General features: G+C 67.3%; 55 protein-coding genes and 4 pseudogenes. 32 read left to right on the forward strand and 27 right to left on the reverse strand.

Annotated elements, in window-relative coordinates; genetic code table 11:
- Window positions 1–60 precede the first annotated feature (60 nt).
- From ON34_RS19115 to ON34_RS19125, 3 genes are all read right to left on the reverse strand, one after another.
- Window positions 61–525 (reverse strand): PaaI family thioesterase, encoded by a 465-nt coding sequence (locus ON34_RS19115; RefSeq protein WP_083889548.1) that lies wholly within the window; start codon window positions 523–525, stop codon window positions 61–63.
- 180 nt (window positions 526–705) lie between these two features.
- A complete protein-coding gene (locus ON34_RS19120; protein WP_040781038.1) occupies window positions 706–1,272 on the reverse strand; it encodes a type 1 glutamine amidotransferase domain-containing protein in 567 nt (188 codons plus the stop codon).
- A 58-nt stretch (window positions 1,273–1,330) separates the two neighbouring features.
- Window positions 1,331–1,990, reverse strand: a complete 660-nt coding sequence (locus ON34_RS19125; protein WP_051022837.1) for a MerR family transcriptional regulator — start codon at window positions 1,988–1,990, stop codon at window positions 1,331–1,333.
- Between the two features lie 84 nt (window positions 1,991–2,074).
- On the opposite strand from ON34_RS19125, the gene ON34_RS19130 reads away from it, so the two are divergent.
- The 6 genes from ON34_RS19130 to ON34_RS19155 all read left to right on the forward strand — a co-directional run bounded on the left by ON34_RS19130 (window position 2,075) and on the right by ON34_RS19155 (window position 6,395).
- Window positions 2,075–3,061 carry a hypothetical protein gene (locus tag ON34_RS19130; RefSeq protein WP_245548094.1) on the forward strand — a complete coding sequence of 329 codons (987 nt, stop codon included), beginning with the start codon at window positions 2,075–2,077 and terminating at the stop codon, window positions 3,059–3,061.
- The gene (locus tag ON34_RS19135) at window positions 3,058–3,504 is read left to right on the forward strand and encodes an ABA4-like family protein (RefSeq protein ID WP_040781042.1); all 447 of its coding nucleotides are present in this window, start codon (window positions 3,058–3,060) and stop codon (window positions 3,502–3,504) included. The genes ON34_RS19130 and ON34_RS19135 overlap by 4 nt, the downstream gene beginning before the upstream one ends.
- Window positions 3,504–4,025, forward strand: coding sequence for a DoxX family protein (locus ON34_RS19140; RefSeq protein WP_040781044.1), 522 nt, complete (start codon window positions 3,504–3,506; stop codon window positions 4,023–4,025). Before ON34_RS19135 ends, ON34_RS19140 begins: the two co-directional genes overlap by 1 nt.
- A 204-nt stretch (window positions 4,026–4,229) precedes the next feature.
- Window positions 4,230–4,775, forward strand: a complete 546-nt coding sequence (locus tag ON34_RS19145; protein ID WP_051022838.1) for a TetR/AcrR family transcriptional regulator — start codon at window positions 4,230–4,232, stop codon at window positions 4,773–4,775.
- Window positions 4,775–5,188: a DUF6463 family protein gene (locus tag ON34_RS19150; protein WP_051022839.1), complete on the forward strand. Its 414-nt coding sequence runs from the start codon at window positions 4,775–4,777 to the stop codon at window positions 5,186–5,188. The genes ON34_RS19145 and ON34_RS19150 overlap by 1 nt, the downstream gene beginning before the upstream one ends.
- Before the next feature lie 277 nt (window positions 5,189–5,465).
- Entirely contained in the window at window positions 5,466–6,395 is a 930-nt protein-coding gene (locus ON34_RS19155) for an NAD-dependent epimerase/dehydratase family protein (protein ID WP_040781045.1), read from the forward strand.
- Between the two features lie 160 nt (window positions 6,396–6,555).
- Here ON34_RS19155 and ON34_RS19160 read toward each other — a convergent pair whose 3' ends face one another.
- Window positions 6,556–8,442: a beta strand repeat-containing protein gene (locus tag ON34_RS19160; protein WP_373291947.1), complete on the reverse strand. Its 1,887-nt coding sequence runs from the start codon at window positions 8,440–8,442 to the stop codon at window positions 6,556–6,558.
- A 292-nt stretch (window positions 8,443–8,734) separates the two neighbouring features.
- Between ON34_RS19160 and ON34_RS19170 the strand changes: the two genes are divergently transcribed.
- The gene (locus ON34_RS19170) at window positions 8,735–9,688 is read left to right on the forward strand and encodes an alpha/beta hydrolase (protein WP_245548095.1); all 954 of its coding nucleotides are present in this window, start codon (window positions 8,735–8,737) and stop codon (window positions 9,686–9,688) included.
- Between the two features lie 32 nt (window positions 9,689–9,720).
- Here ON34_RS19170 and ON34_RS19175 read toward each other — a convergent pair whose 3' ends face one another.
- Window positions 9,721–11,148, reverse strand: a complete 1,428-nt coding sequence (locus ON34_RS19175) for an MFS transporter (protein WP_051022842.1) — start codon at window positions 11,146–11,148, stop codon at window positions 9,721–9,723.
- 78 nt (window positions 11,149–11,226) lie between these two features.
- Here ON34_RS19175 and ON34_RS34760 point away from each other — a divergent pair, with 78 nt between their 5' ends.
- Entirely contained in the window at window positions 11,227–11,847 is a 621-nt protein-coding gene (locus ON34_RS34760) for a TetR/AcrR family transcriptional regulator (protein WP_040781053.1), read from the forward strand.
- 195 nt (window positions 11,848–12,042) lie between these two features.
- Here the strand turns inward: ON34_RS34760 and ON34_RS37660 are convergent.
- A pseudogene (locus tag ON34_RS37660) lies at window positions 12,043–13,428 on the reverse strand (MFS transporter); the annotation flags it as partial.
- Here ON34_RS37660 and ON34_RS19190 point away from each other — a divergent pair.
- Window positions 13,427–14,377, forward strand: coding sequence for a LysR family transcriptional regulator (locus ON34_RS19190; protein WP_051022843.1), 951 nt, complete (start codon window positions 13,427–13,429; stop codon window positions 14,375–14,377). The pseudogene ON34_RS37660 and the gene ON34_RS19190 overlap by 2 nt on opposite strands.
- A gap of 13 nt (window positions 14,378–14,390) precedes the next feature.
- Here the strand turns inward: ON34_RS19190 and ON34_RS19195 are convergent, their stop codons facing one another.
- Window positions 14,391–15,458, reverse strand: coding sequence for an ADP-ribosylglycohydrolase family protein (locus ON34_RS19195; protein ID WP_051022871.1), 1,068 nt, complete (start codon window positions 15,456–15,458; stop codon window positions 14,391–14,393).
- 204 nt (window positions 15,459–15,662) lie between these two features.
- Between ON34_RS19195 and ON34_RS37665 the strand changes: the two are divergent.
- Window positions 15,663–15,758 (forward strand): annotated as a pseudogene (locus ON34_RS37665) (sugar O-acetyltransferase); the annotation flags it as partial.
- A gap of 93 nt (window positions 15,759–15,851) precedes the next feature.
- On the opposite strand, the gene ON34_RS19200 reads toward ON34_RS37665, so the two are convergent.
- From ON34_RS19200 to ON34_RS19210, 3 genes are all read right to left on the reverse strand, one after another.
- Complete coding sequence (locus ON34_RS19200) at window positions 15,852–16,994, reverse strand: alpha/beta fold hydrolase (RefSeq protein ID WP_040781057.1); 1,143 nt, start codon at window positions 16,992–16,994, stop codon at window positions 15,852–15,854.
- Window positions 16,995–17,190: 196 nt separating this feature from the next.
- Window positions 17,191–17,643 (reverse strand): MaoC family dehydratase, encoded by a 453-nt coding sequence (locus ON34_RS19205; protein WP_040781059.1) that lies wholly within the window; start codon window positions 17,641–17,643, stop codon window positions 17,191–17,193.
- Window positions 17,640–19,124, reverse strand: a complete 1,485-nt coding sequence (locus ON34_RS19210) for a long-chain-fatty-acid--CoA ligase (protein ID WP_040781060.1) — start codon at window positions 19,122–19,124, stop codon at window positions 17,640–17,642. The genes ON34_RS19205 and ON34_RS19210 overlap by 4 nt, the downstream gene beginning before the upstream one ends.
- Window positions 19,125–19,252: 128 nt before the next feature.
- On the opposite strand from ON34_RS19210, the gene ON34_RS19215 reads away from it, so the two are divergent.
- Window positions 19,253–19,903, forward strand: coding sequence for a TetR/AcrR family transcriptional regulator (locus tag ON34_RS19215; protein WP_040781061.1), 651 nt, complete (start codon window positions 19,253–19,255; stop codon window positions 19,901–19,903).
- On the opposite strand, the gene ON34_RS19220 is transcribed toward ON34_RS19215, so the two are convergent.
- On the reverse strand, window positions 19,883–21,187 hold the full coding sequence (locus tag ON34_RS19220) for a PucR family transcriptional regulator (RefSeq protein WP_040781062.1): 1,305 nt from the start codon (window positions 21,185–21,187) through the stop codon (window positions 19,883–19,885). The genes ON34_RS19215 and ON34_RS19220 overlap by 21 nt on opposite strands.
- A gap of 212 nt (window positions 21,188–21,399) precedes the next feature.
- Between ON34_RS19220 and ON34_RS19225 the strand changes: the two genes are divergently transcribed.
- The 7 genes from ON34_RS19225 (at window position 21,400) to ON34_RS19255 (ending at window position 28,275) form a co-directional block, all read left to right on the forward strand.
- A complete protein-coding gene (locus tag ON34_RS19225) occupies window positions 21,400–22,158 on the forward strand; it encodes an ABC transporter ATP-binding protein (protein WP_040781063.1) in 759 nt (252 codons plus the stop codon).
- Window positions 22,155–22,874 (forward strand): ABC transporter ATP-binding protein, encoded by a 720-nt coding sequence (locus tag ON34_RS19230; RefSeq protein ID WP_040781064.1) that lies wholly within the window; start codon window positions 22,155–22,157, stop codon window positions 22,872–22,874. Before ON34_RS19225 ends, ON34_RS19230 begins: the two co-directional genes overlap by 4 nt.
- Before the next feature lie 2 nt (window positions 22,875–22,876).
- Entirely contained in the window at window positions 22,877–23,758 is an 882-nt protein-coding gene (locus tag ON34_RS19235) for a branched-chain amino acid ABC transporter permease (protein ID WP_040781065.1), read from the forward strand.
- Window positions 23,755–24,831, forward strand: coding sequence for a branched-chain amino acid ABC transporter permease (locus ON34_RS19240; protein WP_083889549.1), 1,077 nt, complete (start codon window positions 23,755–23,757; stop codon window positions 24,829–24,831). Before ON34_RS19235 ends, ON34_RS19240 begins: the two co-directional genes overlap by 4 nt.
- Window positions 24,821–26,071: an ABC transporter substrate-binding protein gene (locus tag ON34_RS19245; RefSeq protein WP_040781066.1), complete on the forward strand. Its 1,251-nt coding sequence runs from the start codon at window positions 24,821–24,823 to the stop codon at window positions 26,069–26,071. Before ON34_RS19240 ends, ON34_RS19245 begins: the two co-directional genes overlap by 11 nt.
- 71 nt (window positions 26,072–26,142) lie before the next feature.
- Window positions 26,143–26,892, forward strand: a complete 750-nt coding sequence (locus tag ON34_RS33660; protein ID WP_157172334.1) for a DUF8020 domain-containing protein — start codon at window positions 26,143–26,145, stop codon at window positions 26,890–26,892.
- 171 nt (window positions 26,893–27,063) lie between these two features.
- On the forward strand, window positions 27,064–28,275 hold the full coding sequence (locus ON34_RS19255) for an acetyl-CoA C-acetyltransferase (protein WP_040781067.1): 1,212 nt from the start codon (window positions 27,064–27,066) through the stop codon (window positions 28,273–28,275).
- 2 nt (window positions 28,276–28,277) lie between these two features.
- Here the strand turns inward: ON34_RS19255 and ON34_RS19260 are convergent, their stop codons facing one another.
- The 5 genes from ON34_RS19260 to ON34_RS19280 all read right to left on the reverse strand — a co-directional run bounded on the left by ON34_RS19260 (window position 28,278) and on the right by ON34_RS19280 (window position 33,622).
- Window positions 28,278–29,153, reverse strand: coding sequence for a metal ABC transporter permease (locus ON34_RS19260; RefSeq protein ID WP_040781068.1), 876 nt, complete (start codon window positions 29,151–29,153; stop codon window positions 28,278–28,280).
- A gap of 25 nt (window positions 29,154–29,178) precedes the next feature.
- Window positions 29,179–29,913 carry a metal ABC transporter ATP-binding protein gene (locus tag ON34_RS19265; protein WP_040781237.1) on the reverse strand — a complete coding sequence of 245 codons (735 nt, stop codon included), beginning with the start codon at window positions 29,911–29,913 and terminating at the stop codon, window positions 29,179–29,181.
- 68 nt (window positions 29,914–29,981) lie between these two features.
- Entirely contained in the window at window positions 29,982–30,920 is a 939-nt protein-coding gene (locus ON34_RS19270; RefSeq protein ID WP_169333883.1) for a metal ABC transporter substrate-binding protein, read from the reverse strand.
- A 58-nt stretch (window positions 30,921–30,978) separates the two neighbouring features.
- Window positions 30,979–32,235 carry a cytochrome P450 family protein gene (locus ON34_RS19275; RefSeq protein ID WP_040781069.1) on the reverse strand — a complete coding sequence of 419 codons (1,257 nt, stop codon included), beginning with the start codon at window positions 32,233–32,235 and terminating at the stop codon, window positions 30,979–30,981.
- A gap of 130 nt (window positions 32,236–32,365) precedes the next feature.
- Complete coding sequence (locus tag ON34_RS19280) at window positions 32,366–33,622, reverse strand: cytochrome P450 (protein ID WP_040781070.1); 1,257 nt, start codon at window positions 33,620–33,622, stop codon at window positions 32,366–32,368.
- Between the two features lie 246 nt (window positions 33,623–33,868).
- On the opposite strand from ON34_RS19280, the gene ON34_RS19285 reads away from it, so the two are divergent.
- Both ON34_RS19285 and ON34_RS19290 read left to right on the forward strand, forming a co-directional pair.
- A complete protein-coding gene (locus ON34_RS19285) occupies window positions 33,869–35,233 on the forward strand; it encodes a flavin monoamine oxidase family protein (RefSeq protein WP_040781240.1) in 1,365 nt (454 codons plus the stop codon).
- 137 nt (window positions 35,234–35,370) lie between these two features.
- Window positions 35,371–36,879: a lipase maturation factor family protein gene (locus ON34_RS19290; RefSeq protein WP_051022845.1), complete on the forward strand. Its 1,509-nt coding sequence runs from the start codon at window positions 35,371–35,373 to the stop codon at window positions 36,877–36,879.
- A 4-nt stretch (window positions 36,880–36,883) separates the two neighbouring features.
- On the opposite strand, the gene ON34_RS19295 is transcribed toward ON34_RS19290, so the two are convergent.
- The 7 genes from ON34_RS19295 to ON34_RS19325 all read right to left on the reverse strand — a co-directional run bounded on the left by ON34_RS19295 (window position 36,884) and on the right by ON34_RS19325 (window position 44,648).
- Complete coding sequence (locus ON34_RS19295) at window positions 36,884–37,792, reverse strand: alpha/beta hydrolase (RefSeq protein ID WP_083889550.1); 909 nt, start codon at window positions 37,790–37,792, stop codon at window positions 36,884–36,886.
- A 227-nt stretch (window positions 37,793–38,019) separates the two neighbouring features.
- Entirely contained in the window at window positions 38,020–38,808 is a 789-nt protein-coding gene (locus ON34_RS19300; protein WP_040781073.1) for an oxidoreductase, read from the reverse strand.
- 71 nt (window positions 38,809–38,879) lie between these two features.
- Window positions 38,880–39,455, reverse strand: coding sequence for a TetR/AcrR family transcriptional regulator (locus ON34_RS19305; protein ID WP_040781074.1), 576 nt, complete (start codon window positions 39,453–39,455; stop codon window positions 38,880–38,882).
- Between the two features lie 581 nt (window positions 39,456–40,036).
- Window positions 40,037–41,107, reverse strand: a complete 1,071-nt coding sequence (locus tag ON34_RS19310; RefSeq protein ID WP_040781075.1) for a flavin-containing monooxygenase — start codon at window positions 41,105–41,107, stop codon at window positions 40,037–40,039.
- Window positions 41,108–41,212: 105 nt separating this feature from the next.
- Complete coding sequence (locus ON34_RS19315) at window positions 41,213–42,034, reverse strand: alpha/beta fold hydrolase (RefSeq protein ID WP_051022847.1); 822 nt, start codon at window positions 42,032–42,034, stop codon at window positions 41,213–41,215.
- The gene (locus ON34_RS19320; protein WP_218003908.1) at window positions 42,031–43,257 is read right to left on the reverse strand and encodes an MFS transporter; all 1,227 of its coding nucleotides are present in this window, start codon (window positions 43,255–43,257) and stop codon (window positions 42,031–42,033) included. Before ON34_RS19320 ends, ON34_RS19315 begins: the two co-directional genes overlap by 4 nt.
- Before the next feature lie 5 nt (window positions 43,258–43,262).
- Window positions 43,263–44,648 carry an FAD-dependent oxidoreductase gene (locus ON34_RS19325; RefSeq protein WP_085997105.1) on the reverse strand — a complete coding sequence of 462 codons (1,386 nt, stop codon included), beginning with the start codon at window positions 44,646–44,648 and terminating at the stop codon, window positions 43,263–43,265.
- 105 nt (window positions 44,649–44,753) lie between these two features.
- Between ON34_RS19325 and ON34_RS19330 the strand changes: the two genes are divergently transcribed.
- Entirely contained in the window at window positions 44,754–45,620 is an 867-nt protein-coding gene (locus ON34_RS19330; protein WP_040781077.1) for a helix-turn-helix domain-containing GNAT family N-acetyltransferase, read from the forward strand.
- Window positions 45,621–45,630: 10 nt separating this feature from the next.
- On the opposite strand, the gene ON34_RS19335 is transcribed toward ON34_RS19330, so the two are convergent.
- Both ON34_RS19335 and ON34_RS19340 read right to left on the reverse strand, forming a co-directional pair.
- The gene (locus ON34_RS19335) at window positions 45,631–46,167 is read right to left on the reverse strand and encodes a DinB family protein (protein WP_040781079.1); all 537 of its coding nucleotides are present in this window, start codon (window positions 46,165–46,167) and stop codon (window positions 45,631–45,633) included.
- 533 nt (window positions 46,168–46,700) lie between these two features.
- A complete protein-coding gene (locus ON34_RS19340) occupies window positions 46,701–47,366 on the reverse strand; it encodes a sigma-70 family RNA polymerase sigma factor (RefSeq protein WP_051022850.1) in 666 nt (221 codons plus the stop codon).
- 493 nt (window positions 47,367–47,859) lie between these two features.
- On the opposite strand from ON34_RS19340, the gene ON34_RS19345 reads away from it, so the two are divergent.
- Complete coding sequence (locus tag ON34_RS19345) at window positions 47,860–48,705, forward strand: sulfite exporter TauE/SafE family protein (protein WP_083889551.1); 846 nt, start codon at window positions 47,860–47,862, stop codon at window positions 48,703–48,705.
- A 134-nt stretch (window positions 48,706–48,839) separates the two neighbouring features.
- On the opposite strand, the pseudogene ON34_RS19350 reads toward ON34_RS19345, so the two are convergent.
- Window positions 48,840–49,043 (reverse strand): annotated as a pseudogene (locus ON34_RS19350) (ABC transporter permease); the annotation flags it as partial.
- 59 nt (window positions 49,044–49,102) lie between these two features.
- Between ON34_RS19350 and ON34_RS19355 the strand changes: the two are divergent.
- From ON34_RS19355 to ON34_RS36115, 10 genes and pseudogenes are all read left to right on the forward strand, one after another.
- Window positions 49,103–49,457, forward strand: a pseudogene (locus tag ON34_RS19355) (arsenate reductase ArsC).
- A gap of 164 nt (window positions 49,458–49,621) precedes the next feature.
- On the forward strand, window positions 49,622–49,897 hold the full coding sequence (locus ON34_RS38545) for an ATP-dependent DNA ligase (protein ID WP_373291948.1): 276 nt from the start codon (window positions 49,622–49,624) through the stop codon (window positions 49,895–49,897).
- Complete coding sequence (locus ON34_RS36105) at window positions 49,864–50,160, forward strand: hypothetical protein (RefSeq protein ID WP_169333881.1); 297 nt, start codon at window positions 49,864–49,866, stop codon at window positions 50,158–50,160. Before ON34_RS38545 ends, ON34_RS36105 begins: the two co-directional genes overlap by 34 nt.
- Window positions 50,120–50,314: a hypothetical protein gene (locus ON34_RS37195; protein ID WP_085997101.1), complete on the forward strand. Its 195-nt coding sequence runs from the start codon at window positions 50,120–50,122 to the stop codon at window positions 50,312–50,314. The genes ON34_RS36105 and ON34_RS37195 overlap by 41 nt, the downstream gene beginning before the upstream one ends.
- Before the next feature lie 130 nt (window positions 50,315–50,444).
- Complete coding sequence (locus ON34_RS38550) at window positions 50,445–50,663, forward strand: toll/interleukin-1 receptor domain-containing protein (RefSeq protein ID WP_218003909.1); 219 nt, start codon at window positions 50,445–50,447, stop codon at window positions 50,661–50,663.
- Complete coding sequence (locus tag ON34_RS37205; RefSeq protein WP_218003913.1) at window positions 50,567–50,866, forward strand: hypothetical protein; 300 nt, start codon at window positions 50,567–50,569, stop codon at window positions 50,864–50,866. The genes ON34_RS38550 and ON34_RS37205 overlap by 97 nt, the downstream gene beginning before the upstream one ends.
- 759 nt (window positions 50,867–51,625) lie before the next feature.
- Entirely contained in the window at window positions 51,626–52,585 is a 960-nt protein-coding gene (locus ON34_RS19370; RefSeq protein WP_157172336.1) for an HNH endonuclease signature motif containing protein, read from the forward strand.
- Between the two features lie 270 nt (window positions 52,586–52,855).
- The gene (locus ON34_RS34770; protein WP_083889562.1) at window positions 52,856–53,359 is read left to right on the forward strand and encodes a type II toxin-antitoxin system Phd/YefM family antitoxin; all 504 of its coding nucleotides are present in this window, start codon (window positions 52,856–52,858) and stop codon (window positions 53,357–53,359) included.
- On the forward strand, window positions 53,356–53,613 hold the full coding sequence (locus ON34_RS19375) for a Txe/YoeB family addiction module toxin (protein WP_040781082.1): 258 nt from the start codon (window positions 53,356–53,358) through the stop codon (window positions 53,611–53,613). The genes ON34_RS34770 and ON34_RS19375 overlap by 4 nt, the downstream gene beginning before the upstream one ends.
- 236 nt (window positions 53,614–53,849) lie before the next feature.
- A complete protein-coding gene (locus tag ON34_RS36115) occupies window positions 53,850–54,089 on the forward strand; it encodes a hypothetical protein (RefSeq protein WP_157172337.1) in 240 nt (79 codons plus the stop codon).
- A gap of 679 nt (window positions 54,090–54,768) precedes the next feature.
- On the opposite strand, the gene ssb is transcribed toward ON34_RS36115, so the two are convergent.
- Window positions 54,769–55,179, reverse strand: a complete 411-nt coding sequence (gene ssb / locus ON34_RS19380) for a single-stranded DNA-binding protein (RefSeq protein WP_040781083.1) — start codon at window positions 55,177–55,179, stop codon at window positions 54,769–54,771.
- Between the last annotated feature and the right edge of the window lie 245 nt (window positions 55,180–55,424).

Below are 55,424 nucleotides of genomic sequence, written 5' to 3' on the forward strand. Positions count from 1 at the left end.
ACCAGCGCAGACGCCACCATCGTCGAAGGACAGGCCGCGACCATCCCGGCGTTGACGGCGCTACTTCCCGTGCGCCCGGAGCTGGTAGAGCCCCTCGGTTTCGGCCACCACCACGCCGTCGGCGTCGGTGACCACCGCCCGCAACGTGAACTCGGCCTTGCCGTTCGCGGCGGCCTCGGCGGTGATGCGGGCGATCTCGTTCTCCGGCAGCATCGCCTCCGCGTGCACGTCGGTCTTGGCCGGTTTGCGGAAGAAGATGTGCAGGTCCTTCACCAGCGGATAGAACGCCGCGGCATCGAAGGTGGCGATCGCGATCGCGCCGCCGAGGATCTCCGCGACGGTGAACAGCACGCCCGCGTACATCACGCCGAAATGGTTGCCGTTGCCCTCGACGGGCACCGAGGTGGCCGCGAAACCGCGTCGCACCTCGACCGCCTGGACGCCCATCTTGTGCGCGATCGGGATGGTGAATTCCAATGCCCCGTTGACGATGTCCTTGAACGGAGGAGTCTCGACGTCGCTCATCGCGCGACCATCCCTTCACACCGGAGGTGGCCAGCACCTCGTTGTCTCTGCCACGGCCACCTCGGTGGACCTCAGCGAAGCGTAGGCCCTCGTCGGCCGCGTCGGCAGGGTGTTGGCAGATCGCCAACACTTGCCGACGCGGGGTAGGTCAGCGCGACCACCGAGTGCGCGCCCGCCACCTCAGCGGGAGGCGGGAACCAGTTCACGAGTGATTGCGGTGACGAAGTCGGGCAGGTCGCCCGGGTTGCGCGAGGTGAGCAGCGTCCAGCCGTCCTCCGGGGAGCGGACCGCCGGTTCGTCGACCCACGCGCCGCCCGCGTTGACCAGATCGGCGCGCAAGGAGAAATACGAGGTCAGCGTCTTGCCGGGCACCAGTTCGGCATTCACGAGCAGCCAGGGGCCGTGACAGATCGCGGCGATCGGCTTGCCCGCGCCCGCGAACTCCTTGGCCAGCTCGATCGCCCGCTCGGTGACCCGCAGCTTGTCCGCGTTCACCGTGCCGCCGGGCACCACGAGCACGTCGAAGTCGTCCACGGAGACCTCGTGCAGCGACGAATCCGGTTGCACGACGGCGTCTTTGTCCACGTCGTGCCGGAAGGTCTGCACCGGCTCGTTCTTGGGCGCGGCATGGGTGACCCGCGCGCCCCGCTGGCGCAACTCGTCGCGCGGCACCAGCAGTTCGTCTCGCTCCACGCCCGTGTTCGAGGTGATGATCAGGACCCTCGTGCCGTCGAGTTGATCGGTCATGAGCGACTCCTTTCGATCGGAAATGGTCCTACTTCGGACATGCCGCTCGACGTCCCGGCTAAACCTCGCCGGGTGCGGAAGACGTGGCCTCGCGCGGCGGCAACAGCGTGCCGGAGAGATGTTCCTGAGCCAGGCGGCGCAGCGCCGACAGCATGGTGTCGCCGAGAATCGTTCCGACGATCGCGGTTTCGGTCATCCGCTCGAGGCCGCGTTCGTTGCCGACCAAGGCGATGTCGGTCGCGGCGATGGCCTCGCTGGCGGCGGCGTACTCGTCCATCGCCGCCACCACGTCGGCGTGGCCGAGCAGGCGCAACGCGGCGCAGACGTCGACGAGGGTGGCACGGGCGGGGCTGTCTTCATCGATCCGCCAGCCCCGCCGGTCGAGCAGGGCGGCGACGTCTCCGGCGGCCGCCTCGCGCTGCTCGTCGCCGACCGGCGACCTGCGCCCGCCCAGCGCGTACTGCACGTGGCCGAGTGAGTCGCGGGCGGAGAGGCTGCCGCTGTCGAGCACCGCGAGCAATTCCTTGGCCGCCTCGATGGACAGGCCGCCGATATCGAGCAGCGCCCGGATCAGCCGCAGGCGGCTGACGTGGTCGTCGCTGTATTCCGCCTGGTTGCGGTGGGTTCGCACGCCCGAAGGCAGCAGCCCCTCGCGCACGTAGTACTTGATCGTCGCGGGAGAAACGCCGCTGACGCGGCTGAGTTCGGCGATCCGCATCGGACTTCCTCGGTCTCGGTCGGCTCTTGACAGTGGAAAGTACAGCTATCCATAATCGGTGCCGATAGTACAACTATCGATAGTGTGAGTTCCGAAAGGCCGAGGCTCGTGACCGTCTTCTTCCAGCGCTATCCCGCTCTGTCCTGGCATCGCCCACTGATGCTGCTCGCCGTCGCGATGGCGTTGCTCGTCGTCTGGTCGATCGCGGGCATGGTGGTCGACGATCGCACCCTCACCGGACTGCCGATCTGGGCCAAGTCCGCCAAATTCGCCCTTTCGGTGCTGATCTACGCCGTCACTTGGGCATGGTTGATCGCGCAGCTCACCCGCTGGCGCCGCACCGCGTGGTGGGCGGGCACGGTCGCGGCGCTCGGCCTCGCGCTCGAGCTGGTCGTCATCGTGACCCAGATCGTGCGGGGCACCACCAGTCACTTCAATTTCACGACGCCGGTGAACGCGGCGCTGTGGGAGACCATGGGCTCGTCGATCGTCGTGGTCTGGCTCGCCACGCTGGTCGTGTCGGTGGTGCTGTTCGTCAACCCGACAGCCGACCACGCCCGCAACGCGGCGATCCGGTGCGGCACCGTGCTGGCGCTCGCCGGCGCCGCGCTGGGGTTGTTGATGCTTCGGGAAACGCCGGAACAGCGGGCCGCGGGCGGCTCGATCAGCGGGGCCCACACCGTCGGACTTCCCGATGGCGGACCGGGGTTGCCGGTGCTCGGCTGGAGTACCGCCGGAGGGGATCTGCGGATACCGCATTTCCTCGGAATGCACGCCTTACAGGTGGTTCCACTGGTTCTGCTCACGGTGGAACTGGCGGCACGGCGGATTCCGGTACTGCGATCGATGCAAACCAGACGAACGCTCGTCATCATCGCCGCGGCGACCTATGGGGCCGTCCTCGCGGTGCTCACCTGGCAGGCCTTGCGTGGACAGTCGGTGGTTCGTCCCGACGCGGCGACGCTGCTGGCCTTCGCCGTGATCGCCGTCGCCGCCACAGGTTCGGCGATCGCGGCGCTGCGACCGAAACCCATTGGACTCGACCGTGTCCCGGTAGGGGCCAGCCGATGACGAATCTGCTTTTCGACGTCACCTTCTGGTTCGCCGCGCCGTTCTGGGCGCTGATGATCCTGGCGCCGAGATGGGAGCGGACGAGCGCGATGGTCGCGTCACCGCTCATCTGCATTCCACCACTGGTCATCTACACGGCACTGGTCGTCCCCGAGTTCGGCCCGTTTGCCAGCGCACTGATCAACCCGACCCTGCCCGGGCTGCAAGACATCCTGGGCGACGGCCCCGGCGCGGCGGCGGCTTGGGCGCATTTCGTGGCATTCGATCTGCTTCTCGGGCGATGGATCTTCCGCGACAGCCGCGCTCGCGGTCTGCCGCCACTGCTGATCAGCCCGCTGCTGCTGCTCACCATCCTCTTCGCGCCGATCGGCGTCCTGTTCTACCTGCTCATCCGGCTCACCAAAGCTCCGGCGTCCAACCGGTCCGTCCCCATGGAGGCATGATGGAAACCTTGATCGTTCTGCTCACCACGCTGCTCGTGCTGCGCGTGGCAGGCGCACTCGGCGCTCGCCGGTTCGCCGACTGGCCGACCTGCGCCGCGTACGCCCTGGGCGTCATGCTGATCATGACCGGCACCACGCATTTCCTTCCCGACGCCTTCGCGGACTCCCCCGTGCCCACGCACGCGGACTTCATCCCCATGGTGCCGCCGTTCGTGCCGCTCCCCGGTCTCATGATCTACCTGACCGGCATTCTGGAACTGCTCGGCGCACTGGGTCTGTTCCGCACCAGGACCCGCCGCACCGCCGGGCTCGGGCTCGTCGCGCTGTTCGTCGTGATGCTGCCCGCCAATATCTACGCCGCCGTCTCCGACGTGCCGTTCAACGGCGCACCCGCGACACCGCTGTGGGCGCGAATCCCCGAGCAGGCGCTGTACATCGGCGTGGCCCTGTGGGCAGCCGGAGTGCTGCGGATCCCGCGACGCGGCCGCATGCGAATCGCAGGCAACCACGTGATCGCCTGACGGCGACCGGCATACGACCGCACCGAGGCCCGCGCGGCGGGTCTCGGTGCTTTCGGCGCGTCGTGCGTCGATTTGTCAACGGCCGCAAACCATTCAGCCGACCGGCCGGAGCACCTGCGAGCGGTAGCCAGCGGTGACCGAGCACACATCCCAGTGGACATCCCATACGGTATGGTATGGACATCGGCGGCAGAGGAGGTTCCGATGGCCAAGCGGGATTGGCTCGACGCGGGGTTCGCGGTGCTGGCCGAGGACGGGGCGCGCGCACTGACGGTCGAGCGTTTATGCGCCGATCTCGGCCTGACGAAAGGGTCGTTCTACCACCACTTCCGGGGCATGTCCGGATACAAGACCGCCCTGCTGGAGCATTTCGAGAACGAGTTCACCGGACGCTACATCGCCGAAGCGGAACAGGGCGACGCCCCCGCGGACGACAAGCTGGCCCGCTTGCGCAATCGCATTCTCGCGGATCACGAAGCCGAGCGCGCGGTGGAGATCGCGATGCGCGCCTGGGCGATGCAAGATCCCGAGGTGTACCGGCTCCACCAGCGCATGGACCAGCGGCGCGTCGAGTACGTCGCATCCCTGCTGCGTGATATCGGCGAATTCGGCGGGGAGACCGAGCTTTTAGCGCGGCTGTTCTATCTCGCGCTGATCGGGGCGCAGCAGATCATTCCGCCGCTGCCCCCGCAAGACATCGCCGATATCTATGCCTTCGTCCGACGACTGGCGACGAAGAAGGAGCAGTGATGCCCGCGCTCGGCCCCTGGGTGCCACGGCTGATCTTCGCGACGGCCGCCGTCCACTTCGTGTGGGCTTTCGTCCAGCCCAACGATTGGGCGGGCATCGCGGGCGAAGGGTTCTTGGCGACCGCCGCCGATGTCGACGATCCCGACTATTTCGCGCGCGACGCCAGCGTGTGGTTCATGATGTGCGGAATCGCGCTGTTGTCCATCGGGACGCTCACTCGCGACGCCTTGGCTGTCACCGGCCGCGTTCCCGGCCACGTCGGGTGGTACATGATCGCGATCGGCATCCCCTTGACCGTCATCTATTTCCCCGTCACGGGCGGATGGCTGATCCTGGTCATCGGGGCGGTGGCGCTGGGGGCCGCGCGTCGCTCGGACAAGGATCTGGTCACCGGTCGGCAACACGCGACCTGACATCTCTTCCACTGCAACTCTTCAAAACTCTGGCCAGCGGTATATCCCCGCGCCCAGGCGCTTCGGCGGCCCCGCATCCCTACGGTCATAGCGTCATTCGCCGCACGCAACCGGGGTAGCGCTGCCGCGCGCTGGATGCGGATCCCCGCGACCGCCCACACCGCTCGGAAAATTCACCGCCATGCCCGGACCGGGCGCGTGGTCGGCAACCGTGGACCAGACGCCTCAGCCGAGCTGATCGATAAACCGAACCGCACGACAATCGAAAGGACTCCCCATGAGGGTTGTGCTCGCGGGAGCGACAGGAACATTGGGATCAGAGCTGCTTCCCCTCCTGCTGGCTGCCGGTCACAGCGTCACGGCGCTGACACGGTCGCCGACCGGCGCACGACGTGTGCGCCGGGCCGGTGCGTCCGCGCTGGTGGTCGACATCATGGATCGCCAGGCGTTGCTGCGAGCCGTCGACGGGCGCACCGCCGACGCGGTGATCCACCAAGCGACCGCGCTGTCCACCCTGCCGCGCAGGCATCGTGACCTCTACGCCACCGACGCCTTGCGCGAAGAGGGCACCGCGAATCTGCTCCGCGCCGCCGAGGAGCTCGGCGCCCGGCGTTTCGTCACCCAGTCCTTCTTCCTCGGTTACGGCTACCACGATCACGGGGACGAACCGGTCACTGAGGACGCGCCTTTCGCCCCGCCCGCCCGCGGCGAGTTCGAACGACATGCCCGATCGATGCGCGCCAACGAACAGCAGGTGCGCGATGCTCACGGCATCGAAGGGATCGCACTGCGCTACGGACTGTTCTACGGACCCGAACCGAGCACACGCGCGCTGATGGACATGGCCCGTGCCCGGCGGCTTCCGATCGTCCGGCCCGGCGGGACGACATCGCCCATCCATATCGCGGATGCCGCGGCGGCTACCGTCGCCGCCCTCGAACGCGGACGGCCCGGCGCGGCATACAACATCGCCGACGATCACCCGGTGCCGTTCGCCGAGTACGTCCAAGCGCTGGCCGCTGCCGCCGGGGCGCCGCCGCCGCTACGGGTGCCCGCCCTTTTTCTCCGTCCGCTTCCGTATATGTACGCCCTGATGGTGCGGAGCCGGATTCGGCTGTCGAACGCGAAGGCGAAGGACGAACTCGCCTGGACACCGAAGTTCCCGTCGGTGCACGACGGCCTCGCCGCCATGACGGAATCCCGATGACCCTGCTCGAATTTCTCGACCAGGCATTGCGGGCGGACGGGAACACCGTCGAGTGAGAGCGGCATCGCTGCCGGGAACTACCACGCAGCCGAAGGGACCGGCCCGTGAATCCGAGTCGATCCCTTCGGTGATCACACAAAGCCCCATGCGGGCGGCGCCGTCAGCTGTAGGTGTAGAAAACCCCGGTAGCGATGCCGCCTGGAGTGGCGACCGTGACGGGCACCGTGCCGAGACCTGCTGGCGTGACGGCGGTGATCTGCGTGGGCGAGTTGACCGTGAACGACGTCGCCGGGAGGACGCCGAAGAACACCGCGGTAGCACCCGTGAGTCCGGTGCCGGTCAGCGTCACGGTTGTCCCACCGGTCGTCGGCCCGGAAGCCGGGGTGACCGACGTCAACGCGGGCGCAGGCACGTAGGTGAAGGAAACCCCGGCGCTCGTACCCGCCGCGGTCGTCACCGTGACCGGCACCGTTCCCGTTCCCGGCGGAGCGATCGCGATGATCGAGGTGTCGGACAACGCGAAGAAGAAGGTGGATGGGGTAGCGCCGAAGTTCACGGCGGTAGCACCCGTGAACCCGGTTCCGGTCAAGTTCACCACGACTCCGCCGCTCACCGGGCCCGACGTCGGAGTGATCGAAAGGATCGCGGGAACACCCACATACGTGAACGGCAACCCGTTACTCGAACCCGACGGGGTGGTGACCGTCACCTGCACGGTACCCGTTCCGGGCGGAGCGACCGCCGTGACCTGCGTATCCGACACGACGGTGAACGAAGTCGCCGGCGTGGCACCGAAATTCACTCCGGTGGTGCCGGAAAGACCCACGCCGGTGAGGGTGACCGTTGTGCCCCCTGCTTGCGAACCCACCAGCGGATTCAGGAAGAACAGGATCGGTGGCAGCACGTAAGTGAAGGAAACTCCGGTAGCGATGCCGCCTGGGGTGGCGACCGTGACGGGCACCGTACCGATACCCACCGGAGTGACCGCGGTGATCTGCGTAGGCGAGTTGACCGTGAACGACGTCGCCGGAAGCACGCCGAAGAACACCGCGGTAGCACCCGTGAACCCCGTGCCGGTCAGGATGACCGTGGTCCCTCCGGTCACCGGACCGGACGTAGGGGTGATCGACGTCAGCGTGGGAGCAGGCACGTACGTGAACGAAACCCCGCCACTCGTACCAGCCGAGGTCGTCACCGTGACCGGCACCGTCCCCGTTCCCGGCGGAGCGAGCGCGACGATCAACGTATCGGACAACGCGGCGTAGAACGTGGCCGGAGTAGCACCGAAATTCACGGCGGTAGCACCGGTGAACCCCGTACCCGTCAAGGTCACCAAGACCCCGCCGGTCACCGGACCCGAACTCGGACTGATCGAAACAATCACGGGAACCCCCACATATGTGTACGGAAGAGCGTTACTCGAACCGGACGGCGTCGTGACCGTCACCTGTGCCGTGCCCGCCCCGGGCGGAGCGACCGCTGTGATCTGTGTGTTCGACACCACCGTGAACGAAGTCGCCGGTGTGGCACCGAAGTTCACGGCGGTAGCACCGGACAGGCCCGAACCGGTGATGGTCACCGAAGTGCCACCGGCGGCCGGTCCTCCGGTGGGGCTGAGCGAGGTCAGTGAGGGAACCTGAGCGTAGGTATAGGGAAACCCGTTACTCGTTCCTTCCGCGTTGGAGACGGTGACCTGTACCGTCCCAGTCCCCGGGGGAGCGATCGCCGTGATCTGCGAAGGGGAATTCATCGTAAAGGTGGTCGCGGTGGTACCGAACCGGACCGTGGTGGGGCCGGTAAACCCGCTACCGGTGATAACCACGCTGTTGTTCCCGGAAGTCGGCCCTGTCGTTGGAGATAGAGAAGTGATAGTAGGCATGACGCTGCCTCCTTGTTGCTGGTTCCACTGCACCGGGGGGTGCACGACCTTTCGGTGGCCCGGCTCTACACCATTAACTGCCCTGGACCTGCACTGAGGCAATGCATGTGGCGTTCCGATTTTGTCCGTTTTCGGATTTGCTGCCGTGCGTTGACAATCCCTGCACATTCGAGTCCGGCTTCTCGTAGACGCCGTTTGCTGGGTATCGGCTAGCCGATTTTCACGCGGCGGGAAGCGAAGTAGTGCAGCGTGCCGTCGGAATTCGTTGGGGCCGCGTGGTTCCTCGAAGATTGTTGTGGTTCGACGTGCGTCGAATTTGTACCGAGTTGTGGCACTGGTGCATGCCTGCACACCGTATCGGTCGGGACTCGTTGCCCCAGCGGGCCGTTGGCGTTCGGTCCGGGTGCGTCCGCGATCCGCCGTTCCGAGTGCGACGCCGATGGCTGGGTACAACGGAATCGTGAGTGCTTCAAAGTATTTGGGCGCGCTCTGCAGCGCGCTGGCGACCGCCGTTGCAGCGTCCGTGTTCTCCGTCAACCCCGCCGAGGCCAACCCCGTGCGAGCGCACGTGGTCGGCGAGACTCCGCTCGGCGGCTCCGTATCGCAGATCGATGTCTACTCGCCCGCGATGGATCGTGTGGTCACCCATCGGGTGATCCGTGCCGCGGGCGGCGGCCCCGCGCCCACGCTGTATCTGCTCACCGGCATCGGTGGTGGCGTGGACGGGATCTCGTGGTGGGACGACACGGACGTCCGAGAGTTCTTCGCCGACAAGCATGTCAACGTGGTGCTGCCGGTCGGGGGCGCCTACAGCATGTACACCGACTGGCTCGCCGACGACCCGGCGGTCGGCCGCAACCGATGGCAGACCTATCTCACTCGAGAACTTCCGGCGACCCTCGACCATGAGCTCGGCGCCACCGGACGAAACGCGATCGCGGGCGTCTCGATGAGCGCGGCCTCCGCGATCGACCTCGCCATCCAGGCACCCGACACGTACCGCGCCGTGGCGGCCTACAGTGGGTGCCCCTGGGCCGCCGACGCCGCGGGCGTGGCGATGGTCAGCGCGCAGGTGATTCGCGGCGGGGGAAACCCCGCGAACATGTGGGGAGCGCCCGGCGAGGCGGTCTGGCGGGTCCACGACGCGTTCGCCAATGCGTCCGCTCTCGCCGGGAAGACCATCTACTTGTCCGCCGCCTCCGGCACTCCCGGCGAGATCGATCGCGGCGGCCTGCCGTTCCCGCCGATCGAGGCGATCGCGAGCTCGTGCACGGCGGCCTTCGCGGACCGCCTCGCCGACCTCGGTCTCCCCGCGGTCCATGTCAACCGCCCGGAGGGCGCGCACACCTGGGGCCAGTTCGAGGCGGATCTGCACGATTCCTGGCCACACCTGGCCCGAGCGCTCGGTGCGTAACGACGCTGCGTAGGGCGACCGGAGCGCTCCGATCAGCGATGGGTGGACGGTGCGGCCTCACTACCGTGTGCCGCGGCGGAATCGGCACGCGGAACACGCAGCAGCAGGACCGTCAGCAGGCAGCCGAGCAGCGCCAACCCGGACGCGGCGGCGAACCCCGCACGGACACCGTCGACGAAGGGCGCACCGCCCGTCGACCTTTCGGTCACCGTTTGGGCGAGCAGCAGCACGGCTGTCACACCGATCCCGGATCCGACGCGCTGTGCGGTGTTGACGACACCCGCGGCGATGCCGCGATCGGCCTCGTCCACCGCGGTGACGGCAGGAACCGTGACACCGACGAATGCCGCGGGTAGCCCGATGCCGAGCACGATCGCCGCGGGCAGCACATCGGTGACGTACGAGGCGTGATCCGGCAGCCTGGCGAACCACGCCAGCGCCGCGGCCTGCAACGCCATTCCGGCGGCCAGCACGCCACGCGGGCCGATCTGCGCCAGCGCGAACGGGATCAGCGTGCGGGAGACGGCGATGTTGACCAGCGCGACCGGCAGCACCGCCAAGCCGGACGATGTCGGGCTGTAGCCCTGGGTGTTCTGCAGGTACAGCGCCAGCAGCGCGAACGCTGGAACATGCGCGGCACCGACGAGCGCGTTCACCGCGGAGGAACCGGTCACCTGGCGAATCGCGAACAGCCGCAACGGCATCAGCGGATGCGGGCTGCGCGTCTCGATGACCAGGAAGGCGCCGAAGAGGGCGACGCCGATCCCGAGCAGGGCCGAGGCCGCAACGCGTGTGCCGGGATCGCCCCACGCCCCGATCGCGTATCCGATGATCAGCAGCGCGACTGTTCCGGTGAGGGCGCCGGGCACGTCGAGCCGCCCGTCGGCCCGCTGCGCGGCGGGCGCGTCCGCGGGCAGCGATCGGAGCGACGCCAGCGCCAGCGCACCGACCGGCAGGTTGATCAGGAAGATCGACGGCCAGCCGAACGCGTCCGTCAGCGGACCGCCCACCGCGGTTCCGATCGCCGCACCGGCCGCGCCCATCGCACTCCACACGCCGAATGCTCGCCGCCGCGTGGCGGGTTCGGTGAACGCCGTGGTCAGCAGGGCCAGCTGTGCCGGGATCACCACGGCCGCACCGACGCCCTGCAAGGCCCGCGCCGCGATCAGCAGCCACGCCGTGTTCGCGAATCCGGCCAGAGCGGACGCGACGGTGAAGACCGCCAACCCGACGCCGAACATGCGACGCGGACCGTACAGGTCGGCCGCACGGCCACCCAGCAGCATGAATCCGCCGAAGGCGAGGAGATAGGCGTTGGTCACCCAGCCCAGTCCCGCTTGACCCAGGTCGAAGTGCCTGCCGATCTCGGGAAGCGCCACGTTCACCACCGTGGTGTCCAGGAAGATCACCAGCTCGACAACGGTGATCAGCAGCAGTCGCAACCGCCCTTTCCCATCCATCACAATCCCTTTCACTAGAGTGTAGATCTAGCGAAATGCTCCACTAGAGTCACACTCCAGTCAAGTAACATCTGGGTCATGCCGAAGAACACCGGCGTGCGCGCCGCCCGGACCTCAGCCAACCGTGCCCGCATGCTCGCGGCCGCGCGGGAACTGTTCACCACCCGCGGCTACACCGCGACCACCATGAAGGCCATCGCCGAGGAAGCCGGAATGGCCGTGCAGACCCTGTACTTCACCTTCGCCACCAAGCGCGCGATTCTCACCGAGCTGCTCGACGTCGAGATCGCGGGCGACACCGAACCCGTCGCCACGCTCGACCGGCCCTGGTTCGCCGAGGCCGTGAAAGCGCCCGCGGCCGAGCAGATCCGGCTTCAGGTGGCCGCGGCCGGCGCGATCCTGGGCCGGGTCACTCCCCTGCTGGAGGCGGTCCGCTCCGCCGCGGCCACCGACCCGGAACTGGCCGAGCTGTGGCAGACCAACATCGCCCAGCGTCATACGGTGCAACTACGCCTCAGCCAGGCCCTGGCCGCCAAGACCGCCCTGCGCGCGGGAATCGATCCCGAACGCGCCGCCGACATCGCCGTGGCCGTCCTCGCGCCCGAGACCTACCACCTGCTCGTCCACGAACGCGGCTGGACCAGCCAGGCCTGGCAAGACTGGGCCACCGACGCGCTCACCCGGCAACTGCTGCCCTGACGGGAACGCACGCGGGTCGCGTCGAGGCATGCGCAGCCACAGGATCACGGCCAGACCCGAGGTCACGAGGACAGCCGCGACGGCGAAGGTTCGCTGAGTTCCCCGAGCGACCTCCGCAGCAGCGGCCGAAGTGACATCACTCGTGCCGACCGCGAAGGCGAAGATCGCTCCCATGACCGACGCGCCGGTGATCAGACCCAGGTTCCGGGACAGATTCAGCATGCCCGAAACCAGGCCACGCTGGTCCGCGGACACGTCTTTCATCACCGCGGTGTTGTTGGCCGCTTGGAAGATCGCGTACCCGGCAGTCGTGCTGACCAAAGGCAGCACGTATCCGAGAACGCCTGCGGCCGTGGGCATCACAGCGAGCACGGTGGTGCCGCCGATGACGCCGACGAGTCCGGCGACCACCATGAATTCGGCGCCGAAGCGATCAGTGGCGCGTCCGGCCGGGACACCGGTGAGGGCGGACACCGCGGGCCCCGCCGACATCACCAGCCCGACGAAGGCCGGATCGAGGTCGAGGGCCAAGGCGAGGTGGAAAGGCCCGACGACGAGTGTGGTCATCATGACGGTCGAGACCAGTGCACTGGCGGTCAGACCGGCGGCGAGTACGGGATCACCGAACATCGCGAGCGTGAGCAGCGGGGACGCGACGCGGCTCTCGGCGAGGACGAACAGGCCGAGGCTCGCCCCGGACGCACCGAGCAAACCGATGGTGAGCGGGCCGAAATCGTTTCCTTCGATCGTCATGGCCAGTGCGTAGGCGCCCAGGGTGATCGCCAGCAGCGCCGTACCCGTGACGTCGAAACGCCGTCGCGCGGAGCTCGTCACCGGTGCGGAGCCGGGCAGCACCCAGATCGTGAGCGCGAGCGCGAGCAACCCGAGCGGCACGCCGATGAGGAAGATCGCGCGCCAGCCGAAGAGGGCGATGAGGGCTCCACCGGCGGAGGGCCCCAGCGCGGTGCCGACCGCCGACATCGTTCCGAGCAGCCCCATGACGCTGCCGGTGCGCTCCTTCGGCACGGTCTCGCCGACGAACGCCATGGTCAGCGCCATCATGCAGGCGGCGCCGACGCCTTGCAGCGCGCGGGCCGCGACCAGGAAGACCAGATCCGGGGCCAGACCGCACAGCAGCGTCGCGATCGTGAACACGGTGATGCCGACGAGCAAGAGGCGACGCCGACCGGCGAGGTCGCCGAGTCGGCCCGCACCGACGATCAGCGTCGTGATGGCCAGCAGATAGGCGATCACGACCCATTGGACCTCGTGGAACGAAGCGTCGAATGCCACGGCCATGGCGGGCAGGCCGACGTTGGCGATGCTGATGCTCAGCGAAGGCAGCAGCATGGACAACGACAGGGCGGTCAGCGTCCAGCCCAGTGGACGCTGCGCGGGCGGTGCCTGCTGAGGTTCGGCGCCCGGAGGCGTTGCTGGTCTCACGGGGTGTCCTCTTCCTGGAGCCAAGGGGGTCGTCATGGACGGTAGGTCTCCCCGTGACCTGGCGGAAGACGCAAAGATGGAAAAGTATTTGTGCACCCGACGCCATATATTGGCTGATCTGTGAGATCGTGTGCGCATGGCGCGACCCGATCTGAACTTGCTGGTCACCCTGGACGTTCTGCTCGACGAGGGCAGCGTCACCAGAGCGGGGGAACGGCTCGCGCTCAGTCCGTCCGCGATGAGTCGTGCGCTGGCTCGGTTGCGGCGAGCCACCGGCGACCCACTGCTGGTGCGGGCGGGACGAGAGCTGGTGCCGACGCCCCGCGCCCTGGAACTCCGCGACCGGGTGCACGGCCTGGTCCGTGCGGCCGAAGAGGTGCTGCGACCGGCCGAAGAGCTGAACCTGGCGGGCCTGACGAGGAGTTTCACGGTACGCAGCAGCGACGGGTTCGTGGAGAGGTTCGGGCCCGAATTGGTGGCCGAGGTCGGCGCCGAGGCACCCGGTGTGCGGCTGCGTTTCGTGCAGAAGACGAAGAAGGACATCGGTCCGTTGCGAGATGGCGGCGTCGACTTGGAGACGGGCGTCATCGAGCAGGAGCTACCTCCCGACATCGTGAGCAGCCCGCTGTTCACCGACCGGTTCATCGGTGTGGTGCGCGGCGAGCATCCGCTCAGTACCGGGAAAGTCACCGCCGAGCGGTATGCGTCGGCACGGCACGTGCACGTCTCACGGCGCGGGTTGACCGAGGGGCTGGTGGATGAGGCGCTGCGCCCGACCGGACGCCAGCGGGACGTGGTGACCGTGGTGGACGGCTTCAGCGCAGCCCTGGCTCTGGCGAGAGCCTCCGATCTGGTCGCCACGGTCCCGGGGAGGCACACCACGAACCTGCGGCGCGGAATGCACTCCTTCGAGTTGCCCTTCCGCGCCCCCGAGGTGACGGTGTCATTGCTGTGGCACGCCCGGCTCGACGCGGACCCGGCTCACCGGTGGCTGCGCGGCCACGTACTCGACGTGTGCCGACGGCGGACCGAACCGGGGCATCCCGGCGAGGAGACCGGCAGTTCACGCGACGTCTCCGGGCCGTGATCGCCGAGGATCCTCACAGACCCTCGTCGAACGGGTATCGGGCACCGAGTGCGGACCGATCGCCGACTCCGAAGTTCATGACGAGATCGTCGGCGACCTGGACCAGCACATCCCGCCCCTCGACCGCGCCGACCCAGTCCAGCGGCAGCGCCGAAATACCATGGACGGCGCCGATCAGGTTTCCGGCGACCGCGCCTGTGGAGTCGGAGTCACCGGAGTGGTTGACCGACAGCAGCAGCGCCGCGCGCACGTCACCGGTCTTCGCGGCGTGCAGTGCGCAGTACACCGCGATGGCCAGGCACTCCTCGGCGACCCATCCCTCGCCGACCTGCTCGACGAGTTCGGCTGCGGCCGGTTGCTCGGACAGCTCGACGGCTCTGGTCAGCGCGGCCGTCGTCTCCTCGCTCGCGGCGAACGCCGTGAGCTGAGTGACCGTCTCCTGCACCGCGATCGGCAGTTCGACACCGCTCACCACGCGATCGACCAGTGCCGCGAACGCACCCGCCGCGAGGTACCCGGTCGGATGCCCGTGGGTCAACTGCGCGGCCCGCGCGGCGGCGGTGAACGCACGCTCGGGCCCGAACCCCGCGAGTCCGAACGGCGCGGACCGCATCACCGTGCCGCATCCCTTCGACTGCGGGTTCACCGGACCGGCCGCACCGATCGGCTCCGGCGCGAGATATCCCCGTGCCTGCTGACCGAGCCCCGACATGCACGCGTTTCCCGGCGCACGCACCGCGTAGAGAAACGGCAGACTCACCAGCCACCCATCCGCCTGCGCCGCGGGCTCGTCCTGTCGCTGGGTTTGCAACCAGCGCAAATACGCCCGGCGCAGCGCTGGCACCGGGTCGGCGCCCGGCACCGACCGCAACAGCCCTTCAGCGGTGAACAAGCTCATCTGGGTGTCATCGGTGATCTGCTGCGGCGCACCCTCGGCATGTTGCGGCAGAAAACCAGTCACCCCTTCGGCCCCGTAACGTTGGCGGATCTGCTCCAGCCGAAGGAATTCGATCGGCCACCCGAGCGCGTCACCCACCGCCCCACCCAGCAGAGCACCCCTGACCCGGTCGAAAACCGTCATGTAATCCACCACAAGACCCCATCATCGCATCCAGACCCACCGGCCCTCACCACCGCGGCCTCGACGTCCCGGACTGGGGATCGCGCGATTCCCGGCAGGGCGGGGCATCCACACTTTGCGGGCCAGCAGAACGCGATCCGATCGAAGCCCTTGGCGGGCAACAGGTCAGCTGCCGCTTCGGTTGCCTGACGGGATGATCGAGCGAACACCGTTGTCGGGGCGGGCAGTGTCGTCACCAGGGATCTACCGGCGCGAGTCTTCGCCGCGGGCAATCCGTGCCGGGTGATCCGGCAGCTGTAGGCCCGGGATACGGTTGTCGGCAGTGCCTGCGCGGACGCTCTGGGTGGGTGGCGGCACAACCGGACCGGATCCCGGGTCGAAATCTTCAGTGGCTCAGTGGCTTGCGCCGCCGATCATCCATGGGTTGAAGGCGCAGTCGAGGGTCGGGTTCGTCTCCGGGTCGAGGGCGCGCAGGGCGATCGACGCGGAACGCGGGGAGTACATGATCGTCAAGTGGTCGGACCAATCCTCGGCGCAGCCATCCTGCAGAGTGATGTTGTGCACCGTCGTGTCCGGTCCCGGCGTCAGGAAGGTCCATTCGTAGGGGTTGGAGACCTCGTCGTGGCGGGTGCCGACCGACGTGTACTCGACGCCAGGGACGGTGTCACCGTTTGCGTTCAATGCCGCGTAGAACCGCGATCCGACCGCCTGCTGGATATTCGCGTGGCCCACGATCGGCTCGTAGAAACCCAGGATATTGATGCCGAGATTGGTGATCAGCCGACCCAGGGTCGCCATTCCCATCAGCGAGGTGCCGTGATGGGTCGCACCGAAGGTGATCAGTTTACCTACCTTGTCGGCGCCGCCCTCGAACTTCATGTACTGACTCGACACCGGACCACCCTGGGAATGCCCGATCAAATCGACCTTTTCCGCGCCGGTCGTCGCGCGCACCTGCTCGACGAAATCGCGCAATTGGCGCGCGGAGTCCTCCATCGCACCCACGCCGTAGCGGCCGGGCATGATCGGGCCGATCCCACCGCCTTCCAAGAGACCGGAGCGGCCGTAATTGAAGGCGTAGACGCAGTACCCGGCTCGCGCCAATCGGGGCGACAGGTACGCGAAAGTGTCGTAGGCGTTCAGCCAGGTTCCGTGCACCAGGACGACCGGATTCGGGTGCGCCGCGGACGGGGTGCAGTTCTCCCGGTTGGCGCCCGGCGGAGACGAGTCGGGATGAGCCAGTCCGTACATGAAAGCCGCCAGGTAGGCGGGCATTTCAGGACCCTCGCCGACGGCGGCGGACGCGTAACTGCGCGAGGCCGAACCGGAGCTGCTGCCGGAGTCCACGATGGCCTTCGGCTGCCTGCCGTCCGGCGATGGCCCCAGTCCCGCGTTCAGTTCCTCGACGAGCTGCTGCTCTGGCGACCGCGCATCCGGTTCCGCGTCGGCGGCGGCGACGCCGAGGCTCATGGCGAGTGTGGTGGCGCCGGCGACAACCGCCGCGGCGAATATGTGGCGACGAATTCGGTGCTTCATTGCAAGCCTTTCACGAACGTCCGTAATGAATTTGTGATACGGACACTTTCATCCTGAACTATCAATCGAGCACTGTCACTGCGCCCCACACATAAGTCATGAATGGAATTTTGGCTCCGGGGACAAACCGCACCGGCATGGTCACCGCGGTATCGAAATAGAACTGCAGACGTGCGACGGAGAAGAGTATCCGCGACTAGCCGAGGTACCGCACAATGCTCTCGGCGACACAAGCGGGGCGCTCCGCCCCCTCGACGGCGATAGTGATGCGGCGCTCTGTTTGCACGCCGCCGGGAATATCGGTCACCGAAGTGAGTGTGACCGAGCCGCGCACCCGGCTGCCCACCGGAACGGGAGTGATGAACCTGACCTTGCCGAGTCCATAATTCACAGCCATTCTCGCGCACGGCACCGACAGCACCTGCTGAGCCATCGGGACGAGCAACGCGAGAGTGAGGAATCCGTGCGCGATGGTGCGCCCATAGGGGCCCTGCGCGGCGCGCGCCGCGTCGACGTGGATCCACTGGAAATCACCTGTGGCCGCGGCGAATCGGTCGATTCGCCGCTGATCGACAGTGATCCAATCGCTGGTGCCGAGTTCTTCGCCAACCGCCGCGCGCAGGGCGTCGAAATCCTCGAACACCCTCACGCGAACTGCTCCTTCAGCTTTCGTTTGAGGATCTTGTGGCTCGGCCCGAGCGGTAGTTCCGTCACGAATTCCACCCGGCGCGGATACTTGTGCTTGGCCAAATGCTCACGCGCGAAATCGATCACCTGATCCGCGGTGATCGGACGAGAAGGAACGATCACCGCGCAGATCTCCTCGCCATATACGTCATCCGGGATGCCGATGACCGCGACCGCGGCGATATCCGGATGCCGCAGCAGCGCCGCCTCCACTTCGCTTGGATACACGTTGTACCCGCCGCGGATGATCATCTCCTTGATCCGGTCGACGATCCGGATATAGCCGTCGACATCCTTCACGCCGAGATCCCCTGTACGGAACCATCCGTCGACCACCGCGGCTGCCGTCGCGGACGGATTCCCGGTATAGCCGTTGAACAGATTGTGTCCCCGGATGACCACCTCGCCGAGTTCACCGGTGGGCAGCAAGGTGATGCGCTGCGCCTGGTCGGGATCGGCGATCTCCACCTCGACACCCCAGATGGAGTGCCCGACGGTACCGACCCGCGGACCGAAATCCGGTTGATTGACCGCCGCGGTCGGCGAAGTCTCCGACAGCCCATAGCCTTCCAGGATCGGCGCGCCGAAGGTCGCCTCGAACGCCTCCAGCACCGGCTGCGGCAGCGAGGCGCCACCCGAGATGCACAGCCGCAACTTCGGCAGCTCTGCCGACTCGCGAGCGGCGGCGATCAACCGCACGTACATCGTCGGCACCCCGTGAAAAGTGTTGACGTCGTGGGCGAGCATGAGCCGGATCGCTTCGGCGGGGTCGAAGCGCGGCATCAGCACCAGCGTGGCGCCCGCCCGCCAGGTCGAGTTCATCGAGACCGTCTGGCTGAACACGTGCGAGAGCGGCAGCGCGCCCAGCGCCACGTCGTCGACGCGTACGTCGTTGGCGTCGAAGGCGTTGACCGTCGCGTTCATCACCAGGTTCAGATGGCTCAGCTCGGCTCCCTTGGGCCTGCCGGAGGTGCCGCTGGTGTAGAACACGACCGCGGGGTCGGCGGGCTGCCGCGAAACGTAGGACGCGATCGGCCGCGCCATCAGGGAACCCGGTTCGTGGCAAGGGATTCCGGCGGCCTCGGCGGCCGGTCGTCCCGACTCGGCGAACACGGGCTGGCACAGCAGCAACTGGGCCCGGCTATCGCGCAGCAGGTACTCCGCCTCACTGGAGGTGGACAGCGGGTGCACCGGGATCACCACCGCGCCCGCGGCGAGGATGCCGTAGTAGGCGACCGGGAAATCCACCACGTTCGGGCACATCAGCGCCACCCGGTCACCGGGCCGCACGCCGAGTTCGATCAGCGCGGCGGCCTGCCCGCGCGCCCGATTCCACAACTCGGCGAAGGTGATTCGCTGCGACCCGTCGATCAGCGCGGTGCGGTCCGGGCGCCGTCGCGCCTGCTCGGCCAGGATGCTGGCCACCGACAGCGTCGCGTTCATACCGACCGCCTGAGGGATCTCGACATCGCTCTCCAAAAACTAGCAGCGCAAGTTTCCGCTTCACCGTAGGACACCGAAACCAGGGGCGCAAGCGTCACTGCGAGAATGCGAGGACCGGAAGGAGACCCATGGCCAGACCCCGCACGCCGCTGCTGACCCGCGAGCGCATCATCGAAACCGCGCTCGCCCTCGTCGACGCCGAGGGGCTGGCGGCTGTTTCCACGCGGCGGCTGGCCACCGAACTGGGTGTGCAGGGACCCTCGCTGTACAACCACGTCCGCACCAAGGACGACCTCATCGACGCCGTGGTCGACGCGGTGCTCGGCGAAGTCGACATCGCCATGTTCGACGCGCTCTCCGCCGACAACCCGGACTGGCGATCAGCGCTGCGCGCCTGGTCGCGCTCCTATCGCACCGCGATGGCCGCGCACCCGCACATCGTCCCCGCCCTGGCCAGCGGACCGGGACATCGGCCGAACGCGCTGCGCATGGCCGACGCGGTCTTCGGCGGCCTGGTCGCGGCGGGCTGGCCGCGCCGCGACGCCACCACCGTCGGCACGCTCATGCGCTACTTCCTCACCGGCGCGTCGCTCGGCTCGTTCGCCGGGGGCTTCCCGTCCGACGCGGCCGTCTACGCCGACGCGTATCCGCACCTGAACGAGGCGCATCTGCTGGCCGATCGGCAGCAGCGCATCGATCGGGACGCGTTCGAGGTCGGTCTGGAGTCGCTGCTCGACGGCTTGGAGAGCAGGTACCGGCTACTTGCCGGTGGCGTGTAGTTCGATCGCCACGAGCAGATCGACCAGATCCTCGACACTGCGCACATTCCGCCCGGTGAGTTCCTGGATGCGGCGCAGCCGATACTTGGCGGTGTTGTGGTGGATGCACAGCGCGTCCGCGGCCTCCCGCAGGTTCATATCGGCGCGGGCGAAGGCGCGAATGGTCTCGGCCAGCACGCCGCCGCGGGATCGGTCGTCGGCAAGCAGCGCGCGGATCCTCGGATCGACCAGCCGCCGCGCGGTGTCGTCGGCACGCAGCATCAGATACCGGAACGGCGTGATGCACGGCAGCGCCATGACCCCGCCGTCCTCGGGCAGCAACTCCAGCGCGGCACGCGCCTGCTGATACGCCTGCGGAATCTCCCCGATCTCGGTGACGACCGCGCTGACTCCGACGCCGAGCGTGACGCCCTCCCCGCGCAGTCGTTCCGTCATCGCGCGCAGCCGGTCGCACAACTCCTCGGCGGTGCCGTTGCGGCCGAGCGCGGGCACCGCGACGATATCCGACCCGCGTGCCACCGACAGCGTGCGCAGCCCGTTGACGCTGGTGCGGGTGAGCGCAGCGGAAGCGAGATGCCTTGCCTGCGCATCGGATTCGCGTGACCGCCCGGACCGGCCGTCGCCCCGGTCGGTCACCTTCAGCACGACCGCGTCGATCACCACCATGGGCACGGACTTCGCCAGACCGATCCCATGGCCCTGCGCCGTGGTCAGCAGCGCGCCACGCTCGGGCAGCACGCCATCGAGCAGGCTTCCCATCAGCTGCGCGCTGTCGCGGCTGGCCTCGGTGGCGAAATACTGCTGGAACTCCAGATACGCGTTCGCGGCCTGCGTGCTGATCAGATCGCAGTACCGCGACAGCGGTGTGACCATCGACAGCGCCGCCTCGCGCCCGGCCTCCGTGTCACCGGCATGCGCCATCAGGGACTTCCACAGCGCTTGCTGGCCGAGGCGGAACGCGTTGATGTAGTCCACCAACGTGAGTCCGGCTTGGGCGCGGCGTGCCGCCGCGCGACGGGTGTAGGACACGTCGTCGACGGTGACTTTGCGCCGCTGCAGCAGCGCGCCGAGTCCCGTCCGGCACAGCTGGGCCAGCTGGTCGTGCACATCGGCCTGGAAGCTCAGATCACGGGCGGCGTACGCGGGGATCTGGGCGATGATGGCCGACATCCCGGCATCGGCCATGTCGTCCGCGTGGTCGAACAGTTCGCTGACGATCCGCGTCCGCTCGGCCAGCACCGTCGCCGAACCGCTCGCGCCGACCTGGTGTGATCTAGCTGACATAACCGGGGATACTCCACGGCCCTGTCCGGATATGTCAACCGATCCCACGGACCCCCGGAGGTGTCCGCGGCGGACAAACCGGACGCCCGAGATTGGGCCGCTGCGTCCAATGTGCAGCCTGACCAGCAAATTTACGCTGACCACGTGCCACACGCCGGTCGCACGACCGCGCTGTCCCCGCACCGGATCGCCCCACGTGGGCCGGAGGACACATGCTCGAGATAACCACCCTCACCGTCCGCTTCGGCGGCATCACCGCCCTGCAGGAGGTCGGGTTCCACGTCGACACCGGCGAGATGGTCGGACTGATCGGGCCCAACGGCGCTGGCAAGACCACCCTGTTCAACTGCCTGACCCGGCGCTATCAGCCCGCCACGGGCGCCGTCCGGTATCAGGGACAGGACTTGCTGGCGGTACGGCCGTACGCCCTGGCCAGGCTCGGCATCGCCCGGACCTTCCAGAACCTCGGCCTGTTCCCGCGCATGTCGGTCCGGGACAACGTCTTGGTCGGCGCGCACCACCGAGCGGGGGCCGGATTCGTCGCCGCGGGTCTGCGCCTGCCCCGGGTGCGGCGCGAGGAGCGCGCGTTGCGCGAGCAGATCGACGACCTGCTGGCCCGGCTCGACCTCGCGGACGTGGCCGACCGTCCGGCCGCCGGGCTCCCCTTCGGCACGCTCAAGCGGATCGAGCTGGCCAGGGCCTTGGCCGTGCGACCGCGGCTGCTGCTGCTCGACGAACCGGTCAACGGCCTCAGCCACGGCGAGGTCGACGAGTTCGCCGACCGGTTGCGGGCGTTGCGCGCCGAGCTGGATCTCACCGTGGTCGTCGTCGAGCATCACATGGGCTTCGTCATGGGCACCTGCGATCGCGTGGTGTGCCTGGAGTTCGGCCGCGTCATCGCCGCGGGCAAACCCGAACAGGTGCAACGCGATCCGGCCGTCATTCGCGCCTACCTCGGGACGGCGGCATGAGCGCCTTCCTGACCGTCACCGACCTGCACGCGGGCTACGGGGGCGCGAAAGTGTTGCAGGGCCTGACCTTCGAGGTGGCGGAAGGCCAGGTGTGCGCGATCCTCGGTCCCAACGGGGCGGGCAAGACGACACTGCTGCGAGCCCTGTGCGGCATGGTCAAGGCTCGCGGCAGCGTGCGCGTCGACGGCATCGAAGTCACCGGGCGGGCGCCGGAAGCCGTGGCCCGCGGCGGTGTCGCGCACGTGCCGGAAGGTCGCGGGACATTCCTGCCCCTGACCGTCGAGGAGAACCTGCGGCTCGGCGCCTTCCGGCACCGCGATCGCGTGCGCGTCGAAGCCGATCTGCGCCGGGTCCTCGACTACTTCCCGGTGCTCGCCGAACGGCTGCGCGAACCGGCGGGCGGGCTGTCCGGCGGACAGCAGCAGATGCTGGCCATCGGCCGGGCCCTCATGCTGCGGCCCCGGTTGCTGCTGCTGGACGAGCCGTCGCTCGGCCTCTCTCCCCTGGTAACCCAGGAACTGTTTCAGATCGTGCACGCCATCAACGAAGAGGAACGCACAACCGTGATCGTCGTCGAGCAGAACGCCCACTTGGCGCTGGAGGCCGCCCACCACGCGCATGTCCTGGAATCCGGGCGCATCGTCTTGTCCGGCACCGCGGCCGAGATACGCGCCGACGAACAGGTCGCGCAGTCCTACCTCGGATACCGGATCTGACCATGGCCGGGTTCCTACAGCAGATCATCGAAGGGCTCACTGCCGGAGCCGTGTACGCCGGATTGGCGCTGGCATTGGTGCTCATCTACCGGTTCACCGGGATCGTGAACTTCGCCCAAGGTGAACTCGCCATGTTCTCGGCCTTCCTGGCCTGGCAGTTCACCCAGTACGGCATGCCGTTCTGGGCGGCGCTGCTCGCCGCGCTCGCGGTCTCGTTCGCCGGCGGCATGCTGATCGAGCGAGTCGTCATCCGGCCGGTCGAGGGCGCGCCCGAACTCACGCTGGTGATCGTGACGGTCGGGTTGTACTTCTTCGTCAACGCGGCGGCGGGCTGGATCTGGTCGTTCCAGGTGAAGTCGTTCCCGAATCCGTTTCCGGACGGCGCGCTGCGCGCGGCAGGCGTCTCCGCCGGGTACGGCAGCCTGGGGGTGCTCGCCGTGGTCGGCGCGGTGATGGGGCTGCTCTACCTGCTGTTCCGCTACACCAAGATCGGCCTGGCGATGCGGGCGGTCGCCTGCAATCCCCAGTCGGCCCGGCTGGTCGGGATCCGGGTGGGCACCGTGCTCGCACTGGGCTGGGGCCTTGCCGCACTGGTCGGCGCGGTGTCGGGGGTGCTGTCGGCGCCGCTGCTGTTCCTGGAGCCCAACATGATGGGCGGAGTGCTGATCTACGCCTTCGCGGCGGCGACGCTCGGTGGATTCGACAGCCCGGGCGGCGCGGTGGCCGGTGGCCTGATCGTCGGCGTCGCCGAGACCCTCACCGGGGCGTACGTCGACGTCATAGGCACCGAACTCGAGATCGGCGTGCCGCTGGTGATCATCCTCGGCGTCCTGCTGCTGCGCCCGCAGGGACTGTTCGGCCGAGCGATGGTGGAAAGGGTATGAGCGACATGCGCACTCCGAACACGGTGACCGCCGCGTCCGCGTCGGCAATCGAGCCCGTGACGACACCGACTCTCGCGCGCAGGGCGCGTCTCCTCGAATCGGTGACGACTCGCTGGCAGACGCTGCCGATCGCCGTCCTGCTCGTCCTCGCCTGCCTCGCGCCATTCCAACTGGTGCCGTTCCGCACCTTCCAGCTCGCCATGGCGATGATCTACGCGATCGCACTGCTCGGCCTGAACCTGCTGGTCGGTCACACCGGTCAGATCTCGCTCGGGCACGGCGCGTTCTTCGGTGTCGGCGCCTACAGCGCGGCGATCCTGATGGACCGGTGGGACGCACCGTATCTCGCGACTGTCCCGGTGGCCGCGGCGGTGACGTTCGCGCTGGGGCTCGCGCTGGGCGTGCCCGCGCTGCGGTTGCGCGGACTGTATCTGGCGCTGGTCACCCTCGCCATCGCGATCTTCCTGGTGCCGCTGCTCAAACGCGTCGAATTCCTCACCGGCGGTTCGATGGGCCTGACCCTGGCCAAACCGGCGCCACCGGCGTGGACGGGCCTGGCCGAGGATCAGTGGCTGTACTTCCTCGCGCTCGCCACCGTCGCCGTGAGCTTCCTGCTGGTCGCCGGGATCCTGCGATCCAGGGTCGGCCGGGCGTTGCACGCCATCCGCGACAACGAGGTCGCCGCCGAGGTGATGGGCGTGCGGCTGGCGTTCTACAAGACCCTCGCCTTCGCCTGGAGCGGAATGCTCGCCGGGATCGCGGGCTGCGTCTACACCTGGGTGATCGGGTTCGTCTCCCCGGACTCCTTCGCGGTCGCCCTCTCGATCACCCTGCTGGCCGGGCTGGTCGTCGGAGGGCTCGGCTCGCACTGGGGGCCGCTGCTGGGCGGGCTGTTCGTGATGTACGTGCCGAGCTTCGCCCAAGACGTCAATCAGGCCGCCCCTGGCGTCGTCTTCGGACTGCTGATCATCGCGGTCATGTACCTCGCGCCGAACGGATTGGCCGGACTCGCCGGCCGGGCGGCGCGGTGGCTCGAACACCTCGTTCGGAAAGGGAAAACCAATGCGCACTAAGGCGATCCGCACCGCGGGAGTCGCGGCTGCCGTCCTGCTCGCCGTCACGGCCTGCGGAGGCCGCGGCGAAGACGGCGGCACCGTCGGACAGGGCGACTGCCGGGGACAGCAGACCACGGGCATCACCGACACCAGCATCAAGCTCGGCGGCATCTACCCGCTTTCCGGCCCCGCGTCGGCGTATGGCGAGCTGCCCAAAGGCGTTCGTGCCTACTTCGACTACGTGAACGCCGAGCACGGCGGGATCAACGGCCGCAAGGTCGAGTACCTGGTGCGCGACGACGGCTACCAACCGCCCAAAACCGTGGAGGAGACCCGCAGGCTGGTCGAACAGGACCAGGTGTTCGCGGTCTTCCAGACCCTCGGCACGCCGACCTCCTCGGCGGTGTGGGATTACCTGAACCAACGCAAGGTGCCGCAGGTGTTCGTCGCGGGCGGCGCGACGAAATGGGGCGCCGACGACAACCATCCGTGGACCATCGGCTGGCAGCCCAGTTATCGGACCGAAGCCCGCGCCTTCGCCCAGTACGTGCGCCAGCAGCGACCGAACGCGACGGTCGCCGTGCTGTACCAGAACGACGACTTCGGCAAGGATCTGCTGACCAGCTTCCGGGCAGCCGTCGCGGGCAGCGGCGTCACGGTGGTCGCCGACCAGAGCTACGAGGTCACCGATCCCAGCGTGGAAGCGCAGGTGCGCAACCTGGCCGCCTCGAAAGCCGATGTGCTGCTGAACTTCTCCACACCGAAGTTCGCCTCGCAGGCGCTCGCGGCCGAGGCACGCAACACCGACTGGAATCCGCTGCACATCGTCTCCCAGGTCGCCAACACCATCAGCACCTTGAAGCCGGTCGGCTTCCCGAACGTGCAGGGCGTGGTGTCGGCGGCGTTCACCAAGGACCCGGCCGACCCGCAGTGGGAAGCCGATCCCGCGATGCGCGGCTACCAGGAGAAGCTGGCGAAATACGCGCCGGGAGCCGATCCGACCAACCAGTACACGGTCGTCGGGTGGGCGGCCGCGGAGAGCTTCCACAAGACCATGGCGGCCGCGAAATGCCCCACCCGCGAAGGCCTTCGTGACTCCATGCGGGCGCTGAACCAGGTCGGCGTCGACTTGCTGCTGCCCGGCATCACGCTCACTACCGGCCCCGATGACGCCTTCCCTATGGAGGCGGTGCGGATTCAGCGATTCGAGGGCGACCACTGGGTGCTCACCGGCGACGTCATCGAGACCGGCAAATAGGCACTCCCCCAGACTCCCGCCCCGGCGCGGTCCGGGACGGGCTTGCAGAAAACGATTGATGAGGAGCAACGATGATGTTGCGAAATTCCCTTGTGACCGCTGCGCTCGCGGCGGTAGCTGTCGGCGTCAGCGCGGGCACCACCCAAGCCGCGCCCGAACCGGCGCAGCAGGAGGTGCGCTATGAGGTCAGCCGCCAAGGAGACTCGGCGGTCGTCACCACCGACGGCAAGCTCCAGACCGTCGGCGATCAGCTCGTGCTCACCGACGTGCACGGCACACCGGTGGCGGCCGTGCCACTGACCTACCGCATGGACGCCATGGCCTATCCGATCTCCGCCCGGATCGAGGGCAACACGGCCACGCTGACCCCGTCTCGCGCGGGCGGCATCGCGGTGGCGCCGATCTCCCAGGCCGAGATCGTCACGGTGGAGCAGGCCGCCAAGCCGATCGCGGAGTCCTTCACTCCCCGTGATCAATTGGCGCTGGGCGCGTTCACCCAGCGGGTCACCATCGGCGGTGCGATCAGCGCCATCATCGGCGCCGTTCTGGGTGGCGGCGTCGGCTGCCTGCTCGGCGCGGCGGCGGGAGCGACGCTCGCCAGCCCGGTGATCGCGCTGCTGCTCCCGTGGGTGGGCGCGACCATCGCCGGTTGCGTGCTCGGCGCGGCCACCTTCGGCGCGGTCGGATCGATGGTCGGATTGATCACCGTCGGCGGCCCGGTCGCACTGTTCTCGGCGATCCAGTACTTCTCCACGATCCTGACGCCCTGCCCGCCCGAACTGGCCTACTGCAAGGACCCGGCCGCCCCGCCGGTGCGGTAGGCATTCGAGTTCTTCCGTCGGCTCGCCCGTTCCCGCCGGGCGAGCCGACGGTCGTATCCGATCCCCGGCTCCGGCCGACAACCGGGTGAACAGCACTGGAGCGGCGATGCGCACGATCACCGCCGAACAACTCGGGTGTACCGCGTTCCCCCTGACCGAAAGGACATCTCCGTGCCCGAAGCCGTCATCTGCGAACCGCTGCGTACGCCCGTCGGCCGATTCGGTGGATCGCTGAAAGATGTGGCGCCGCAGAAGCTTGCCGCGACCGTCATCGCCGAACTGCTGTCCCGGACAGGAATCGACGGTGGGCAGATCGACGATGTGATCCTCGGCCAAGCCTCCCCGGGCGGCGAGGCTCCGGCCATCGGGCGGGTAGCAGCGCTGGACGCCGGTCTCGGGGTCGAGGTCCCGGGCATGCAGGTGGACCGCCGCTGCGGCTCCGGGCTCCAGGCGGTCATCCAGGCATGCATGCAGGTCAGCACCGGAGCGGGTGAGCTCATTCTGGCGGGCGGCGTGGAATCGATGAGCCAGACCGAGTTCTACGCGACCGGCATGCGCTGGGGCATCCGCGGCGACGGCGTCGAGCTGCGCGACCGCCTCGCGCGGGCCAGAGTGACCGCGGGCGGACACCACTATCCGGTGCCCGGCGGCATGATCGAGACCGCGGAGAACCTGCGCGCCGAGTTCGCGATCAGCCGCGCCGACCAGGACGCCCTCGCGGTGCAGTCGCACCAGCGCGCCGTCGCCGCCCAGCGCGAAGGACGTTTCGCCGACGAGATCGTGGGCGTGACCGTGCCACAACGCCGTTCGCAACCGCTGCTGATCGATGCCGATGAGCATCCCCGCGCCGACACCGATCTGTCATCGCTCGCCGCGCTCCGCCCGATTCGCGCGGCGCTCGACCCCGACGCCACCGTCACCGCGGGCAACGCCAGCGGCCAGAACGACGGCGCCGCACTGTGCATCGTCACCACACCCGAACGGGCACACCGCCTCGGCCTGCGCCCGCTCGCGCGCCTGGTGTCGTGGTCGGTCGCCGGGGTCCCGCCCAGAGCCATGGGCATCGGCCCGGTCCCCGCCACCGCGCAGGCACTGGCCCGCGCGGGCCTCACCCTGGCCGACATGGATGTCATCGAACTCAACGAAGCCTTCGCCGCCCAAGTCCTCGCCGTCCTCCGGCACTGGGACATCGCCCCGGATGACCCGAGACTCAACCCCAACGGCTCCGCGATCGCCCTCGGCCACCCGGTCGGCGCCACCGGAGCCCGCATCCTGGCCACCCTGCTGCGCGAAATGCACCGCCGCGGAGCGCGCTACGGGCTGGAAACCCTGTGCATCGGCGGTGGTCAAGGCATCGCGGCGATCTTCGAACGCCAACCCTGAGGCTACATCTCCGAAACCGCGCTGCGCTGCCGAAGGGCAGCGGAGATGCGCCGCCCGATGACGCCCTGGCGGGGCGCGAACAGGTAGACGGCGGTGAAGGCGAGGCCCTGGACGACGACGACCATGCCGCCCGGCGCGGTGTCGAGGTGGTAGCTGACGTACAGACCCGTCACCGCACACAGCACCGAGATGGTCGGGGCGATGATCAGCATGCGGCCGAAACGGTCGGTGAGCAGATAGGCGGTCGCTCCCGGAATGATGAGCATGGCGACCACCAGAACGACGCCGACCGCCTGGAGGGCGACCACAGCCGTCAAGGCCAGCAGGCCGAGCAGGGCGGTGCCGAGCAGCCGGGGACTGAGACCGATGGCGTGCGCGTGCGTGGGATCGAAGGCGTACAGCGTGAAATCGCGGCGTTTGAGGATCAACGCGGCGAGGGTGATCGCCGCGAGAAGCACGACTTGGATCAGCTCGGCGCGGCTGACGCCAAGCAGATTGCCGAACACGATGTGGTTGAGGTCGGTCTGGCTGGGCGTCACCGAGACGAGCACCAGCCCGAACGCGAACAGTGTGGTGAAGACGATGCCGATGGCGGCGTCCTCTTTGATCCGGCTGGTGTCGCGAACCACCCCGATCAGCGCCACCGCCAGGAACCCGAACACGATCGCGCCCACCGCGAACGGCAGCCCGACGATGTAGGCCAGCACCACACCGGGCAGCACCGCATGGGAAACCGCGTCCCCCATGAGCGACCACCCGATGAGCACCAGCCAGCAGGACAGCACCGCGCACACCACCGCCGCCGTCACGGTGGTCGCCAGCGCGCGCACCATGAACTCGTAGCGCAGTGGATCGAGGAAGAATTCGGTCGGATTCATTGGTCTGCCTCGCCCTCGGCCGGGTTCACACCCGGTCCATCACATCCAGGCCGAAAGCCCTCGCCAGGTTCTCCGGCCGCAGCACCGAATCCGGATCGCCGTGCGCGAGCACCGTGCGCATCAGCAGCACCGCCTCGTCGGCGAGGCCGGGCAAGGCGTTCAGGTCGTGCGTGGACACCAGGATCGTGGCGCCATCGGCGGCGAGCTCACGCAGCAGCGTGGTGATCGTGGCCTCCGAACGCTTGTCGACCCCGGCGAACGGCTCGTCGAGCAGCAGGACGGTCGCGCCCTGCGCCAAGCCGCGCGCCACGAAGGCGCGTTTCTTCTGCCCGCCGGACAGCTGGCCGATCTGCCGGTCGGCGAGGTCGGTCAACTCCACGCGTTCCAGCGCGTGCGCGACGGCCTCGCGGTCGGCCTTGCGCGCGCGGCGGGTGAAGCCCATGCGGCCGTAGCGACCGGTCAGCACCACGTCGCGCACCGAGAGCGGGAAGCTCCAGTCGACATCCTCGCTCTGCGGCACATAGCCGAGGACGCCCGCCCGCCGCGCCGCCACCGGCGCGCCGCCGTTGATCCGCACGGTTCCGCGATCGGGCTGGACGATGCCCATGATGGACTTGAACAACGTCGACTTGCCCGAACCGTTCATGCCGATCAGACCGCAGACCCGGCCGGAGTCCAGGGTGAGGTCGACCCCGTCGAGCGCCAGCACGTCGCCGTAGCGGACGGTGACGCCCCGTACTTCGATCGCCGGTTCGCTCATGCCCGCGCCTCGCTGACGCTCGGCCCCGGCGTGACGACCAGGGCTGACTGTGTCGATGGTCTGCTCGCTCATGGCCTGCGCCCTGTCAGTGCGGCGCCGATCGTCTGCGCGTCGTGACGGATCAGCGCCAGGTAGGTCGGCACGGGACCGTCGGCCTCCGAGAGCGAATCGACGTACAGCACGCCTCCGAAGGCGGCCCCGGTGGCTTCGACCACTCGCCGCATCGGCGCGTCCGACACCGTGGACTCGCAGAACACGGCGGGCACCCTGCGCTGTCGGACGAAGTCGATGGCCGAGGCGATCTGCTGTGGCGTGGCCTGCTGCTCGGCGTTGACCGCCCAGATGTACTTCTCGGTGAGACCGGCGTCGCGGGCCAGGTAGGAGAACGCGCCCTCGCAGGTCACCAAGGCGCGCTCGTCCGGCGACAGCGCGCTCAGGGTGCCGACGAGTTCCTCGTGCACCTTGCGCAGTTCGGTCTTGTACCGCTCGCCGTTGGCCCGGAAATCGGCCGCGTGCTGCGGGGCGAGTTGCTCGAACGCGCGCACCATGTTGTCGACGTAGATCTGCGCGTTCTGCGGCGACATCCACGCGTGCGGGTTCGGTTTGCCCTGGTAGGCGTCCTCGCGGATGCCGATCGGCGCGACACCGTCGCTGACCACGGTGTGCGGCACGCGCACGTCGGAGACGAACTGGGCGAACCACGCCTCCAGGTTCAGGCCGTTGTCCAGGATCAGATCGGCCTTCGAGGCCTTCTTGATATCGCCGGGAGTCGGCTCGTAACCGTGGATCTCCGCGCCCGCCTTGGTGATCGACTCGACGGTCAGGTGCTCCCCGGCCACATTCCGCGCGATATCGGCGAGCACCGTGAACGTGGTGAGCACCACCGGGCGATCGTGACGCCCGGCCTCACTTGCCCCGCAGGCGGCCAGGACCAACGCCAAGGCGCCCACGGTGGCCGCAGCGACCAACCGGCGCGGGGGCAGAGCAAGCAAACGCCGAGCCTTCATACACTGAGATCATAATGTTCGCCTGCCCTAACTTTCAAGTTGGAGCCATTGAAACCCGCTACTCCACCGGCAGCGGAGGTGAGGGCTCGAACACGACCGGCAGTGCGGTCAGTGCCCGGTGGAACGGGCCCGGCCGCCAGGTCAGCTCGTCGGCCGGTACGGCGAGGCGGATCTCGGGTAAGGCGTCGAGCAGCTGGTCGATGGCGTCCTGGGCGATCAGGTAAGCCAGCGAACGGGCGGGGCACACGTGCGGGCCGCCCCCGAAAGCCAGGTGGGCGCGATTGCCCGCGTATTGCGCCGCCCTGATCCGCGGGTCGGTGTTGCACGCGGACATGCTGATCACGACCGGTTGGTGGGCGGGCAGCCAGAAGTCCTCGATCAGTATCGGCTGTTTCGGGAAGCTGAAGCAGAAGTTCGCCAACGGCGGGTCGTTGAACAACACCTCGTCGAGCGCGTCTCTGGTCGACAGGCTCCCGCCGAGCACACTGCCGCCGAACCGCTCGTCGGTCAGGATCAGCCGCAGGGTGTTGGCGATCAGATTCTGCTGCGGTTCGATGCCCGCGCCGTACATCGTGCCCACCTGATTGGCCATTTCCACATCGGTCAGGTCGGCCGGATGTTGCAGCATTCGCGTCGTCACGTCATCGCCGGGTTCGGCTTTCCTGTATTCGATCAACTCCGCCAGCGCGGCCATCAGCAGCTTGTTCCCACGCTCCGCGTCGACGGCGTCGAACATCGCGGCCATCGCGGTCGCGGCGCGCTGCGCGATCTCGGCCGGACAACCGAGCATGGCGTTCAGCACCGCGAAGGAGAGCGGAAACGCGTACTGGCGAACCAGATCCGCGGACCCGTCGGCACAGAACGAGTTGATCAGTGGTATGGCGAGTTGCGCCACGGTGTCGTGCAGTTTGTACCGGTCGACTTTGTCCAGACCCGCGGCGTTGACCTGCCGGTAACGCGCGTGCGCCGCGCCGTCGTTACGCCGTGCGTTCGGCCGCCACTGCATGAGCGGCAGCACCGGGCAGTCGGCCGGAACGCTCTGCTGCCAGGTGCGCGGATCGGCCGGAAAATGGTCCGGGTCGTTGAAGATCCGCACCGCGGTGTAATACCCGATAACCAAGGTCGCGGGCACGCCCGGCGCCAACTCCACCGGCACCAGCGACCCGTAGCGCTCGCGCATCTCGCGATAGGCGCGTTGCGGATCCGCCGCGAACTCCGGTGCGTACAGCGGAATCCGCGGGCCGTCGGTATCGATCGGCGAACCGTGCGGCGCGTGACCGGGTCGGCCGTGCGTTGGGGACGGAGACATCGTCATCGAGGAAACTCCCGGCGGTCGAACAACAAGCCCCGTGAGCCTAAGCAGCTTGCAGGGCGTGCGTATCGAAAACGACGGGTAACGTCGCCGGACCCGACCGGCCACGGAATTTGCTCTGAAATTCCCGCCGCTACTGGACGGGCAGGGGAGGCGACGCCGGGAAGACGACCGGCAGTGCGCTCAACGCTCGGTGAAACGGACCTGGTCGCCAGGTCAGCTCGCTCGGTGGCACCGCAAGGCGGATCTCGGGTAAGGCGTCCAGCAGCTGGTCGATGGCGTCCTGGGCGATCAGATAAGCCAGCGAACTGGCCGGGCACCCGTGCGGCCCGCCCCCGAAAGCCAGGTGGGCGCGATTGCCCGCCAACTGGTCCGTGCTGATCGCCGGGTCGGTGTTGCAGGCGGCGATGCTGATCACGACCGGCTGATGGGCGGGCAGCCAGACATCGTCGATCAGGATCGGCTGCTTCGGGAAGCTGAAACAGAAGTTCGCCATCGGCGGGTCGTTGAACAACACCTCGTCGATGGCATCGCGGGTCGACAGGCTGCCGCCGAGCACGCTGCCGCCGAACCGCTCGTCGGTCAGGATGAGCAGCAGGGTGTTGACGATCAGATTCTGCTGCGGTTCGATGCCCGCGCCGTACAGCGTGCCCAACTGGTGCACGATTTCCGTATCGCTCTGCAAGGCAGGGTGCTGGAGCATCCGGGTGGTGACGTCGTCGCCGGGTTCGGCGCGCTTGAGCAGGGTCAGCTCGAGCAGCGCATCGATGAGCATTGTGTTTCCGCGGTCCGCGTCGATGCCCTCGAAGATCGCGGCCATACCGCTCGCGGCGCGCTGCGCGATCTCGGCCGGGCAACCGAGCAAAGCGTTCAGCACCGCGAAGGAGAGCGGAAACGCGTACTGGCGAACCACATCCGCGGACCCGTCCGCACAAAACGAGTTGATCAACGGGATCGCGATCTCCGCGACGGTGTCGTGCAGCCGATACTGATCGACCTTGCCGAGACCCGCGACATTGATTTGCCGGTAGCGGGCGTGCTCGGCGCCCGCATTCCGCAGCGCGTTCGGCCGCCACTCCATCATCGGCAGCACCGGGCAGTCGGCCGGAATGTCCTTCTGCCAGGTGCGCGGATCGGCCGGAAAATGATCCGGGTCGTTGATGATCCGCACTGCGGTGTAATACCCGATAACCAAGGTCGCGGGCACGCCCGGCGCCAACTCCACCGGCACCAGCGACCCGAACCGTTCACGCATCTCGCGATAGGCACCGTGCGGATCGGTCGCGAACTCCGGTGCGTACAGCGGGATCCGCGGTCCTTCGGTATCGATCGGCGAACTGAGCGGTGCGCGGCCGGATGGGCTGTGCGCTGGGGACGAAGACATCGTCATCGAGAAAACTCCAGGCGGTCGAACAACAAGCTCCGTGAGCCTAAGCAGCTTCTGGAGCGTGCGCACCGGAAACGAGGGGTCTGGCCACCGAACCGACTCGACCACGGAATTTGCTATAGAATTGCCGGATATTCGACTCGTATGCCTGATCGAAGGCGGATCGCACCCGTTGGGTCGAGGGTGCGGCGATCGCGCGACGACCGCGGGGGCGGTGCCGCGCAGAACTCCAACACGAGGGCGGCTTTCATGACAGACGTCGACTATTGCGTAATCGGTGCCGGATTCGCGGGATTGACCGCCGCGCTGCGGCTGAAACAGACCGGCCGATCGGTGGCCGTGCTGGAAGCACGCGACCGGCTCGGCGGGCGGACGTTCACCGAAACGCGTCCGGACGGGTCCTGGATCGATCGCGGCGGCGCCTGGATCGGACCGGGACAGGACCGGATCCGGGCCTTGATGACCGAGTTCGGGGTACCGAGTTACCAGCAGTACACCGACGGTGAGGCCATGATGGTGGTGGACGGCAAGCAGCACCGCTACACGGGCACGATTCCGTGGACGATGAGCCCGTGGGCGGCGATGAATCTCGGCGCGGTGCTGCTCGAACTGGGGCATCTGTGCAAGTCGGTCCCGCTGGAAGCCCCGTGGGCCGCGAAGAAGGCCGACAAGTGGGATCAGGTCAGTCTGGCGCATTGGCTGGATGGCAACGTGTTGTCCAAGCCCGCCCACGAACTTCTGGAGACCGCCATCGCCGGCTCCTACACCTCGGCCGCGTCGGAGGTGTCGTTGCTCTTCGCGCTCTACCAGATGGCCTCCGGTGGCGGGCCGAGCTTCGTCGTCAGCGTCAAGGACGGCGCGCAGGACGCCCGCCCGGTCGGTGGCATGGGCGCCGTCTACCGGCCCATGGCCGCCGAGATCGGCGAGTCGATCCGCCTTTCCCAGCCGGTGCGGCGCATCGAGCAGGACCCCGACGGGGTGACGGTGCGCACCGACCAGGTGAGCGTGCGCGCACGCCGGGCGATCGTGGCCGTTCCCTTGGCGGTCGCGAGCCAGATTCGCTATGAACCCCTGTTGCCGGTCGATCGCTCGTTCCTCCATCAGCGCATGCCGAGCGGCTCGATCATCAAGATTTCCGTCGTGTACGACGAACCGTTCTGGCGGCACGACGGGTTGTCGGGTCAGTCGGTCGCGCCGGGATCACCCGCGACCGTCACCATTGACGCCTGCACCGACACCGGGCGACCCGGAGTCCTGTGCGTCATCATCGAGGGGCCCATCGCGCGGCAGGCCGGACAGCTCGACGCGACCGAGCGAAAGAAGGCGATACTCGGCGAACTCGCCGCTCGATTCGGCGAAAAGGCACGATCCCCCATCGACTACATCGAGCAGAACTGGAGCACCGAGCGCTACTCCGGTGGCGGGATGATCAGCCACGCGCCGACCGGCGTGCTCACCCAGTTCGGCCACGCCCTCCGCAAGCCCTGCGGCCGAATCCATTGGGCCGGAACGGAGAGCTCCGCGGTCATGTGCGGTTGGATCGACGGAGCCATCCGCTCCGGCGAGCGGGCGGCGAGCGAAGTGCTGGAACACGAAACCGCGGCGGTGGGCTGAGGAAGGCCACCGGAGTGCGGAGTCGTCGGCCGAGACGCACAGCCGTGAACGACTCCCCGAGATTGCCGGAAAGAATACGGACGCCGCGTGCGTTCTCCTGATACGAGGAGCTTCGTATCGAGCGTGGGCGACCAGCGATGTCCGGCTTCTACGATTCCGGTTACGTGCTGGCCCGGCTGGTCTTCGAGCGGCTGGTGGGCCTGGTGTATCTCGTCGCGTTTTTGTCGACCTTGGCCCAATTCCGGGCACTGTGCGGTGAGCGCGGCTTGCTGCCCGCGCCGGGGTATCTGCGGGCGGCGGGGTTCCGGCGGTCACCGAGTCTGTTCCACCTCTACTACTCCGACCGGCTGGCCGCCGCTCTGGCCGCGCTGGGTGTGGCGCTGTCCGGCGCGGTCGTGCTCGGTCTGACCGACCTGGTGCCGCTGCCGGTGGCCATGGCGGTGTGGGCGGCGCTGTGGGTGCTGTACCTGTCGTTCGTCAACGCCGGACAGGCGTTCTACGGCTTCGTCTGGGAGATGCTGCTGTTGGAGGCCGGATTCCTGGCGATCTTTCTCGGGAACGCGGACACGGCCCCGCCGATCGCGGCGGTTTTCCTGCTGCGCTGGGTGTTGGTGCGGCTAGAGGTGGGAGCGGGCCTGATCAAGATCCGCAACGACCCGGCGTGGCGGGATCGCACCGCGCTCTACTACCACCACGAGACCCAGCCGATCCCGAACCGGTTCAGCTGGTACTTCCACCATCTGCCCAAGCCGATCCATCGGCTGGAGGTGCTGGGGAACCACGTCGCGCAGCTGATCGTGCCGTTCGGGCTGCTGTGCCCCCAGCCGATCGCGACGGTGTCCGCCGTGATCGTGCTCGTGACGCAGCTGTGGCTGATGGTCAGCGGGAACTTCGCGTGGCTGAACCTGCTCACGATCGCACTGGCCACACTCGCGCTCGACGGCCGGTTGCTCACGGCGCTGCTCCCCATCGAGCCGACACATGCGCCGGATGGGCCGCTGTGGTTCACCATCATGGTGTCGATCCTGACGGTGGCCATGGTGGTGCTCAGCTGGGCGCCGGTCCGCAATATGGCGTCACGGAATCAGGTGATGAACGCCGCCTTCAACCGGCTGTATCTGGGCAACACCTACGGCTTGTTCGGGCACATCACCCGCACGCGGCTCGAGCTGGTCATCGAAGGCACCGACGACCAGCCCGGGCCGGACGCGACCTGGCAGGCGTACGAATTCCGAGCCAAGCCAGGAACCCTCACCCGCCGCCCCCGGCAGGTCGCCCCCTATCATCTGCGGCTGGACTGGCTGATGTGGTTCGCGGCCATGTCACCGATGTACGCGGAAGCCTGGCTGCTGACGATGGTGGTCAAACTGCTGCAAGGCGACACCGCCGTGTCGCGTCTGCTGGCGACGAACCCCTTCCCCGATCGGCCGCCGAAGTACCTACGCATCCTGCTGTACGTCTACCGCTTCACCACGCGCGAGGAGCGCCGCCGGAACGGGGCTTGGTGGACCCGCCGCTACGTGGGCGAGTACCTGCCGCCTGCCTCGCTGCGCGCGACCCCGGATACGGACCGGTCCGCGCAGGCGCCCGACGCCGAACCGGAGGTGTCGAGTCCGCCCGAGCGACCCTCCCGGAAAGGTGAATAAGGTGTCAGCGTGCGCCCAGCGCGTCGAGGATCATCGGACGCGCCGTCGCGAGCGCTTGCTGCCAGTAGGGCCAGGTGTGCGTCCCGTTGCCGATGTCGACGCGAGCGGCGATGCCCAACGCCGCGACGCGATCACGGAACATCTGGGTGGCGGCCAGCGTCATCGCCTCCAGGCTCATCGCGTTCACCGTGTTGCCGACCCCGTACGGCACGTCGAGCGGCCCGGGCGCGCCATTGCCCGTCCAGACGTATACCGGCAGCCCGCGCAGCAATTCGGCCTGCACAGTGGCGTCGTTCCGATTCCAGGCGGGATCACCGGCCGTACCCCACATGTCGTCCACATTGAAGTTGCCCTCGTCCCACATGGCAGCGCGCATCGCTTCGTTCCAGAGCGGAAACGTCGGATGCACGAATCCCGAGAAGGAACCGGCGAACTTGAACTGGTCGCGATGGTGTCCGGCCAGCGTCAGGGCGGCGTTGCCGCCCATGGAGGCCCCCACGATGGCGTTGTTGGTCCGCGACACGCCGTACCCTGCCAGGAAGGCAGGCAGCTCCTTGGTGAGGAAGGTCTCCCACTTGTACGTCGTCGGTTGACGGTTCGTACTACTCGGCCGATACCAGTCGGTGTAGAAGCTCGACCGACCGCCGACCGGGAACACCAACGTGACGTTGTCGCTCGCGAATTGACGCAGCGCGTCGGTATCGCTCGTCCACTGATTGTGATCTCCCGGCGCACGCAGACCATCGAGCACGTACAGCGCCGCGCTCCCGCCACGCGCCGCCCACTGCACCTGCACCTTGATCGGCCCCATGCTCGACGGCACCAAGAGCTCCTGGTAACCACCTGCCGGTGCCCGCAATACCGGCGCATGGACCGGCGCGGCGGTAGCCACCGCCACACCGACCCATGACATCAGCGCGACTATTGCAATGACAGCACCGGTCTTCCGCACCCAACCACGCACCCGCTGGTTCCCAGTTAGTGCCGCCGCACCCACCCCGCACACCTCCTACTTCCCCGGCAAGTCACCGAAGAGACGCGAATTCGGTTGTCGCTCAGGTCAGCGTACTTTCCGCGGGCTTGCGATCCCGCCCACGGCCGGGAAGGCCTGGCTGGTGCGTCGACCACGAAAGTGTCGGATCAGCTCGTCTTGATGGTCCCGCCGTCGATGACGAGGTCGGCTCCGATGATGTTGGCGGCCTTGCCCGAGACCAGGAACGTCACGAGGGCCGCGACCTCTTCCGGTTCGGTGATTCGGCCCGAGGCGATGCCGAACTGGCCCGGCAGCGCCGCCAGCAACTGTTCCTGCGAGATGCCCTGTGCGGCGGCGAGTTTCGCGCCCACCCATTCGGAACCGCGCCAGATCCGGGTGCCGACCACGCCGGGTGAGACCGTGTTGACGCGGACTCCCTGCGGACCGAACTCCTCGCTCAGGCGCTTGCCGAAGGCGGTGAGTGCGGCCTTGGCCTCGCTGTAGCCGACCGGCCCGACGGACGGGAGGTGTGCGTTGATCGAGGAGACGTTCACGATGGCGCCGCGCCGGTCGAGCAGGCTGGGCAGGGCGGCGCGGGTCGCCCATACGGCGCTGAACAGGTTGACATCCAGGAAGTGCCGCCACTGATCGTCGGTGCTGTCGAGGAATCCGCCCAGCGTCAGTCGGTCGGGTTCGCCGCCACCGACGTTGTTGATCAGGATGTCGATGCCGCCGAGTTCCTCCAGCGCGGTATCCACGAGCGCAGTGGCGCCGTCTTGCGAGCTCAAATCCGCCGAAACTGTTGCCACGGCCGCCTTTTCGAGTTCCGGCGTGATGGTGCGTGCGGCGCCGACCACGCGTGCGCCCGCGGCGGACAAGGCCTCGGCGACGGCCAGGCCGATGCCGCGGCTCGCCCCGGTGACGACGGCGGTTTTGCCGGTCAATTCGAGATCCATGGAGAGTTCCTTTCTTGAACTACAGGTCAAAAATTGGGGTATGCGAAAGCCACCACAATGTGGCGGATCGGTCAGAGGGCGGTCAGGGCGACGTCGATGATGCGATACAGCGTGTCGGCGTCGGAGGTCTTGGCCATGATGCGCAGGCCCGCGCTGGTGTTGAGCAGGAACTCGGCGGTGGCCCGCGCATCGACGCCGGGGCCGACGTCGCCGTCGCGTCGGCCCTGTTCGATCCGGGCGGCCAGCGCGCCGACGATGCCCTCCTCGATACCACGCAGGGTCCGGGTGATCTCCTCGTCGTGGCCACCGAGCTCGGCGGCGGTGTTCACGACCAGGCAGCCACGCCGAACCGGCTGTGCGATATCAGCGTCCACCGTCTCACGCAGGTACGCACCGATACGTTCGCGCGTGCTGCCCGGTTGGAACAACAGCTCCTCGGCGTGCTCCACGCCGATCCGTCCATAGCGGGCCAACGCCTGGTCGAACAGTTGCCGTTTACTGCCGAACGTGTGATACAGGCTGCCCTTGCCGACGCCGGTGGCCTCGGCGAGTTGCGCGGGAGAGGTACCGCCGTACCCGTGGGTCCAGAACTCCTCCATCGCGCGCTCGACCACGGTATCGGTCTCGAAGTTCCGCGGCCTGCCCATGCGAAGAACTCTAAATGTTCTTGACCTACAGGTCAACAACACTGGGGGCGGCGACCGTCGACCTTCCGTATCACTCAGCCGACAGACTCTCACCGGTTCCGGCAGACACCACCCCACACCCTCGACAACAACTACCGCCGTCGAAAGTGCCCCAGACTCCCGGCCGGCTGCCGGAACCCGGCGGCGTATCACCCAACCCAGCGGCGTTCGTGGACAACGCACTGCACCACACAACTTCAGCACCACCAGAGCTGATGGTGGATCGAATTGATTGTTCGACCGCCAGGCCGTTCAACTGATTGGAAGGTCGGCCCGGAAACTTTGGCGTATTCCTGGTTACATACGGAGAAAGAAGCAGGTCAAGCCGAGCTATCGGGCTTGACCTGCTGTTTCTGCTCCCCCATCTGGACTCGAACCAGAAACCTGCCGTCAGTGGTGGCGAAACTCGTTGTGGGAGTGTAGATGACCGTGCGGTATCTGGAGTCGCTTGGGTAGGTGGGTGGCGCGTGAGAGCGCGACGTGGGCCGGGGCGCCGATCCGGATTAGGGTGCGACGCCGGCCCTCGCTGCGCCTGCCGTGGACTATCGTGAGCGCGTATTCTCGGCGTGCCGCTGGGGTTGTTGGGCTAGTTGACGTGCTAGCTGTTGGGCGTCGCGGCCGACTCCGCGCAGCGAGTTCGATGACGGGGTGCGCTGCCATTCCAGGCCGAGGTAACCCAGACCGGGGTAGGTGGTGGACAATCCGCGCCGATGGCGGGGCACGCCGGTGTCGGTGAGGGCGCCGAGACCTGCGAGGTAGGGCAGATGAGGCCGGTAGCCGGTGGCCAGGATGACCGTGTCTGCGTTCGTGCGTGAGCCGTCCGGCCAGAGGGCTGTGTCGCCGTCGAGTCGCGTGAACATCGGTCGGGTTGTGGGTTTTTCGGCGGTGAGGGCGGCGCGGTACCGGCCGGTGTCCAGGACGGGTTGGGTCGGAGGGTTGGTGACGAAGCGGCCGAGTGGGAGGGTGTCGAAGCCGGTGATCCGGAACCAGAAGTGCAGGTCTTTGCCCAGTGGTCGCTGTGGCACGAATTTCACCGGGTGCCGGGTGGCGAGGGTGATGGTGGCGTGTTCGGCGAGTTCCGCGGCGATCTGAACGGCGGTGTTTCCGGCGCCGACGACGATCACGTTCTGTCCGGTGTATTCCTGTGGTGAGCGGTATCGGCTGGCGTGCAGCAGCTTCCCGGTGAAGCTGACTTGGCCGGGCAGCGTGGGGATATTCGGTGTGCCGAAGCCGCCGGTGGCGGCGATCAGTCGGGGTGCGGTGAACGTGGTTCCGGTGTCGGTGCGGGCGGTGAAGGCGTCGCCGTCGTGATCGACGGCCTCGATGCGGTGGCCGGTGCGGATATCGGCGTCGAGGGTCGCGGCGTAGTGGCGTAGGTAGTCGATGACTTCGTCGCGATGCGGGTAGTGGTCGGGGTTGCCGGGGAATGTGATGCCTGGCAGGGCGCTGTATTTGGCGGGTGAGAACAGGGTGAGGCTGTCGTAGTAGTGCGGCCAGGATCCGACCGGTTCGGGTCCGGCTTCGAGCACGACGGGGGTGAGGCCGTGGTCGAGGAGTGCTCGGGTGGCGGCGAGTCCGGATTGACCGGCGCCGATGACGATGGCGTCGAACATGAAGTTGTTCTTTCCGTGAGGATTCGACGATTCCACTGGAGTTGGGTGCGCGCGGGGGTGCCCGGCTCGGCGTCGGGCTGTCCGGGCGGACCCTCGGATCGCGTGTCAGGTGCGCAGGAAGCGTTCGAGGGATTGGGCGAGCAGCTGCTGGTCGACGTGGTGGCCTTGGCCGTGCAGCACGTCGCGGGTGAGGTGGGGCATGACGGCAGCGAGATGGTCGGCGGCTTGCAGCAGGTAGGGGGCGCTGGTCGTGCCCACGATCAGCTTCGCCGGAGCGGTCACCGTCGCGTACTGCTCGACGGCGGGTTCCAGCCCGGCCAGCACCCGCATGGTCAGGAGCAGGGTTGGGGCGTGGGCGACTTTTGACAGCCACAGCGGGTCCTCCCGCAGGGCGGCCAGCTCCCTAGGTGAGAACCCCCCACCGGTTACGGAGGCGTCGAGGAGTAGTTGTTCGTAGTCGCCTGCCCCCAGCGCGGTTTCGAGCGCCGCCAGGTCGGGGATGGGGTAGGTGATGGGGAGTGGCGGTTCGTAGAGGGCCAGGCGGGGGATCCGGTCGGCAGCGGCGAGGGCGGTTTCCAGGGCCAGTACCGCGCCGTAGGAGTACCCGAACAGTGCGGTGATCGGTCCGACGGCGTCGATGACGGCGAGGACGTCTTCGACTTCGTGGGCGATGTGCGGTGGGGATTGGCCCCATCCGCTGGTGCCGTGGCCTCGGCAGTTCATGGTGACGACCTCGAAGTCGGCGGCGAGGTACTGGGCGAGGGGTTGCAGGCTCAGCGCGCTGCCGAGTCCGCCGTGGATAGAGAGGATCCGCGGGCCGGATCCGCGGGCGAGGTAGGTGATGATGGTGCCGTCGGTGGAGGGCACGTACCCGCCGCGCACCAGTGCCTGGCTGGTGTGGGTGTCGTCGGTGATGGCTTCGGTCATGGATGGTTTTCTTTCGGTCGTGGTTTCGGGATGCTCGCGGTCGACAGCAGGGCGGCCGTGGCGGCGAGGGTGGCCAGGAGCAGGAAGGTGGTGGCGTATCCGTCGAGGGCGGAGGCCAGTGCGGTGGCGGCGAACGGCGCGAGTGCCATGGTGATGGTGAGCGGTGCGGATAGCAGGCCGGTGAGCTGCCCGTAGTGGCCTGTTCCCCAGCGGTCGGTGACGGCGGTGGCTTGCAGCAGGGTGAACACCCCGCGCGCCATGCCAGCGGCGATCGCGGCGGCGATCAACGCCCACGCGGTGGTGAAGATGCCGAGCAGGGCGGTGGTGGCGGCGATGGCCAGCAGGATGGCCACGGTGCGGGTGCGCAGGCTGGTGCGGGCGGCGAACGCTGCGTAGCTGAGGCGGCTGGCGACCTGTCCAGCACCGCCTAACCCGAGCGCGACTGCGGCAAGGCCGGTGTCGAGGCCTCGTTCGGTCAGCAGCGGCACGAGTGTGACCACCACCGCGAAGGAGGCAAACCCGCTGAGACTCAACGCGACCGCCAGTGTCACGAACGAGCGGCTGCGCGCGATCGGGCCAGGATCGGTGAGATGCGCGTGCTCGGGTTCGGTGGGCGGACGTGGCGGCCACGGCAGCCGCAGCCCGAACCAATGTCCCGGCACGGTCACCACCGCCAGGATCACCATGAGTACCAGATAGGTTGCCCGCCAATCCAGATGCGCCACCAGCGCCGCGGTCAACGGCGCGAACACCGTCGACGCCAACCCCGCAGCCAAGGTGAGGACGGTTAGAGCGCGGACGCGCTGCGGGCCGTGCCAGCGGGTGATCGCGGCGAAGGCGGGTGGATACAGCACTGCGCCCATCGCGATCCCGGTCAGCAACCAGCCGGTGAAGAACCATGCCGGGTTCGGTGCGGTCGCCACCATGATCAGTGCGGGGATCGCCAGTACCGAGCCAGCGGTCATCACCGCGCGTGGCCCGTGGCGGTCGATCCAGCGCCCGACCGGGATCCCGGTCAGCGCCGCGACGAGCTGTCCGGCGGAAAACGCGGCGGTGAGCGCGGTGGGCGACCAGCCGGTGTCGGTGGTGATGTGGCCGAGCAGCACAGGGAAGGCGTAGAACAGGATTCCCCAGCTGGTGATCTCGGTGACGCACAGCACCACCAGCACCCGCCGCAACCCCGCCACGGCGGGCGCCGGTGGCGCCGATAGAGTCTGTCGCACCGCGGTCAGCGGGCCGACGACACGGACAGTGGCAACTCCTGCAGCGCAGTCGGCGCTCCCAGCGTCAGCGACTGTGCAGCGGCAGGTGCGCCGCAGCAGCCGCCACCCTCGCTGGCTTCTTCGGCGGAAGTGGCGTCGTCGAAGACGCCTGCGCCGCCGCAGACACCGGTGTCGGGCAACACCAACTCGACGCGTTCGGCGGCCTCGTGGTCACCGGCCAGGGCGGCGGCGATGGAGCGAACCTGTTCGTAGCCGGTCATCGCCAGGAACGTCGGGGCGCGGCCGTAGCTTTTCATCCCGGCCAGGAACACACCCGGCTCCGGATGCGACAACTCGCGCACCCCGTGCGGGTAGACGGTGCCGCAGGAATGCACGTTCGGGTCGATCAACGGCGCCAACTCCACCGGCGCCTGCAACACCGGGTCCAGTCCGAGGCGGATCTCCGACAGCCACGACAACTCCGGCCGGAACCCCGTCAACACCACCACCCGATCCACGTCCTCGATCCGGCGACCGGCATCCGACACCAGCGTGTGCCGGCCGTTGCCGGTGGGTGTGATTGCGGCGGTGCGGAATCCGGTCACCACGGTGAGCAGACCGGCGTCGACGGCTTGTTTGGCGCGCTGCCCGAGCGCGCCGCGGGCGGGTAGCTGATCGGCCTCGCCGCCACCGAAAGTGGATCCGACCTCCCCGCGGCGCAGCACCCAGGTCAACCGGGTGCCCGGCTCGTTGCTCGCGCCCTCGGCCAGTGCGATGATCGCGGTCAACGCCGAATGCCCACTCCCGGCGATCACGGTGTGCTTGCCTGCGTAGCGGGCGCGGACGGTGTCGTCATCGAGGTCGGGCACCCGATAGTCGATCACCGCCGCGGCAGCGATTTCGCCGAGCGCGGGCAGCCCTTCGCCGCCGAGGGGGTTGGGCGCGCCCCAGGTGCCGGAGGCGTCGATCACCGCTCGTGCCAGCACCCGCTCTTCGCTGCCGTCGCCGTAGCGCAGGTGCACCGACAACGGTTCGCTGTCACGTCCCGCGTTCACGACCCGGTCGCGGCCGCGGCGGGCCACGCCCACGACCTCGGTGTCGAGGACGACCACGTCCTCGCCGAGGGTCTTCGCCAGCGGCATCAGGTAATCGTTCACCCATTCCTGACCGGTCGGGTAGGTGTTCTCGGCCGGGGCGCTCCAGCCGCGGGGCTCGAGCAGGCGGCGCGCGGCCGGGGCGACGAGTTCGGCCCAGCGGGAAAACAGCCGCACATGATTCCACTCGCCCACGGCCGCACCAGCGGTGGCGCCGCGTTCGAACACCAGCGGGTTCAGGCCTCGTTCACGCAGTTCAGCAGCAGCGGCCAGGCCGATCGGCCCGGCTCCGACCACCACGACGGGGAGTTCGTTCACCATGAGAAATCCTTTCATCGACGGTCATCGATTAACTTGATGCAGGACTCTATCGACGTCCATCGATGAATGCAAGCATCGATGTTCGTCGATATAGTGGTGGTTATGACGTCGTTGGATATGCCGGTCGTGCGCGCCGCCGGTGCGGACCGGGTAGACGCGCTGACCGTGGGTGATGCCACCACCTACGCGCAGTGGTTCGCCAGCCTGGCCGATCCGACGCGGGTGCGGCTGCTGCATCAGGTCGCCACCCGCCCGGCGGGGATCACCGTCGGTGAACTCGCCGAAGCACTGGGGATCGGGCAGCCCACGGTGTCGCATCACGTGCGCAAGCTCGCCGATGTCGGGTTCGTCAGCGTCCACAAGGACCGCACCTCCACCGTGGTGATGGTCAACCCCGCCTGCTGCACCGGCCTTCCTCACGCCGCCGACGCGGTCATGGGCGTGTTGACCCCGCGCCCCTGCTGCCCGGAGGACCTGCCCACCGACGTCAGCGTCCGGCAGATGCGCGCAGACGATTGGGAGGCGGTGCGCCGCATTTACGGCGAAGGCATCGCCACCGGCACGGCCACTCCCGCTACCGAGGTTCCCAGCCAGGACACCCTCGAGGCGCGATGGTTACCGCAGCACCGGTGGGTGGCCGAGATCGACGGCGAAGTCGTGGGCTGGGCCGCGCTCAGCGCCGCCTCCTGCGATGAGGGCTACGAGGGCGTGGCCGAGAGTTCGGTGTATGTGGCCGAGCAGACGCGCGGGCGTGGCGTCGGGAAAGCACTGTTACACAAGCAGGTCATCGCGGCCGACGAAGCCGGGCTGTGGACGCTGCAGACCTCGATCTTTCCGGAGAACCGCGCCGCGATCGCCCTGCACCACTCCGCGGGCTACCGCACCGTCGGGGTGCGCGAACGCATCGCCCAGCTCGGCGGAAAGTGGCGCGACAGCGTGTTCCTCGAACGCCGCAGCCCAGTGCGCTGAATCGGCGCGCTCACCGCATTCCGGTGAGCGTGAGTTGGCGCCGATGGTGGTCGTAATGGCGGCCGGGATAGGCGTAGATGTCGGCGAGGGTCATGTAGTCGGCGAAGTACGGATCCCACCGGGTCGGGTAGTGCATACCACGCCGGAACGCGGCGTCCGGCTCATGTGTCAACGAGTGTTGCAGCGAGCCGATCACCCGGTCGAGTTTCGCTCCCATCCGGTGGCGGTTGTAGACGCGGGCCGCCCAGCACGAGCCGTAATAGTTGATCACATCGAACGGCGCTGTCGCGGCGTTGAGGACTGCGGCGAACCCGCGACCGACGCCCTCGGGCAGCCGGCTCATCACGCGCAGAACGATCAGCAGCCGTCGCACCACCATGTACCCGAACAGCATGTGGAACAGCAGCTGTTCGTTGCTCCAGCGGGTCCCCGCCGAAGCCTTGCCCCAATCGTCTTCCCCCGCCATCGACAGCAGAATGTGAAAGTCGGCCCGCGCCCGCTCCAGATCGGCGGCGAGCACACTCCGATCCGTCACCCGTTCTGGCATGGCTCCTCGATTCCATGGCCGGACAATCTGCCGCCTCCGTGGCAGTCTCCATCGTCCACCCGACACTTCAGGCTTCACAACCGCCACCTGACCAGAGAGCGCTACCGCGGAGGCCAGAGTTCGATCCCTCTCAGGGGCGCATCCCGCCCCTGGATATCGGAGCACCCCACGGCGACTTCCGGTGCGTCCTTTCCGGTTCTCCTCCGTCTGTCCTGGTACCCATCCCCACGAATCCAGGAGTCACCATGACCAACCCGAACGAATTCGAGTCCCCGACGACACATGGGACGGACGCAGCACCGCAGCCTACGGCAGCCGCGTGTTGCAGCACCGAACGGCAGACCACGTGCTGCGATCCCAGCGAAAAGGCGACGTGCTGCGCTCCGGCGGCCACGGCAGGCGGCGGGTGCGGCTGCCAGTAGCCCTCACCCGGCACGGTGCGGTGCGAGCCTCAAGCGGCTCGCACCGCACCTTTGTCCGATCGTGGTGATCCCGCGGCCGACCGGTGGGCGTACCTGAACCGGTGTGCCGGTCTACTGGTCCGAGGGTGGTGTGACACCACCACAGCCGCATCCTTCATTGCTGGCTGTGTCTCCGCAGGCTCCCTCGCGGGGTCGGTAGTCGTGCACGTGGCCGGTGCGGTCCCGGCTGATCTGACAGCAGGCATGCAATCGGGCCTGCAGGGCGGCGCGGCCGCGTTGCACGCGAGATTTCATCCCGGACACCGGGATACCCGCCTCACCAGCAGCAGCGGCGTGTGTGCGGGCGTCGAAGTCGACCATCTTCACCGCTGCGGCCTGCTCGACAGGCAGCCCGGCGAGCATCGGCACCAGGCACGAGGCCAGTTCTTTCTCCGCCGCCTCCCCGAGATCGGGTCCATCCTCGCCTGCGGAGGGGTTGTCGGGGACGGCGTCGACGGGTAGCTCGCGGCGATGGGCCGCCGAGCGGTAGTAGTCGGTGATCGCGTTGCGGGTGATGGCATACATCCAGCCCGGCAGCCGGTCCTGCTCGCGCAGATTGTCCAAGCTTTTGGCCATCCGCAGGAACACGATCGACAGGATGTCCTCGGTGTCTTCCGGGTGCGAGACCCGCCGGGCGATGAAGGCCCGCAGGTCGTCGGAAAAGCGGCGCCAGAGCTGGTCGAGATCACCGAGTTGCGGCTGTGGTGTGGTCGCGGTGGTGGCTGTTGGCTGGCTCATGACCGGGGCTTCCTCTCCGTCTCCAGCATCCTCGCCTGCCGGCGTGGTGGCGAGCCTTCATCCTCAGCACAGATACCGACGGCACTGACCGCGATCGGACGCACTGTGCGTCCCGATCCGGCGTGTCACGTCTGTATAGGTGTCGAAGTCGATGTCGGGATCTTCGATTCGACAGATCCCGTAAGTGCGGTGAGGAGGTGAGAGCGATGCTGACGACACACCTGTTGTCGGATTTGACCGACGAAGAGGTCGATCTGATCGTGGCCGAGGAACTGCATCTGCTCGACGCCACCGCATGAGCGCCATCGACGCCTGCATTCGGGCGTATCCGCTGAAACAGCACACCACCTGTGCCCCGACGGTCGTCGAATCTCACGCCGCTGATCGGTGCCTCCCGACGTCGCATCGGACCGCGAGATTTCGATATCGGTGAACTCTAAGATCACCGCAGCCACTCCGAGTGGGCCCACTACGGGCATTAACGTCTCTACGTGTGAGCGAGGCGGTTGAGGACCCGGCAGCATCGACGTCATCCGCCGCAGCGCGGCGCGATGCGCTGCTGCTGGTATTCATCGCGGGTGCGGCGATCGGTCTCCTGGGTGGTTTGATCGGGCTCGGTGGCGCGGAGTTCCGGTTGCCGCTGCTGGTCGGGCTATTCGGATTCGCGGCCCTGCACGCGGTGATCCTGAACAAGGCGACGAGTTTGATCGTCGTACTCACCGCGCTTCCGGCCCGGTTGACCACCCTGCCCTACGACGAGCTGAGCCAGCACTGGACGGTTGCGGCCAACCTGCTCATCGGCAGCCTCGCCGGTGCCTGGCTCGGCGCCGACTGGGCGACACGGATGCATTCGCGCACCCTCTATCGGGTCATGGCGCTGCTGCTGGTGCTCATCGCCGCGGCCCTGGCGCTTGGTCACCTGGGCCAGGTCGGCACTCTCGCACCGCCGACGGCGGCGCGGGTTGTCGCCGCGGCGCTGGCCGGTGTCGGCATCGGGATCGTGGCGGCGTTGATGGGTGTAGCCGGCGGGGAGCTGCTGATCCCGACGATCGTGCTGCTGTTCGGGGTCGACATCAAGGTGGCCGGGAGCTTATCGCTGATGGTCTCGCTGCCGACGATGCTGGTCGCGTTCGCCCGCTACAGCCGAGATCAGAGCTTCCAGATCCTGCGAGTCAACATCGGTTTCCTCCTCATCATGGCCGCCGGGTCGATCGCCGGAACCATCGTCGGTGGGCTGTTGCTCGGCGTCGTTCCCAGCGCCGCGCTCATCCCGATTCTGACCATGCTGCTGGTCGCCTCCGCGGCCAAGGTCTGGCACCACCAGCAGGCACTGGAATGAGTGAGCTCAGAATTCGCCCAGCGGACTATCCGTCTCGCCTCGCCTCCGCTCTCGTCGACGCCATGAACGACATCGGAATCCGCTGACACAACCAGCCCTACCCCTTTCGCGGGGTAGGGCCATCGGGGTTGTTTTCAGCGAGCGCGTGGCGGCCGAAGCAGCCGGGGCAGGGCGGCGACAGCGGTGACCGCGGCCCACAGTCCGAGCGCCGCGACCAGGGCGGCGGCAGTGTCGGCGGCGGTGGCGGTGCCCAGCACGTGTCCGCGCAGGGCGTCGGTGGCGTGCGCGACCGGATTCATCGTGGCCATGGCCTGCATCCAGCCGGGCATGGTCTCGACGGTGCGAACGCACCCCCAGTGTGCTGTTCGTCTGCGTCCACAACGCCGGACGCTCCCAGATGGCCGCCGGCTTCCTCACCCACCTCGCCGGAGAAGCCATCGAAGTCCGCTCCGCGGGTAGCGCACCTGCCGAGTCGATCAACCCCGCCGGCCGTCGAGGCCATGCGCGAGGTCGGCATCGACATCTCCGACCACACCCCGAAAATCCTCACCCCCGACACCGTCGAAACCTCCACCGTGGTCATCACCATGGGCTGCGGCGACGCCTGCCCTTACTTCCCCGGCGTCGACTACCGCGACTGGAAACTCGACGACCCCGCAGGTGAAGGTGTCGATGCCGTCCGCGCGATCCGCGACGAAATCCGCAAACTCGTCGAGGACCTCATCACCGAGCTGGCACCCACCACGCGGTAGACAGCCTCATGAGCGACCCGGACGCGGGGAGCAGGCGCCGCATCGACCACCTCACTGACCTGCCGGCACCTTGTCGGCGGCATCCGCTATCAACCGATCAGACCCGACCGGTCTGCATTAGCTGGCGATATGCTCCAGTGGTGGCGCTGTCCGTGCCAGCACCCATGCTAGCCAGTGCCGGGCCGCCGCCCAGGCCACCGGGTGAGTGGGCCGCGGAACTGAAATGGGAGGGCAAACGGGCGGTTTCGCGCTGCCAGAGCGGTTCGTGCCGATTCTGGAGCCGCAACATGCGCGAGATCAGCGCCGCCTACCCCGAGATAACCGAAGCGCTCGCCGCGCTGGCGGCGGGGCGTTCTGTCATTCTCGTTGGTGAGCTGATCGCTCTGACCCGGCGACGGGTGTGCCGGTGTTCGGCAGACTGCAGCGGCGTATGCACCTGACGCGTCCCTCGGCCGCGCTGGTCGCGGCGGTGCGAGTGGAATACGTAGTCTTCGATGTGCTCGCCCTCGGCGACGAGTCGGTGATGGACCGGCCATGTTTGACGCGACGCGGGCTGCTCGAGAACCTGGGCCTGGACCGTGTCCCGGTCCGGGTGCCACCGTTCTGGCGACTCACCGACGTGAGCGCCGACCGATCGCTGCAAGTAGCGCAGGACGCCGGGCTTGGAGGGCATCGTCAGCAAACACATGGACTCCGTCTATGAACCGGGCCGCCGCTCGTCGCGGTGGATCAAAACACCGCTGCACCGCACCACCGAGGCTGTGGTCGTGGGCTGGATGCCCGGATCAGGCGCCAATACGCGGTTCTTCGGCTCGCTGGTCGTATTCCCCGCCGCCCCCTCGCGTTTCGAGCGGTAGCGGCGGGTCCAGCGGTGGAGGTGGCGCTGGCCGATCGACTCGTCCGCGTTGGTCGCCGGCCAACTCTCCCGTCACCTACAGCTCTGACGAAGTCGCGGCGCTGGATCGCTACCGCCAGAAGGTTGAAGCGGTGGGACCTCGCGCCGAGTCCTATGATCTTTTCCTCTGCCATGCCTGGGACGACCGGCGAGAGACCGCGACCGAACTGCACGACCTCCTCGAAGCGCAGGACGTGTCGGTCTGGTTAAGCGAGTGGGACATCATCCTCGGCCTGCCATTCATGCGGGAGATCGACAAGGCCTGGCCAAGACGCGCATCGGTCTCGTCCTCATCACGCCCGCCTTCCTGAAACGCATCGAAAGCGGTGGTGTGTCCGAGAAGGAACTCTCTGAGCTGCTGGCTCGCGACCTGCTGATCCCCGTCGCGCACGGGGTGACCTATGACGAAATTCGGGCGATCAGCCCGCTCCTCGGCTCTCGCAACGGTCTCAGCACTGGCGAGGACTCGCTAGAAGACATCGCTAAGAAGATCGCTGAACTCGTCGCCTTGTAGAGCCTGGTCGCGAACCTCGAGAGTGGAGTGAGTCCCGGCCACCCACTGGCGGGCGACCGAGTAGACGCCTCGGTCTCCGGGCCACGCCCACCCTCGGGGTGGCTCGTCGTCGATGCGGCAGCCGTCACGGCGCATGCCTTGTGCACCGGTTCGACCGCCTGGTCGTCGAATAGGTCCATGAGCCGCGCCATCGCCCGTAGTGCGCGCGTGACGTGGCCGTGGTCGGTCCAGTTCACCGACTTGAGTTGCTGCTGGGTGGCGGTGCGGCGCACGCTGCTGTCGGTCCACGTGGAGTGATCACTGGTGTGGCCCCTGGACAGGATCTCGGTGCCGACTGCTGCCACATCGTAGGTCGCGGCGGATCGGAACGGCGACAGGGCGGTCCGCAGGCGGCACCCATCCAACACACAACCAAAACGGGGGGTTTAAGGGGGGGCCAGGACCGAAAAAAGGTCAGGCCCGGTCACTGACCGGGCCTGACCTGCTACTTAGGTGGAGCTAAGGGGACTCGAACCCCTGACCCCCACACTGCCAGGCACAGGCCCTGCCGCCGATCAGGGCTTCAGCTTCCCCGGTTGGCGTGAGGTGGGTGGCGCAGCGGGTTCAACTGTCGTCGGCGTTGTCGTCGGATCTGTCGTCACCAGCCCGCTGGCCCCTGGAAGGGGCCATATGGTTCGAGCACGTGTCTGTAGCCTCGGGCATACTCGCCTTCGTCTCGGCGCAGTGGGTACCGGGTGTTGTAACCCAAGGGGGCACAAGTTGACTAGCAGCACGCTGACGTCTTCGGATGGGCAGTCCAGTCGGGCGTGGTTGGTGCTAACAAAGGCGGCATATCGCCGGCTGGGCGGCGCAGCGAAGTACGACGACAACCCAGCGAGCCATTACAGCTGGGACAGCACAGTGCCGAACCACGCGAAAGTCGCGGTCGGTGACATCGTCCTGCTGTGGAACCAGACGGAATCGCTCGGGATCTCGGTCATCGACCACATCACCGTTGGTACCGCGGACAAGCGCCGTGCTCGCTGCCTCAAGTGCAACAGTGTCAACTTCGAGGAGCGGGCGACGATGCGGCCGATCTACCGGTGCCAGAAGTGCAAGGACACGTTCGATGACCCGGTCTACGAAGAGCTCTACGGGCTGACGACGTACCGATCCAGCCATGAGCAGGGCTGGATCGACTTGCTCGGCGAATTCACCGCCGCAGAACTGCGAAGCCTGTGCGTAAAACCGAAGTCCCAGAACAGCTTTCGGTCGCTGCGTTGGCCTGACACACGCCGAGCGATCAACGCCCGCCTTGGTAACGAGGTCCTGCGGCCAATGGACTCGACCACCGCGCAGTTGCAGCACGGACACACGACTAAACCCACTCGAGTTCGGCTCGGTCAGCGGCAATTCCGGGCGATGCTGCTTGGACAGTTCGGGCCGAAGTGCGCGTTCACCGGCGAGCTCCCAGAGGCTGCGTTGGATGCTTGCCACCTCTACAGCTACGCCAAGGTCGGCAAGCACCATGAGCATGGCGGGGTATTGCTGCGCCGCGACCTACATACGCTGTTCGACCGCGGGATCATCGCCGTCGACGGAAACGATGTCATCGACGTCGCCGCTGACCATCGCCGGTATCCGGCCTACGGCAGTCTCCACGGGCAGCCGCTCACAGTGAAGGTGAGCGACCGACAACGGGATTGGTTCGCCCTGCACTGGACCGAACATCGTGGATGATGCCTAGGAAGGACGGATTCGCACCAAGTGTGACGTGTAATCGCACTGCGGTTTTGAGGTTGTCAGTCTCGGTGTTTGTGAGAAGTGGTGATTGTTGGAGTTGATCAGGATGCGTAGTTGAGCAGCGGATCCGTCATTAACATCGTTGGCGGGAGTCGGTTGCGCTATGTACTGCCGCGGACTGAGAATGACGGGCGGAGGGGAACTGCGGTCGTCCGTATGTCTCAAGACCGATGGTGCCGCATGTACAGCATCCTGTACAGTGACACTATGAAGCCGATTAGCTACACCGAGGCGCGAGCGAACTTCGCATCGGTTCTCGACAGCGCCACTGAAGACCTAGAAGAGGTGGTAGTCACTCGTGCAGGCCACGAGCCTGCCGTCGTTGTCGCCCTGAGTGAGTACCAAGCCCTGCAGGAGACTGCGTACCTGCTGGGCAACCCGGCCAATGCCCGACACCTGGAACGTTCGATAGCCGAGCATCGTGGCGGCACCGCAACGCCGAGGGAGCTGGTGGACGTTGATGAGGAAGAATCCACTGAAGACGTGAAGTCGAAGCGTCGACGGAAGGTGCTTGTAAGGACATTCGGGGAGGATGTTCCGCTCCTAATCTCTCCTGATCCCCACTCCTTCGACGATATCGATTCCTACATCGAAGCCGTCAATGGTATTGATCCCAATTCACCACTCGCCGCTTTCTATCGCTTATTGGTTTCGCGTCTAAACATCCCTGATCCTGAACCTAAGGCGCCTCGGCGCAAGGCGGCAAAGTGAAACTGACATTCACCGATTCTGCCTGGTCAGACTACGAATGGTGGCAGAGCAACGACAGGCGGATTCTGCGCCGCATCAACAAACTCATCGAGGACATTAAGCGTAACGGCTATGAAGGTACGGGGAAGCCGGAAGCATTGAGGCATGGACTGGCTGGCTACTGGTCCCGACGTATCACCCAGGAGCATCGGATCGTCTACGCGATCGATGATGACGCGGTCGTGATCATCTCGTGCCGCTACCACTACGAGTGATGTGGATTGAGCATGCCCACATGGGAGCCTCAGACCGTGCCCTGGTTGGTCGAGATTCTTGTGTGCCCGTGGATGCTGCCGCTGGAGGTTTGACCGGTGAAAGTAGCGTCGGTAGAGTTCTGAAACCCCCCAGAGGCACCCTGTACGGGTCCAGCTTCGACTTCCCCTGAGGAGCGTGAGAAGGAACCCAGTTAGCTCGTTGCGTGTGGCTTGGGTCTGGTACATCGTTCGACTCGGTGTCCGGTGCCGTAGCGGTGTGCAGTGTTCTTGCGTCAATCGTGGTAATCCCTTTCCTGGAAACGAAAATCAGCGGCGTCATGAACCGTCTGTCCAGCAGCAAGGAAACCCCGAAAGGAGGCAGCATGATCGATAAATCATGGACCGCCGCGAAGAACGTCTTCTACGGTGTTGCAGGGGCCCTGGTCCAGACCAGACGTAACGAGCTTCGCGGTCTTGCGGTTAGTTCGGCAATCTGACTGAAAAGCGGAAGGTCGCCGGTTCGATCCCGGCCCTGGCCACCGTATCCCCCTGGCAAATCACCTGGTCAGGGGGAATTTTCGTCTCGATACCCCTACGACAGATCTGTTCGGGTTGACCGTGGTTGACCGCAGAGAACCGCGTCGTGATGCACGCAGAACGCACGCCGATCTTCCGTGTTTCAGGCAACTGGGTGGAACTGGACCACAAGCGGTGGACTGAGCTGGAACGGGTGGGTTCGTGATCGTCTGCGGGAAGTAAGTCGGGTACGGCTCTCGTCGTGCCCAGCACTGCTCGGTAATGCCAAAGGTGACCTTCGTACGGCGAGTAACCCCGACACCGGCCCTGGAATGGGTGGGCATGCGCACGAGGGGGCAGGCTTCCCCGCCTGCCCCGTTAGGGCCTGCCCTTCGCGCGTAGAGGCTCCAGGGTCAAGGGTGGCGCAGCCATCAGCGGAGCTGACGCCGTAGGCGCCCTTGACGCTGGAGGGGCGCGCGGACACACTGCAGGCCCATCCATTCCAGGGCCACGCGGCCGAAGGACGCGGAAGAGATGCGAGCAGACCTGAATCCTGGTGCGGCTCTTTAATCTAAGTAATAGGCGAATTCGGCAGTCGATCGCGGTGGCCGGGTTCGGTGACCGGACCTGGTTGCAGCTGGTCCGGTCACCGGGTGCGGGTCAGAACGGCGGCTCGGTGGCGTCGACGCTGGTGGCGCCGTTGCGGGCGCGGCGGGTGATCTGTGCGGTCTGGCCCTTCAGGTCGACGGCGACCGTGTCGGCGGTGAGTTCGAGTGCGGCGCGGGGCTTGGCGTCCTTGCCGATGTAGGGGTCGGCGGTCAGGCGGTGGCCGGTGACGGTGACGCGGCATCCCTTGGTCAGGCAGTCGCCGGTGAGTTCGGCCAGGTCGCCCCAGCAGTTGATCCGGATGACGGTCTTGGCGGCGTCGACCCATTCGTTGCGGTCGCGGTCGTAGCGGCGGTCGTTGGAGATGACGGTGAAGTTGGTGACGAGTTTGCCGGTGTTCGTGACGCGGGGTTCGGGGTTGTCGGCGAGGTGGCCGGTGATGGTGACGGTGACGTTGCTGGCCATGACTGCTTCCTCCTGGGGTGGGAGTTCCGGTGCGGCTCCCGGTGGTTGGTGGGACGGAGGACGCTGTGGCGGGGCATGCACGGTCTCGTCAAGGCTCGCCGCGAGACCGTCTCACTGAAATGTATTGTGCGGCAGCTCAATTGGTGAGGCGGTTTCGTGGTGACTCGTCTTGGCCTTGTCGGGATCGGGTAGGGCCTGCCATGGTGGCATTCGACCCGCCGGGCACCGGGAGTCGTCCGGGACCC

It is taken from the genome of Nocardia pneumoniae NBRC 100136 (assembly GCF_000308755.1).
GTDB lineage: Bacteria > Actinomycetota > Actinomycetes > Mycobacteriales > Mycobacteriaceae > Nocardia > Nocardia pneumoniae.

What these genes read in the sequence shown, in the direction of transcription:
- ON34_RS19115 (WP_083889548.1), bottom strand. Translation starts at nt 525, where the DNA reads ATGAGCGACGTCGAGACTCCTCCGTTCAAGGACATCGTCAACGGGGCA.
- ON34_RS19120 (WP_040781038.1), bottom strand. Translation starts at nt 1,272, where the DNA reads ATGACCGATCAACTCGACGGCACGAGGGTCCTGATCATCACCTCGAAC.
- ON34_RS19125 (WP_051022837.1), bottom strand. Translation starts at nt 1,990, where the DNA reads ATGCGGATCGCCGAACTCAGCCGCGTCAGCGGCGTTTCTCCCGCGACG.
- ON34_RS19135 (WP_040781042.1), top strand. Translation starts at nt 3,058, where the DNA reads ATGACGAATCTGCTTTTCGACGTCACCTTCTGGTTCGCCGCGCCGTTC.
- ON34_RS19140 (WP_040781044.1), top strand. Translation starts at nt 3,504, where the DNA reads ATGGAAACCTTGATCGTTCTGCTCACCACGCTGCTCGTGCTGCGCGTG.
- ON34_RS19145 (WP_051022838.1), top strand. Translation starts at nt 4,230, where the DNA reads ATGGCCAAGCGGGATTGGCTCGACGCGGGGTTCGCGGTGCTGGCCGAG.
- ON34_RS19150 (WP_051022839.1), top strand. Translation starts at nt 4,775, where the DNA reads ATGCCCGCGCTCGGCCCCTGGGTGCCACGGCTGATCTTCGCGACGGCC.
- ON34_RS19155 (WP_040781045.1), top strand. Translation starts at nt 5,466, where the DNA reads ATGAGGGTTGTGCTCGCGGGAGCGACAGGAACATTGGGATCAGAGCTG.
- ON34_RS19160 (WP_373291947.1), bottom strand. Translation starts at nt 8,442, where the DNA reads ATGTGCAGGGATTGTCAACGCACGGCAGCAAATCCGAAAACGGACAAA.
- ON34_RS19175 (WP_051022842.1), bottom strand. Translation starts at nt 11,148, where the DNA reads ATGGATGGGAAAGGGCGGTTGCGACTGCTGCTGATCACCGTTGTCGAG.
- ON34_RS34760 (WP_040781053.1), top strand. Translation starts at nt 11,227, where the DNA reads ATGCCGAAGAACACCGGCGTGCGCGCCGCCCGGACCTCAGCCAACCGT.
- ON34_RS19190 (WP_051022843.1), top strand. Translation starts at nt 13,427, where the DNA reads ATGGCGCGACCCGATCTGAACTTGCTGGTCACCCTGGACGTTCTGCTC.
- ON34_RS19195 (WP_051022871.1), bottom strand. Translation starts at nt 15,458, where the DNA reads ATGACGGTTTTCGACCGGGTCAGGGGTGCTCTGCTGGGTGGGGCGGTG.
- ON34_RS19200 (WP_040781057.1), bottom strand. Translation starts at nt 16,994, where the DNA reads ATGAAGCACCGAATTCGTCGCCACATATTCGCCGCGGCGGTTGTCGCC.
- ON34_RS19210 (WP_040781060.1), bottom strand. Translation starts at nt 19,124, where the DNA reads ATGAACGCGACGCTGTCGGTGGCCAGCATCCTGGCCGAGCAGGCGCGA.
- ON34_RS19215 (WP_040781061.1), top strand. Translation starts at nt 19,253, where the DNA reads ATGGCCAGACCCCGCACGCCGCTGCTGACCCGCGAGCGCATCATCGAA.
- ON34_RS19220 (WP_040781062.1), bottom strand. Translation starts at nt 21,187, where the DNA reads ATGTCAGCTAGATCACACCAGGTCGGCGCGAGCGGTTCGGCGACGGTG.
- ON34_RS19225 (WP_040781063.1), top strand. Translation starts at nt 21,400, where the DNA reads ATGCTCGAGATAACCACCCTCACCGTCCGCTTCGGCGGCATCACCGCC.
- ON34_RS19230 (WP_040781064.1), top strand. Translation starts at nt 22,155, where the DNA reads ATGAGCGCCTTCCTGACCGTCACCGACCTGCACGCGGGCTACGGGGGC.
- ON34_RS19235 (WP_040781065.1), top strand. Translation starts at nt 22,877, where the DNA reads ATGGCCGGGTTCCTACAGCAGATCATCGAAGGGCTCACTGCCGGAGCC.
- ON34_RS19240 (WP_083889549.1), top strand. Translation starts at nt 23,755, where the DNA reads ATGAGCGACATGCGCACTCCGAACACGGTGACCGCCGCGTCCGCGTCG.
- ON34_RS19245 (WP_040781066.1), top strand. Translation starts at nt 24,821, where the DNA reads ATGCGCACTAAGGCGATCCGCACCGCGGGAGTCGCGGCTGCCGTCCTG.
- ON34_RS33660 (WP_157172334.1), top strand. Translation starts at nt 26,143, where the DNA reads ATGATGTTGCGAAATTCCCTTGTGACCGCTGCGCTCGCGGCGGTAGCT.
- ON34_RS19260 (WP_040781068.1), bottom strand. Translation starts at nt 29,153, where the DNA reads ATGAATCCGACCGAATTCTTCCTCGATCCACTGCGCTACGAGTTCATG.
- ON34_RS19265 (WP_040781237.1), bottom strand. Translation starts at nt 29,913, where the DNA reads ATGAGCGAACCGGCGATCGAAGTACGGGGCGTCACCGTCCGCTACGGC.
- ON34_RS19270 (WP_169333883.1), bottom strand. Translation starts at nt 30,920, where the DNA reads ATGAAGGCTCGGCGTTTGCTTGCTCTGCCCCCGCGCCGGTTGGTCGCT.
- ON34_RS19275 (WP_040781069.1), bottom strand. Translation starts at nt 32,235, where the DNA reads ATGACGATGTCTCCGTCCCCAACGCACGGCCGACCCGGTCACGCGCCG.
- ON34_RS19280 (WP_040781070.1), bottom strand. Translation starts at nt 33,622, where the DNA reads ATGACGATGTCTTCGTCCCCAGCGCACAGCCCATCCGGCCGCGCACCG.
- ON34_RS19285 (WP_040781240.1), top strand. Translation starts at nt 33,869, where the DNA reads ATGACAGACGTCGACTATTGCGTAATCGGTGCCGGATTCGCGGGATTG.
- ON34_RS19290 (WP_051022845.1), top strand. Translation starts at nt 35,371, where the DNA reads ATGTCCGGCTTCTACGATTCCGGTTACGTGCTGGCCCGGCTGGTCTTC.
- ON34_RS19295 (WP_083889550.1), bottom strand. Translation starts at nt 37,792, where the DNA reads ATGTCATGGGTCGGTGTGGCGGTGGCTACCGCCGCGCCGGTCCATGCG.
- ON34_RS19300 (WP_040781073.1), bottom strand. Translation starts at nt 38,808, where the DNA reads ATGGATCTCGAATTGACCGGCAAAACCGCCGTCGTCACCGGGGCGAGC.
- ON34_RS19305 (WP_040781074.1), bottom strand. Translation starts at nt 39,455, where the DNA reads ATGGGCAGGCCGCGGAACTTCGAGACCGATACCGTGGTCGAGCGCGCG.
- ON34_RS19310 (WP_040781075.1), bottom strand. Translation starts at nt 41,107, where the DNA reads ATGTTCGACGCCATCGTCATCGGCGCCGGTCAATCCGGACTCGCCGCC.
- ON34_RS19315 (WP_051022847.1), bottom strand. Translation starts at nt 42,034, where the DNA reads ATGACCGAAGCCATCACCGACGACACCCACACCAGCCAGGCACTGGTG.
- ON34_RS19330 (WP_040781077.1), top strand. Translation starts at nt 44,754, where the DNA reads ATGACGTCGTTGGATATGCCGGTCGTGCGCGCCGCCGGTGCGGACCGG.
- ON34_RS19335 (WP_040781079.1), bottom strand. Translation starts at nt 46,167, where the DNA reads ATGCCAGAACGGGTGACGGATCGGAGTGTGCTCGCCGCCGATCTGGAG.
- ON34_RS19340 (WP_051022850.1), bottom strand. Translation starts at nt 47,366, where the DNA reads ATGAGCCAGCCAACAGCCACCACCGCGACCACACCACAGCCGCAACTC.
- ON34_RS38545 (WP_373291948.1), top strand. Translation starts at nt 49,622, where the DNA reads ATGCTAGCCAGTGCCGGGCCGCCGCCCAGGCCACCGGGTGAGTGGGCC.
- ON34_RS34770 (WP_083889562.1), top strand. Translation starts at nt 52,856, where the DNA reads ATGAAGCCGATTAGCTACACCGAGGCGCGAGCGAACTTCGCATCGGTT.
- ssb (WP_040781083.1), bottom strand. Translation starts at nt 55,179, where the DNA reads ATGGCCAGCAACGTCACCGTCACCATCACCGGCCACCTCGCCGACAAC.